The organism is Bradyrhizobium sp. CCGE-LA001, from assembly GCF_000296215.2.
Taxonomy (GTDB): domain Bacteria; phylum Pseudomonadota; class Alphaproteobacteria; order Rhizobiales; family Xanthobacteraceae; genus Bradyrhizobium.
Genome location: NZ_CP013949.1, coordinates 280,621 through 336,091, shown reverse-complemented (window position 1 = coordinate 336,091; position 55,471 = coordinate 280,621). Strand labels below are relative to the sequence as shown.

At 63.2% G+C, this 55,471-nt stretch carries 54 protein-coding genes, 1 tRNA gene and 1 pseudogene (2 of these 56 running past the window's edge); 25 read left to right on the top strand and 31 right to left on the bottom strand.

Features of this window, described 5'->3' with window-relative positions; translation table 11 throughout:
• Positions 1–377, top strand: the 3' portion of a protein-coding gene (locus BCCGELA001_RS01590; RefSeq protein ID WP_060734467.1) for an OmpA family protein. Its footprint begins 1,750 nt before the window's first position; the window shows 377 of its 2,127 coding nt (coding positions 1,751–2,127); its start codon lies off the left edge, out of view; its stop codon occupies positions 375–377.
• A 64-nt stretch (positions 378–441) separates the two neighbouring features.
• On the opposite strand, the gene BCCGELA001_RS01585 is transcribed toward BCCGELA001_RS01590, so the two are convergent.
• From BCCGELA001_RS01585 to BCCGELA001_RS01550, 8 genes are all read right to left on the bottom strand, one after another.
• Positions 442–2,199 carry an alkaline phosphatase gene (locus BCCGELA001_RS01585; RefSeq protein WP_008539113.1) on the bottom strand — a complete coding sequence of 586 codons (1,758 nt, stop codon included), beginning with the start codon at positions 2,197–2,199 and terminating at the stop codon, positions 442–444.
• A gap of 135 nt (positions 2,200–2,334) precedes the next feature.
• Positions 2,335–3,291, bottom strand: coding sequence for a homocysteine S-methyltransferase family protein (locus BCCGELA001_RS01580; RefSeq protein ID WP_008539115.1), 957 nt, complete (start codon positions 3,289–3,291; stop codon positions 2,335–2,337).
• Positions 3,292–3,457: 166 nt separating this feature from the next.
• A complete protein-coding gene (gene argG / locus BCCGELA001_RS01575) occupies positions 3,458–4,795 on the bottom strand; it encodes an argininosuccinate synthase (protein WP_060734466.1) in 1,338 nt (445 codons plus the stop codon).
• Positions 4,796–4,888: 93 nt separating this feature from the next.
• On the bottom strand, positions 4,889–5,665 hold the full coding sequence (locus BCCGELA001_RS01570; RefSeq protein WP_008539127.1) for a phosphatase PAP2 family protein: 777 nt from the start codon (positions 5,663–5,665) through the stop codon (positions 4,889–4,891).
• 39 nt (positions 5,666–5,704) lie between these two features.
• Positions 5,705–6,199: a hypothetical protein gene (locus BCCGELA001_RS01565; protein ID WP_060734465.1), complete on the bottom strand. Its 495-nt coding sequence runs from the start codon at positions 6,197–6,199 to the stop codon at positions 5,705–5,707.
• Positions 6,200–6,333: 134 nt separating this feature from the next.
• Positions 6,334–7,536, bottom strand: coding sequence for a 23S rRNA (adenine(2503)-C(2))-methyltransferase RlmN (rlmN, locus tag BCCGELA001_RS01560; protein WP_008539140.1), 1,203 nt, complete (start codon positions 7,534–7,536; stop codon positions 6,334–6,336).
• A gap of 203 nt (positions 7,537–7,739) precedes the next feature.
• Entirely contained in the window at positions 7,740–8,405 is a 666-nt protein-coding gene (locus BCCGELA001_RS01555) for an invasion associated locus B family protein (RefSeq protein WP_060734464.1), read from the bottom strand.
• Between the two features lie 116 nt (positions 8,406–8,521).
• Positions 8,522–9,361 (bottom strand): SDR family oxidoreductase, encoded by an 840-nt coding sequence (locus BCCGELA001_RS01550; RefSeq protein ID WP_060734463.1) that lies wholly within the window; start codon positions 9,359–9,361, stop codon positions 8,522–8,524.
• A 222-nt stretch (positions 9,362–9,583) separates the two neighbouring features.
• Here BCCGELA001_RS01550 and BCCGELA001_RS01545 point away from each other — a divergent pair, with 222 nt between their 5' ends.
• A complete protein-coding gene (locus BCCGELA001_RS01545) occupies positions 9,584–10,558 on the top strand; it encodes an NADPH:quinone oxidoreductase family protein (protein WP_060734462.1) in 975 nt (324 codons plus the stop codon).
• Between the two features lie 157 nt (positions 10,559–10,715).
• On the opposite strand, the gene BCCGELA001_RS01540 is transcribed toward BCCGELA001_RS01545, so the two are convergent.
• Complete coding sequence (locus tag BCCGELA001_RS01540; RefSeq protein WP_008539157.1) at positions 10,716–11,105, bottom strand: YkvA family protein; 390 nt, start codon at positions 11,103–11,105, stop codon at positions 10,716–10,718.
• Between the two features lie 99 nt (positions 11,106–11,204).
• Positions 11,205–11,495: a 4a-hydroxytetrahydrobiopterin dehydratase gene (locus BCCGELA001_RS01535; RefSeq protein ID WP_060734461.1), complete on the bottom strand. Its 291-nt coding sequence runs from the start codon at positions 11,493–11,495 to the stop codon at positions 11,205–11,207.
• Between the two features lie 150 nt (positions 11,496–11,645).
• Here BCCGELA001_RS01535 and BCCGELA001_RS01530 point away from each other — a divergent pair, with 150 nt between their 5' ends.
• Both BCCGELA001_RS01530 and BCCGELA001_RS01525 read left to right on the top strand, forming a co-directional pair.
• Complete coding sequence (locus tag BCCGELA001_RS01530) at positions 11,646–13,091, top strand: TAXI family TRAP transporter solute-binding subunit (RefSeq protein ID WP_060734460.1); 1,446 nt, start codon at positions 11,646–11,648, stop codon at positions 13,089–13,091.
• 236 nt (positions 13,092–13,327) lie between these two features.
• Positions 13,328–14,869 (top strand): alkaline phosphatase D family protein, encoded by a 1,542-nt coding sequence (locus tag BCCGELA001_RS01525; protein ID WP_060734459.1) that lies wholly within the window; start codon positions 13,328–13,330, stop codon positions 14,867–14,869.
• 3 nt (positions 14,870–14,872) lie between these two features.
• On the opposite strand, the gene BCCGELA001_RS01520 is transcribed toward BCCGELA001_RS01525, so the two are convergent.
• A complete protein-coding gene (locus BCCGELA001_RS01520) occupies positions 14,873–15,250 on the bottom strand; it encodes a response regulator (protein ID WP_008539183.1) in 378 nt (125 codons plus the stop codon).
• A gap of 180 nt (positions 15,251–15,430) precedes the next feature.
• Here BCCGELA001_RS01520 and BCCGELA001_RS01515 point away from each other — a divergent pair, with 180 nt between their 5' ends.
• From BCCGELA001_RS01515 to BCCGELA001_RS01490, 6 genes are all read left to right on the top strand, one after another.
• The gene (locus BCCGELA001_RS01515; protein WP_008539185.1) at positions 15,431–16,195 is read left to right on the top strand and encodes a Crp/Fnr family transcriptional regulator; all 765 of its coding nucleotides are present in this window, start codon (positions 15,431–15,433) and stop codon (positions 16,193–16,195) included.
• A gap of 80 nt (positions 16,196–16,275) precedes the next feature.
• A complete protein-coding gene (locus BCCGELA001_RS01510) occupies positions 16,276–16,992 on the top strand; it encodes a prolipoprotein diacylglyceryl transferase (protein ID WP_008539187.1) in 717 nt (238 codons plus the stop codon).
• Entirely contained in the window at positions 16,973–18,403 is a 1,431-nt protein-coding gene (locus BCCGELA001_RS01505) for a radical SAM protein (RefSeq protein WP_060734458.1), read from the top strand. Before BCCGELA001_RS01510 ends, BCCGELA001_RS01505 begins: the two co-directional genes overlap by 20 nt.
• Positions 18,400–18,696, top strand: a complete 297-nt coding sequence (locus BCCGELA001_RS01500; RefSeq protein ID WP_060734457.1) for a hypothetical protein — start codon at positions 18,400–18,402, stop codon at positions 18,694–18,696. The genes BCCGELA001_RS01505 and BCCGELA001_RS01500 overlap by 4 nt, the downstream gene beginning before the upstream one ends.
• Positions 18,697–18,933: 237 nt before the next feature.
• A complete protein-coding gene (gene typA / locus BCCGELA001_RS01495) occupies positions 18,934–20,760 on the top strand; it encodes a translational GTPase TypA (RefSeq protein WP_060734456.1) in 1,827 nt (608 codons plus the stop codon).
• A gap of 102 nt (positions 20,761–20,862) precedes the next feature.
• Positions 20,863–22,107 (top strand): flavin monoamine oxidase family protein, encoded by a 1,245-nt coding sequence (locus BCCGELA001_RS01490; RefSeq protein WP_060734455.1) that lies wholly within the window; start codon positions 20,863–20,865, stop codon positions 22,105–22,107.
• A gap of 97 nt (positions 22,108–22,204) precedes the next feature.
• Here the strand turns inward: BCCGELA001_RS01490 and BCCGELA001_RS01485 are convergent.
• The 4 genes and pseudogenes from BCCGELA001_RS01485 to BCCGELA001_RS01470 all read right to left on the bottom strand — a co-directional run bounded on the left by BCCGELA001_RS01485 (position 22,205) and on the right by BCCGELA001_RS01470 (position 25,299).
• A pseudogene (locus BCCGELA001_RS01485) lies at positions 22,205–22,611 on the bottom strand (thiol-disulfide oxidoreductase DCC family protein).
• Positions 22,611–23,930, bottom strand: coding sequence for an SDR family oxidoreductase (locus tag BCCGELA001_RS01480; RefSeq protein ID WP_008539222.1), 1,320 nt, complete (start codon positions 23,928–23,930; stop codon positions 22,611–22,613). The pseudogene BCCGELA001_RS01485 and the gene BCCGELA001_RS01480 overlap by 1 nt, the downstream one beginning before the upstream one ends.
• Positions 23,931–23,938: 8 nt before the next feature.
• Positions 23,939–24,406 carry a DUF2269 family protein gene (locus BCCGELA001_RS01475; RefSeq protein ID WP_008539224.1) on the bottom strand — a complete coding sequence of 156 codons (468 nt, stop codon included), beginning with the start codon at positions 24,404–24,406 and terminating at the stop codon, positions 23,939–23,941.
• Positions 24,403–25,299, bottom strand: coding sequence for an alpha/beta hydrolase family protein (locus BCCGELA001_RS01470; RefSeq protein ID WP_060734454.1), 897 nt, complete (start codon positions 25,297–25,299; stop codon positions 24,403–24,405). The genes BCCGELA001_RS01475 and BCCGELA001_RS01470 overlap by 4 nt, the downstream gene beginning before the upstream one ends.
• Positions 25,300–25,565: 266 nt before the next feature.
• On the opposite strand from BCCGELA001_RS01470, the gene BCCGELA001_RS01465 reads away from it, so the two are divergent.
• Both BCCGELA001_RS01465 and ppa read left to right on the top strand, forming a co-directional pair.
• Complete coding sequence (locus tag BCCGELA001_RS01465) at positions 25,566–26,075, top strand: GNAT family N-acetyltransferase (protein ID WP_008539229.1); 510 nt, start codon at positions 25,566–25,568, stop codon at positions 26,073–26,075.
• A gap of 195 nt (positions 26,076–26,270) precedes the next feature.
• Positions 26,271–26,807, top strand: coding sequence for an inorganic diphosphatase (gene ppa, locus BCCGELA001_RS01460; RefSeq protein ID WP_008539231.1), 537 nt, complete (start codon positions 26,271–26,273; stop codon positions 26,805–26,807).
• Between the two features lie 100 nt (positions 26,808–26,907).
• Here the strand turns inward: ppa and folD are convergent, their stop codons facing one another.
• Genes folD through BCCGELA001_RS01445 form a run of 3 tightly spaced genes read right to left on the bottom strand, consistent with a single transcriptional unit; the run spans position 26,908 to position 28,455 of the window.
• A complete protein-coding gene (gene folD, locus BCCGELA001_RS01455; RefSeq protein ID WP_008539233.1) occupies positions 26,908–27,792 on the bottom strand; it encodes a bifunctional methylenetetrahydrofolate dehydrogenase/methenyltetrahydrofolate cyclohydrolase FolD in 885 nt (294 codons plus the stop codon).
• A gap of 1 nt (position 27,793) precedes the next feature.
• On the bottom strand, positions 27,794–28,150 hold the full coding sequence (locus BCCGELA001_RS01450) for a DUF167 domain-containing protein (RefSeq protein ID WP_008539235.1): 357 nt from the start codon (positions 28,148–28,150) through the stop codon (positions 27,794–27,796).
• A 14-nt stretch (positions 28,151–28,164) separates the two neighbouring features.
• Entirely contained in the window at positions 28,165–28,455 is a 291-nt protein-coding gene (locus tag BCCGELA001_RS01445; RefSeq protein WP_008539240.1) for a YggT family protein, read from the bottom strand.
• Between the two features lie 204 nt (positions 28,456–28,659).
• Between BCCGELA001_RS01445 and BCCGELA001_RS01440 the strand changes: the two genes are divergently transcribed.
• Positions 28,660–28,735 (top strand) — tRNA-Ala (locus BCCGELA001_RS01440).
• 346 nt (positions 28,736–29,081) lie between these two features.
• Here the strand turns inward: BCCGELA001_RS01440 and BCCGELA001_RS01435 are convergent.
• The 7 genes from BCCGELA001_RS01435 to BCCGELA001_RS01405 form a co-directional block, all read right to left on the bottom strand.
• Positions 29,082–29,894: an enoyl-CoA hydratase gene (locus BCCGELA001_RS01435; RefSeq protein WP_060734453.1), complete on the bottom strand. Its 813-nt coding sequence runs from the start codon at positions 29,892–29,894 to the stop codon at positions 29,082–29,084.
• Positions 29,895–29,992: 98 nt separating this feature from the next.
• Positions 29,993–30,793 (bottom strand): glutamine amidotransferase, encoded by an 801-nt coding sequence (locus BCCGELA001_RS01430; protein WP_060734452.1) that lies wholly within the window; start codon positions 30,791–30,793, stop codon positions 29,993–29,995.
• Positions 30,794–30,917: 124 nt separating this feature from the next.
• Complete coding sequence (locus BCCGELA001_RS01425) at positions 30,918–31,697, bottom strand: SDR family NAD(P)-dependent oxidoreductase (protein ID WP_060734451.1); 780 nt, start codon at positions 31,695–31,697, stop codon at positions 30,918–30,920.
• 213 nt (positions 31,698–31,910) lie between these two features.
• On the bottom strand, positions 31,911–32,399 hold the full coding sequence (locus BCCGELA001_RS01420; RefSeq protein WP_008539257.1) for a tellurite resistance TerB family protein: 489 nt from the start codon (positions 32,397–32,399) through the stop codon (positions 31,911–31,913).
• 263 nt (positions 32,400–32,662) lie between these two features.
• The gene (locus BCCGELA001_RS01415; protein ID WP_008539258.1) at positions 32,663–34,072 is read right to left on the bottom strand and encodes an adenylate/guanylate cyclase domain-containing protein; all 1,410 of its coding nucleotides are present in this window, start codon (positions 34,070–34,072) and stop codon (positions 32,663–32,665) included.
• A 50-nt stretch (positions 34,073–34,122) separates the two neighbouring features.
• Entirely contained in the window at positions 34,123–35,493 is a 1,371-nt protein-coding gene (locus BCCGELA001_RS01410) for a cytochrome P450 (RefSeq protein WP_060734450.1), read from the bottom strand.
• Positions 35,494–35,527: 34 nt separating this feature from the next.
• Positions 35,528–36,901: a hydrolase gene (locus tag BCCGELA001_RS01405; protein WP_060734449.1), complete on the bottom strand. Its 1,374-nt coding sequence runs from the start codon at positions 36,899–36,901 to the stop codon at positions 35,528–35,530.
• Between the two features lie 147 nt (positions 36,902–37,048).
• On the opposite strand from BCCGELA001_RS01405, the gene BCCGELA001_RS01400 reads away from it, so the two are divergent.
• Complete coding sequence (locus BCCGELA001_RS01400; RefSeq protein WP_060734448.1) at positions 37,049–38,737, top strand: MFS transporter; 1,689 nt, start codon at positions 37,049–37,051, stop codon at positions 38,735–38,737.
• 122 nt (positions 38,738–38,859) lie between these two features.
• Here BCCGELA001_RS01400 and BCCGELA001_RS01395 read toward each other — a convergent pair whose 3' ends face one another.
• Together BCCGELA001_RS01395 and BCCGELA001_RS01390 are read right to left on the bottom strand one after the other, a co-directional pair.
• Positions 38,860–39,075: a cysteine rich repeat-containing protein gene (locus tag BCCGELA001_RS01395; RefSeq protein ID WP_060734447.1), complete on the bottom strand. Its 216-nt coding sequence runs from the start codon at positions 39,073–39,075 to the stop codon at positions 38,860–38,862.
• Positions 39,076–39,238: 163 nt separating this feature from the next.
• A complete protein-coding gene (locus BCCGELA001_RS01390) occupies positions 39,239–39,544 on the bottom strand; it encodes a hypothetical protein (protein ID WP_008539290.1) in 306 nt (101 codons plus the stop codon).
• A gap of 253 nt (positions 39,545–39,797) precedes the next feature.
• Here BCCGELA001_RS01390 and BCCGELA001_RS01385 point away from each other — a divergent pair, with 253 nt between their 5' ends.
• Positions 39,798–40,853: a polysaccharide deacetylase family protein gene (locus BCCGELA001_RS01385; RefSeq protein WP_008539291.1), complete on the top strand. Its 1,056-nt coding sequence runs from the start codon at positions 39,798–39,800 to the stop codon at positions 40,851–40,853.
• Between the two features lie 135 nt (positions 40,854–40,988).
• On the opposite strand, the gene BCCGELA001_RS01380 is transcribed toward BCCGELA001_RS01385, so the two are convergent.
• Positions 40,989–43,352: a hypothetical protein gene (locus BCCGELA001_RS01380; RefSeq protein ID WP_060734446.1), complete on the bottom strand. Its 2,364-nt coding sequence runs from the start codon at positions 43,350–43,352 to the stop codon at positions 40,989–40,991.
• A 371-nt stretch (positions 43,353–43,723) separates the two neighbouring features.
• On the opposite strand from BCCGELA001_RS01380, the gene BCCGELA001_RS01375 reads away from it, so the two are divergent.
• From BCCGELA001_RS01375 to BCCGELA001_RS01320, 10 genes are all read left to right on the top strand, one after another.
• Entirely contained in the window at positions 43,724–45,040 is a 1,317-nt protein-coding gene (locus tag BCCGELA001_RS01375) for a tyrosine-type recombinase/integrase (protein ID WP_060734445.1), read from the top strand.
• Positions 45,041–45,218: 178 nt separating this feature from the next.
• Entirely contained in the window at positions 45,219–45,461 is a 243-nt protein-coding gene (locus BCCGELA001_RS36700) for a helix-turn-helix transcriptional regulator (protein WP_008539306.1), read from the top strand.
• 133 nt (positions 45,462–45,594) lie between these two features.
• On the top strand, positions 45,595–46,032 hold the full coding sequence (locus BCCGELA001_RS01365) for a hypothetical protein (protein WP_008539313.1): 438 nt from the start codon (positions 45,595–45,597) through the stop codon (positions 46,030–46,032).
• Positions 46,033–46,064: 32 nt separating this feature from the next.
• A complete protein-coding gene (locus BCCGELA001_RS01360; RefSeq protein ID WP_008539315.1) occupies positions 46,065–47,015 on the top strand; it encodes a hypothetical protein in 951 nt (316 codons plus the stop codon).
• A 196-nt stretch (positions 47,016–47,211) separates the two neighbouring features.
• Positions 47,212–47,556, top strand: a complete 345-nt coding sequence (locus tag BCCGELA001_RS36695; RefSeq protein ID WP_144441091.1) for a hypothetical protein — start codon at positions 47,212–47,214, stop codon at positions 47,554–47,556.
• Between the two features lie 52 nt (positions 47,557–47,608).
• Entirely contained in the window at positions 47,609–48,469 is an 861-nt protein-coding gene (locus tag BCCGELA001_RS36690; protein WP_008539319.1) for a hypothetical protein, read from the top strand.
• A gap of 321 nt (positions 48,470–48,790) precedes the next feature.
• On the top strand, positions 48,791–48,994 hold the full coding sequence (locus tag BCCGELA001_RS01335) for a hypothetical protein (RefSeq protein WP_144441090.1): 204 nt from the start codon (positions 48,791–48,793) through the stop codon (positions 48,992–48,994).
• A gap of 96 nt (positions 48,995–49,090) precedes the next feature.
• Positions 49,091–51,628: a bifunctional DNA primase/polymerase gene (locus BCCGELA001_RS01330; protein WP_158511592.1), complete on the top strand. Its 2,538-nt coding sequence runs from the start codon at positions 49,091–49,093 to the stop codon at positions 51,626–51,628.
• A 773-nt stretch (positions 51,629–52,401) separates the two neighbouring features.
• Positions 52,402–52,680, top strand: coding sequence for a hypothetical protein (locus BCCGELA001_RS01325; protein WP_008539326.1), 279 nt, complete (start codon positions 52,402–52,404; stop codon positions 52,678–52,680).
• Between the two features lie 11 nt (positions 52,681–52,691).
• Positions 52,692–53,279: a hypothetical protein gene (locus BCCGELA001_RS01320; protein ID WP_060734441.1), complete on the top strand. Its 588-nt coding sequence runs from the start codon at positions 52,692–52,694 to the stop codon at positions 53,277–53,279.
• Positions 53,280–53,867: 588 nt separating this feature from the next.
• Here the strand turns inward: BCCGELA001_RS01320 and BCCGELA001_RS01315 are convergent.
• The 3 genes in view from BCCGELA001_RS01315 to BCCGELA001_RS01305 are tightly spaced (at most 22 nt apart) and all read right to left on the bottom strand, a layout consistent with a single transcriptional unit that may run on beyond the window.
• Positions 53,868–54,776, bottom strand: a complete 909-nt coding sequence (locus BCCGELA001_RS01315; RefSeq protein WP_060734440.1) for a hypothetical protein — start codon at positions 54,774–54,776, stop codon at positions 53,868–53,870.
• A gap of 5 nt (positions 54,777–54,781) precedes the next feature.
• Entirely contained in the window at positions 54,782–55,261 is a 480-nt protein-coding gene (locus BCCGELA001_RS01310) for a hypothetical protein (protein WP_144441089.1), read from the bottom strand.
• Positions 55,262–55,283: 22 nt separating this feature from the next.
• Positions 55,284–55,471: the 3' portion of a hypothetical protein gene (locus BCCGELA001_RS01305; RefSeq protein WP_008539347.1), read on the bottom strand. 508 nt of this gene lie beyond the right edge of the window; the window shows 188 of its 696 coding nt (coding positions 509–696); its start codon lies off the right edge, out of view; its stop codon occupies positions 55,284–55,286.

Below are 55,471 nucleotides of genomic sequence, written 5' to 3'. Positions count from 1 at the left end.
CGATCAACTTCGAGACGGGATCGTGGACCATTCCGCCGGATCAGGCGGCGCGGCTGCAGGTGATCGCCGATGGCATCAACCAGGCGATCCAGGCCAACCCACAGGAGGTGTTCCTGATCGAGGGCCACACCGACGCGGTCGGCAACGAGGTCGACAATCTGTCACTGTCGGACCGCCGCGCGCAGGCTGCAGCCGAATTGCTGACCCAGCAGTTCAACGTGCCGGCGGAGAACCTGACGTCGCAGGGCTATGGCGAGCAATACCTGAAGGAGCAGAGCCAGGGTCCGAGCCTGATCAACCGGCGCGTCACCGTCCGCCGCATCACGCCGCTGCTCAATGGCGACCAGGCCAACGCGGCACCACCGCCGCGGCAGTAAGAACCTTCGCGAAAAGAAAATGGCCGGGAGCAATCCCGGCCATTCTGTTTTGCGCGTGTCCCGATCACTGCGCGGCGCCAAGTCCGAGCGCATCGGCAATGACGCGAAACACTTCGGTGTTGTCCATAGAACCCTGCACGCGTTCGCTGCCCGGCCCGGTCGCGGTCAGGATGACGTCCTCGCCGGAATGCACGCTGGCGCCGATCATCGCCGACAGATTGCCCGGCCGCAGCACCATGCCCGGCACATCCTTGTATTTGTCGTTGGCCTTGAAGGTCCCGTCGTCGCCGGCCTTCACGGTTGGCTCATTGGGATCGTCGAGCTTCGGGCGAAAAGTCTCGTAGTGATCCGGCAGGCTGGCCGAGAAGATGGCGAGCCGCCGGCTGACATCGACCCGTGACGGATAGCCTTCCGCATCCGGCGCCGGGTAATTGGGAAACCCAGCCTTGTCGTAGACGCCGACGCGCTCGCGCAAGGGAACGTTGGGCGCCGTGCCCATGTCGTCACTCACCGTGCCGACGAGACTGTTGGGATGATTGTGGTCCGCCGCCACGAGGATGAGGGTGTCGTCACCCCGCGCCCGCGCCCATTCGCGCGTCTGACGCACCGCGTTGTCGAGCATGATCGTATCGTAGACGGCGCGCTCCATGTCGAGCAAATGCGCGTATTTGTCGATCATCCCGGACTCGACCATCAGGAAGAAGCCGTTCTCGTTCTTCGCGAGGATGTTCAGCGCCGCCCGCACCTGCTCGGTCAGGTCAGGCTGCTCGGGGAATTTCTTGACGCCGCCGCCCTTGAGGAATTTGCGATCCAGCACGCCGTCCATGTTGCCGGTGGCGAACAGGCCGAGCAGCTTGCTCGTGTCCGGCTTTGCGGCAGAAGCACTGAGCTCACCTGCAGTAGTTGCGACCTGATAGCCGGCGTCGCGAAACTTCGCGATGTAGTCGGTCTCATCCTTGCGCTTCGAGCCGGCGGCCGACTTCGGCAGGAAGTTCGCGCTGCCTCCGCCCATCAGCACATCCGGCTTCGCCGCGAAGAACTGCTCGACGATCTCGTCATAGGCGGCGCGTCGGCGGGTGTGCGCGACCATCGCGGCGGGCGTCGCGTCTTCGACCTCGGTATTGGTGACGATGCCGATCGCCATGGCGAGCCGGCGCTTGGCAAGGCTCGTGATGGTTTCGACCTTGGGATCGTCGAACGCGCTCAAAGAGCGGTCCGCGTAGACGCCGAGGGCGTTGACGGCGCTCTTGTGCCCGGTCGCATAGGCGCTGGCCGAGTTTGCGGAATCCGTGATGATCGAGTCCGAGCCGGCGGTTGCCACCAGCGCCATATGAGGCATGTCGTCGATCGCAAGCTTGCCGCGGCTCTTGCCCTCCACGATGCCCTTGGACAGGATTCGCGCGGCGATCCGATGTGCCGGCGACATGCCGTCACCGATGAACAGGATGACGTTCTTCGCCTTGCGTGGACCGGTGTCGTAAACCGTCCATGTGACGCTGCGCTGGTGCGTGCCGTCGCTCACCTCAACCGCAACGCTGCCCGGCTTGGTCAGCGTAACGTCGCGCAGGATCAGCGCCGACTGATCCTTGCCGTCCTCGCGCTCGATCAAGGTCCCGGAACGGCCGAACGCGGCGGCATAGTCCGCGCCGTTCACCGTCACCTTCAACTTGGCGGGATCAACTAGCCCGGGCAGTTCGACCTTGAAGTCGAATCGGGCCCCGGCCAGGATCTCGGCGCGATCGATCGGATAGATCGTTTGTGCCGACAGAGACGATGTCCAACAGAGGACGATGAGAGAGGCGAGGGCCGAATTCTTGATCATGCGCGGTGCTCCGCAATCCAGTTCCGATAGGAACAGAAAGCGTAGCGATCGAGAATGACACCGTCATCACATATGGCGCGAGACAAATGGGCGACGGGTCGAAGGCCGGGGGCGATACCGGCCCTCTCAACTGCATCACGTGGTCAACGCCTCTGGCGACAGGCAGGCCTCGCAAACGGCGGCGACATGCCGGTGATCGGTGCCGCAACAGCCGCCGAGAATCCGCATGCCGGGAAAGGCGCGCCTGAGCGAAAGGTAACGGCGGCCGAGATCGGCGGGATCACCGCTGTCGAGCGTCTCGGACTCGTCGAGCTCGGCATGGCTTTTGGTCGACGCATTGGCTCTGACGCCGTGAATGCGCTGAACCCACGCCTCGCCGCCCGCGAGCGCGTTCTCGAAATGGGTCGGGTGCGCGCAGTTGATCAGGAAATATTCGCAATCCCGCTCCGTCGCTTCGTCGACAGTTTCAATCGCTTCGCGCAGGGATTCCCCCCTGACCAGGCGACCATCCGTCTCGACCGTGAAGGAGATCGCGACCGGAATGTCCTGCCGCTTGGCCGCGCGCACGACGCCGACGGCTTCGTTGATGCTGTTCAGCGTGAACGCGGTCACCATGTCGGCGCCTGCCTCGGCGAATGCCGCGATCTGAGCCGAGTGGTAGGCTTCCGCCTCCGCCGCGTCCATGTTGCCGGCCTTGTAGCCGTCGCCGCGCGGGCCGATCGCGCCGTTGATCACGCATGGTGCGCCGGAAGTCTCCCATTCGCCGCGCAACTCCTCCAGAAAACGGATGGAGCGCATGTTGACCGCCTTGAGCCTGGCCGCATCGTAGCCGAGCTTGGCAGCCCAATCGGGATTGGCGCGCCAGGTCGGGCTGTCGAGCACGAAGCCGAGCGCATGCTGCTGCGCGATGCGGAGATAGGCTTCGTAGTAGCGCTTCAGATGCGCGCGACCATCCGCGCTGTCGAGCAGCACGAATGCCGCGAAATGAGGCAGCTCCAGCCCTTCGTGAAAGATCAGGGTGGTTTCCATGCCGCCGTCGGTCAGGAAAATGCCTCCGCGGTGCTGCGGCAGGTCGCATCTGTATCTTGCCATTGATCGCTCCATCAATTTGCACGGACGCTCTCATCGTGAGTCGCGTCATGCCGGCCCTCGGTCTCGGGCCATTGGTGGCGCACAATGTCGCGCTGCTCGCGCAGGCTATCCGCCGCGCGAGACTATCGATCCCGGCGATTCGGTTCCTAGCCCGATCGGGCTGCAATCAACCCCTGTCGCTTTCGAGCCGGAATATCTGCGAGCCTTCGCTGCCCGAGAGCAGGCCGGTATCGCTGTAAAGCTTCAGCTTGGTGCGGGTGTCGGCGATGTCGAGATTGCGCATGGTGAGCTGGCCGATGCGGTCGGCCGGCGTGAACGCTGCGTCCTCGACCTTCTCCATGCTGAGCCGCTCTGGCGCATAGGTGAGGTTGGGGCTCTCCGTGTTGAGGATCGAATAGTCGTTGCCGCGGCGCAGCTCGAGCGTGACCTCACCGGTCACGGCGCGAGCGACCCAGCGCTGTGCGGTCTCGCGCAGCATCAAAGCCTGCGAGTCGAACCAGCGACCCTGATAGAGCAGGCGTCCCAGGCGCATGCCGCTGATGCGGTATTGCTCGATGGTGTCCTCGTTGTGGATGCCGGTGACGAGGCGCTCATAGGCGATGTGCAGCAACGCCATGCCGGGGGCTTCGTAGATGCCGCGGCTCTTGGCCTCGATGATGCGGTTCTCGATCTGGTCGCTCATGCCGAGGCCATGACGGCCGCCGATCGCGTTGGCTTCGAGGAACAGCGCGACGGGATCGGAGAAGGTCTGGCCGTTGAGCGCAACCGGCTGGCCTTCCTCGAAACGCACAACGACCTTCTCGGCCTTTACAATGCAGTCGTCGCGCCAGAACGGCACGCCCATGATCGGGTTGACGATCTTGATGCCGCTGTCGAGGCTCTCGAGATCCTTGGCTTCGTGCGTGGCGCCGAGCAGATTGCTGTCGGTCGAATAGGCCTTCTCGGCGCTCATCTTGTAGGCGAAGCCCTGCGCGGTCATGAACGCCGACATCTCGGCACGGCCGCCGAGCTCGTCGATGAACTGCTGGTCGAGCCAGGGCTTGTAGATCTTCAGGCCGGGATTGGTGAGCAGGCCGTAGCGGTAGAAGCGCTCGATGTCGTTGCCCTTGAAGGTCGAGCCGTCGCCCCAGATGTTGACGCCGTCTTCCTTCATTGCGGCGACCAGCATCGTGCCGGTGACGGCGCGGCCGAGCGGAGTGGTGTTGAAATAGGTGATGCCGCCGGTCGAGATGTGGAAGGCGCCCGACTGGATCGCGGCAATGCCCTCGTGGACGAGCTGCGTGCGGCAATCGACCAGCCGCGCCTTCTCGGCGCCGAACTCCGTCGCCTTGCGCGGAATCTCGTTGTAGTCGGCTTCATCCGGCTGGCCAAGATTGGCGGTGTAGGCGTAGCAGCGCGCGCCCTTCTGCTTCATCCAGAGCAGCGCCGCGCTGGTGTCGAGGCCGCCGGAGAAAGCGATGCCGACTTTCTCACCCTTGGGCAGGCTTTTCAGGATCGTGGTCATGGCGCTTCCAATCGGGTCTCAAGGGCTGGTCTAGGGGCGGGTTTGACCGCGCGAATATCAAATTTCGCAGGACTCGGCACCCATTTAATGGGCTCAAGCCGAGGCTTCCGGGGCGGGCTTGCGGCCGAACAGGCGCTGGCGGAGCCGGTAGCCGGGCATGGCCAGCCGGGTCAGGGCTGCATCGACCGCCTCGTCCGAAAACCGCGTCCGCGGCCAGCGGTAGATCAGGGCATAGGCGAACCAGATCACGACGAAGCTGACGAGGCCGGCAATCGCCACATCGGTGAAGAAGTGTCCGCCGAACGCCATGCGCAGGCCGCTGGTGACGGCGCCGAACACCACGGCGCCGGCATAAGCGAGCGGCCGCCATGCCGGCGGGGCCAGCGCGGCAGGCGCCAGCGTCCAGAAGGCGGTCGCGCCCTCGCCCGAGAAGAACGAGCAATTGCGCGCGCAGTCCCCGCGCGGGTCCCACCACGGCACGAACTGCTGCTCGCCGGCAAACTGCGTCACCACCACCGGACGCGGCCGTCCCCAATAGGTCTTGAAGGTCAGGTTGGTGAGAATGCCGGCCGACATGATGATCGTGACCAGCAGGAACACCATGGCGCGACCGGATACCAGCAGCGGCCGTTCCGGGCGGATCATCTTGACCACGAGCGCGACCAGCGACGGCACCACGAACGCCCAGGCGATCCACATCGCCGCATCCCGCGCGAAGCTGGCCCAGCCGTTCAGCTTGAGCGGAAAGGTGTTGGTGGCGGGATCGAAGAACAGCGCGGCGAGCTTGAGATCGAGTTCGGGATAAAGGCCGAAGACGACGCCGATCAAAAGCCACAGCGCCAGGGCGATGAAAAGTCCGGTCCGGTTCATGGCGCGCGGTTTAGCGGAGTAGAGCCGAGATGAAAACCCTCACCGCGCATCCGGCCGAGACTGCGACGGCAATGGCGGCGGCGGTCTCCGCACCGGCGGTGGCTCGCGCCAGGCGCCGGCGTTGCGGCCGGCGATCAGCCAGTAGACCACGCCAGCGGCGATGCCCGCGCCCGTCATGATCTCCAGATGACGCCGCACGATGCCCTCGAATTGGAGCGTGTCGGGGTGAAAGGGGACGAGACCGAGATAGCAGGCGAGCCCGACGAGCCCGCCACCGAGGGCATAGGCAATTGCGCTCCGGATGTAGAGCGCCTCGGTGATCGCGACGATCACCGCCGCCGGCACCAGCGCGAAGCCTGAGACGAAGATGAAACCGAAGCCGAGCAGAATGTCGATCGTGCCCTGATCGACGGGACCGGCGCCGAGGTCGGCGAATTCCGGAAACAGCAGCGCGACGACCACGATCATGCCGCCGACGAAGCAGGCGGCGAGGAAGCCGATGAAGATGACGACGAGGCGGCCGATCAGGGACATGAGAGAAACGCCAACTTCATCGTCATTGCGAGCGCAGCGAAGCAATCCAGAGATGCGTCAGCGGAGGCAGTCTGGATTGCTTCGTCGCTACGCTCCTCGCAATGACGAGGATGCGAGAGCGTGGGCATAACAGACTAGTCCGTCATCGCCATGGCGCGCAGCGCCTGGCGCTCGCGGGCGGAGAGCTTCTCGGTTTCCGACTTGAGCTGGCCGCAGGCGGCGAGGATGTCGCGGCCGCGTGGGGTGCGGACCGGCGAGGAATAGCCGGCATTGAAGATGTATTCGGAGAATTTCTCGATCTGGTCCCAGTCCGAGCATTCATAGGCGGTGCCGGGCCAGGGATTGAACGGGATCAGATTGATCTTGGCCGGAATGCCCTTGAGCATCTTCACCAGCAGCTTCGCGTCATCGAGCGAATCGTTGACGCCCTTGAGCATCACATATTCGAAGGTGATACGCCGCGCGTTCGAGGCGCCGGGATAGTCGCGGCAGGCCTGCAGCAGCTCCTTGATCGGATATTTGCGGTTGAGCGGCACCAGCTCGTTGCGCAGCTCGTCGCGCACGGCGTGCAGCGAGATCGCGAGCATGACGCCGATCTCCTCGCCGGCGCGGACGATGTTCGGCACCACGCCGGACGTCGACAGCGTGATGCGGCGGCGGGAGATGCCGATGCCTTCATTGTCGCCGACGATCAGCAGCGCGTCGCGCACCGCGTCGAAATTGTAGAGCGGCTCGCCCATGCCCATCATCACGATGTTGGTGACGCGGCGCGTGCCATCCTCGCGATCGGCCCAATCATTGAGGCGATCGCGCGCGACCATCACCTGTCCGACGATCTCGCCGGCGGTGAGATTGCGCACCAGGCGCTGCGTGCCGGTGTGACAGAAGGAACAGTTCAGCGTGCAGCCGACCTGCGAGGAGACGCAGAGCGTGCCGCGATCGGTCTCGGGGATGTAGACGCACTCGACCTCATGCGCCTTCTGAACGGAATCGCCGCTCGGCAGCCGCAGCAGCCATTTGCGGGTGCCGTCGTTGGAAATCTGCTCGGCCACGACTTCGGGCCGATCCACGGTGAAGTGTTGCGCGAGCTCGGCGCGGATGCCCTTCGAGATCGACGTCATGTCGTCAAAACTCTGGGCGCCGCGGAAATAGAGCCAGTGCCACAGCTGCTGCACCCGCATCTTGCGCTGCGCCGGCGCGACGCCGATGTCGCCGAGACGATCGGCAAGCTCGGTGCGCGACAGACCGATCAGCGACGGCTTGGCTGGCGGCACATAGGTCTCGAGTGGAGTCTTCTCCACCAATGTTGCGTTGTGCGGCTCGGCAGTCGGTTGCATTGAATGGACCTGGGATTACTGCTGTTTGAATTCGTCATGCCCGGGCTTGACCCGGGCATCCACGTCTTTCGTCAATCGTGGTTGCGCGTGGATGGCCGGGTCAAGCCCGGCCATGACGGCCGAAATTGTGGAACCGGCCTTATATAGCAATCGGGACCGCCGATTGCGACCATAGCCGTGGCTTAGTCTTACCGCCGGCAGCCTTATCGCCTGCAGTCCTGCGCGATCCGGTCGAGGGCCTGGGCAAGGCCCTTCAGCGAGAAGGTGTCGGTCGTTTCGGTGCCTTTGGCGGAGACGCCCTTGACGACGAGATCGGCGGATTTGCGCATGGCCTCGACCATCCGCTCCTCCTCGGCCGCGTTCTTGATCCACAGGCCGTCGCCCTGCGTATACATTGCGAAAGCAGCCCCGCCGACCTCGGCCGTGGATTCCGAGCCCGGTTTCAGCGCGTAGCCGATCATGACGGAGACTTCGTTGTTGACCTTCTCCGCCGGCCGGGTCGAGACGAACGCATAGGCGGGGTCACGCGGCCGGTTCGGCGGGTTGGTCTTGGACGACGAGGGCTTGGCCAGGGCGAAGCAGACCTTCTTCCCGTTGGGCGTCGCCGAATAGGCGCCCCAGGTGCCGAATTGGCCGATCAAAGTCGGCTCCGCACCGCCCGCAATCGCAGGAGGTGGGGCCGCCGGTTTGCTCTCGGGCTTTGCAGTCGTCTTCGCCGTCGTGGGAGCCGCCGCCGGGGCAGCCGACTTCGGGGCAGCCTCTTTTGGTGCAGCTTTCGGCGCCGGTTGCGCCGTCTGCGCCCGCGCGGAGTCGGTGACCCCACCGGCCATCACGCCAGTCATCAAAGCTAAAATCAGCACCCGCCACATGGCTGGAGTGGTTCCCTCAATATTGTGACTGGAAGATGGCCCGGCCGTGCTTTGTCCCCCGGCAGGGATAGCCGGGAAAGTCCAATTTGGGAAGGCAGTTAGCAGGATGACAACAGCTAGCTTTTGCCACGCGCGGCGCGCTGCTCGGCCCATTGCGCCTCGCTCCAGCCGAGCAGGTCTTCGGCGCCGGAACTGCGCAAATGTGCGCCACCGTCGATCACCACCATCTCGCCATTGATGTAGCCAGCGCGGTCCGAGACCAGGAAGCTGGCGAGGTCGGCAAGCTCGCCGTGCTCGCCGACGCGGCCCAGCGGATTGCGCGCGGCCCAGCTGTCGTCCCGGCCTTCGGGACGGAGCTGGCCCGACGCGCCGGCGGTGGGGAACGGGCCCGGCGCGATCGCGACGGTGCGGATGCCCTTGGGCCCCCATTCCACCGCGAGGCTCTTGGTCATCGCCAGCACCGCCGACTTCGCCATCGCCGACGGCACGGTGAAGGCGCGGCCGGTGATGGTCGAGGTCGAGAGGATCGAGAGCACGACCCCGCCATGCTTGCCCTCGATCCAGCGCCTGCCCGCGGCCAGCGTGCAATACATCGCGCCATGCAGCGTCGGCGCGAGGATCGCGTCCGCGGCGCGGAACGACAGGTGCTCGCTCTGCGCGATAAAGGTCGCGGCGGCATTATTGACGAGGACATCGAGCGGCGCGGCGCGCCAGATCGCGTCCATCATGCTGTCGACGGCCGCACCCTCGCGAATGTCGCAGGCGATTGTCGTGACCTTGCCGCCAGTCTCTTCGCGCATCTGCGCGGCCGCCGTCTCCAGCCGATCGAGTTTGCGGCCGCAGATGACCAGCTCGGCACCGAGCGCGAGGAAACGACGTCCCATCGCAGCGCCAAGGCCCGAGCCGCCGCCGGTCACGAGGATACGCTTGTTCTCGAGCAGGCCTGTTTCAAACATCGTTTGAATCCTCGTCGTTCCACACTCCCGTCATTGCGAGCGCAGCAAAGCAATTCAGTTTATTTCCGCGGCACGGGTTCTGGATTGCTTCGCTGCGCTCGCAATGACGTGAGGATAGGACTGCTCATCGCTTTGAGCAAAGAAACCGGATTGTCGGGCCGACCTAAATCCGGCAAAACCGGACCAACTATAATTCCACCCGAAACGCCCCAAGGTGCCGCCATGAAAGCCATCCTCTGCTCGCAATATTGCCAGCCCGACGATCTCGTGCTGACCGAGGTGCCGGATCCGGTGGCGGGCCCCGGCGAAGCCGTGATCGCGATCAAGGCGGCGGCGCTGAACTTCTTCGACATCCTGATGATCCAGGGCAAGTACCAGATCAAGCCGCCGTTCCCGTTCTCGCCGGCCGCTGAAGTCGCCGGCGTGATCGAGAGCATCGGCGCCGGCGTGACCGATCTGAAGGTCGGCGATCGCGTGGTCGCCTCCTGCGGCCACAACGGCGCCCGCGAGAAGATCGCGCTGCCGGCGGCCTCGATCGTGAAGATCCCGGACAATCTCGATTACGACCGCGCGGCGGGCATCATCATCATCTACGGCACGGCGCTGCATGCGCTCGAGGATCGCGCCAGCCCGAAGCCCGGCGAGACGCTCGCAGTGCTGGGCGCGGCCGGCGGCACCGGCCTTGCGGCCTGCGAGCTCGGCAAGCTGATGGGGTTGAAGGTGATCGCCTGCGCCTCGTCGGACGAGAAGCTCGAATTCGCCAAGGCGCACGGCGCCGAGCTGACGCTGAACTACGCCAAGGAAGATTTGAAGGAGGGCCTGCGCAAGCTCACCGGCGGCAAGGGCGTCGACATCATCTTCGATCCGGTGGGAGGTGCTTACGCTGAGCAGGCGCTGCGCTCGATCGCCTGGGAAGGACGCTTCCTCGTGATCGGCTTTGCCGCCGGCGACATTCCGAAGATGCCGCTCAATCTTGCGCTGCTGAAGGGCTGCGACATCCGCGGCGTGTTCTGGGGCGCCTGGACGCGGCAGAATCCGGAGAAGAACCGCGCCAATCTCGAGAAGCTCGTGAAGTGGACCGCGGAAGGCAAGATCTCATCGCATGTCGATCGCACCTTCCCGCTGGCCCAGACCGCCGACGCCTTGAAGGTGCTGGCCGGACGTCAGGCGATGGGCAAGGTGATCTTGCATCCGTGAGGATGGGACAGCGCAGCCGCTTCAACACACTCAACCGTCATCGCCCGGCTTGACCGGGCGATCCAGTACTCCGAATCGATTGCGATTAGCCGACAGGCCACGGCGTACTGGATGCCCCGGTCAAGCCGGGGCATGACAGTGTGCCCAGAAGCGAAAGCTATTGCGCCACATCCCCCTCCGCCTCATCCAGTCCGCGCTTCAGCGCGGCGCGGGCGGCGTCGCGGTGCTCGGTCGTGATGTGGCCGGCGACCATGCGGATCGCGGTGGCGAGCACGGCGGCGTCATCGGCGAAGCCGAGCAACGGCATCACGTCGGCAACGAAGTCGAACGGCAGGACGAAATAGGCGATCGCGCCGAGCAGCGACGCCTGAACGTGGCGCGGCGTCTGGCGATCGAAGGCGCAGTAATAGGCGGCGAGCAGGTCTTCTGCGAACGGCAATTGCGCAGCGACGCGCTTCAGCTTGCGCCAGAAGCGGCGGCGAACGCCTTCACGGTCTTCCGCGAGCCGATCGGCCGGCTCAAAACCGACGCTGTGTTCGGCAGCCATGCTCAAGAACTCCCCGTTCAGCCGGAACGGCGCACCGGGCCTCACCTGCTGATCACAAGATGGGGATCAGGCCGGGCGCCGCAAGACATCAGGCACATGTCAGCCGGCGATCGCGTTCATCGCCTTGGCGAGCTCGATGTCGAGCGAGGTGACGCCGTCGGCGTCATGGGTCGACAGCACAACCTCGACCGTCTTGTAGACATTGCGCCATTCGGGGTGGTGATCCATCTTCTCGGCGATCAGCGCCGCGCGGGTCATGAAACCGAAGGCCTGGTTGAAATCCTTGAAAACGAAGGTCTTCCCGATGGCGTCACGGCCGGACATCTCGCTCCAGCCGGGTATAGCGCCCAGCGCCTGCTTGCGTGCCTCCGCCGTCAGCCGCTCTGCCATGACCGCCTCCGTCTTCAGGGGAACTTTACCCTAACACCGTCTGGGTGCCTGGGTTCATACGGGATTTGCCCCATCCGCTAACCATGACGCAGATGTAACCCCGCCGGACAAGAAATTTGCTACAATTGCCCGCGTAAATCGCCGGCCAAGATGAAACTGAGCCCTAAGCGCCTGTTTGGGAGATCGATGACCGGGGGATCGAACCTGGCCGAAACGCCCTCTCCGCCTTCGCCGCGATCCGCGGCGCGGAAGACGGCGCTCGTGACCCTCGCGCTGGTGCTTGCCATCGTCGGCGCGCTTGTCGGCGGTTATTATTTCGCGATGCGCCCGGTGACGCTGAAGATCGCGGTCGGTCCGGCCAACAGCGATGACGTCAAGGTCGTGCAGACTCTCACCCAGGGCTTCGCGCAGCACAAGAGCTACGTGCGGCTGCGTCCCATCCAGACCGACGGCGCCACCGCCAGCGCCAATCTGCTCGCAGAAGGCAAGGTCGATCTCGCCATCGTGCGCGGCGATCTCGACGTGCCCAAGAACGCACAGGCGGTCGCGACGCTGCGCAAGAACGTGGTGGCGCTGTGGTCCGTCCAGGGCAAGGGCAAGAAGAAGGGCGCGAAGATCACCAAGATCTCGCAGCTCGCCGGCCATCGCATCGGCGTCGTCGGCCGCACCCAGGCCAATGTCAATCTGCTCAAGGTGATCCTCCAGCAATATGGTGTCGACCCCGCCAAGGTCGAGATCGTGCAATTCCCGGTCAACGAGGTTGCCGAGGCGATCAAGGCGCAGAAGGCCGACGTCTATCTCGCGGCCGGCCCGGTCAACAGCAAGATCACGGCGGACGCGATCGCGGCATCGGTCAAGGAGGGCGGCACACCGACCTTCCTCGCCATCGATTCCGCCGACGCGATCGCGCAGAACCATCCGGTCTATGAAGCGGCCGAAATCCCCGCAGGCACGTATGGCGGCTCGCCCGATCGTCCCGACGACGAGGTCAAGACCATCAGCTTCGCGCACCATATCGTGGCGCGCAAAGGCGTCTCCGACACCACCATCGCGGCGTTCACGCGCCAGCTCTTCGCCGTGCGGCAGCAATTGGTGACGGAATTCCCGCTGGCAGCGAAGATCGAAACGCCCGACACGGACAAGGATGCGGTGATCCCGGTGCATCCCGGCGCGGCCGCCTTCGTCGACGGCGAGGAAAAGACCTTCCTCGACAAATACAGCGACTACATCTGGTGGAGCCTGATGGCGCTCTCGGCCATGGGCTCGGTCGGCGCCTGGTTCGCCGGCTATCTGAAGAAGGACGAGCGCGACAACAACAACCACCAGCGCGAACGCCTGCTCGACATGATCGCCGCGGCCCGTAAGTGCGAGACCACCGAAGAGCTCGACCAGATGCAGACCGAGGCCGACGCGATCCTGCGCGACACCCTGCGCTGCTTCGATCACGGCGCGATCGAGGAAGCCGCGCTCACCGCCTTCAACATCGCGCTCGACCAGTTCCACGCCGCCGTCGCCGACCGCAAGGCGGTGCTGTTCAGCCTGCCGCCGAATCTGCAGCGCGCAAGCGCGCAATTCAGGGCCGCCGGCAACGCGTAGGTCTTGGACCCTGATGGTGAGGAGCGCGGAACGCGCGTCTCGAACCATGCAGGCCCGCCTCTCGCCGCGGCCATCCTTCGAGACGCCCGCCGTTGGCGGGCCCTCAGGATGAGGCCTGAGGTTGGGGCTGAGCTGTGCAGAGGGTTTGCGCGCTTAATCACTGCGTCACATTGTCTCAATATAGCGTCTGGCTTGCCGCCTCGACGGCCGTGCCAAGCGACACGAGACGGTCCCTCATGAACATCAAATTCTCCCGCCGCCGCTTCCTCACGAGCAGTGCCGGCGCGCTCGGCACGATCGCGATGCCCTCTCTCTCGCGCGCCGCGGACCGGCCAGCGGTCACCCATGGCGTGCAATCGGGCGACGTCACCGCCAGCGGCGGCGTGGTGTGGGCGCGCACCGACCGGCCGGCGCAGATGCTGGTCGAGGTCGCGACGACTGATACGTTCAGGAATGCCCGCGCGCTGCCGCCGGTCGCGGCGCTGCCCGAGAGCGACTTCACCGCGAAGATGCTGGTTGAAGATCTGCCGGCCGGCCAGGACGTCTTTTACCGCGTTCGCTTCCGCGATCTCGCGCACAGCGCCGTCGAGGGCGAAGCGGTGACCGGCCGCTTCCGCACCGCGCCGGCCGATCGCCGCGACGTCAGCTTTGTCTGGGGCGGCGACGTCGCCGGCCAGGGCTGGGGCATCAACCCCGATGACGGCGGCATGATCACCTTCGCCACGATGCGCAAGCATCGCCCGGATTTCTTCCTACACTCCGGCGACACCATCTATGCCGACGGTCCGATCCAGTCCGAGGTGAAGCTTGCCAACGGCAAGATCTGGAAGAACCTCACCATTCCCGAGAAGGCCAAGGTCGCGGAGACGCTGGACGAGTACCGCGCCGCGCACAAATACAATCTTACCGACGACAACCTCCGCGCCTTCAATGCCGAGGTGCCGGTCTTCGTGCAGTGGGACGACCACGAGGTGACCAACAATTGGTCGCTCTCCAAGGAGCTGCCGGCGGCGTACAAGGAGCGCAGCATCGCGTTGCTCGCTGCGCGCGGGGCCCGCGCCTTCCACGAGATGTATCCGATGCGCGAAAGCATCAGCGAGCCGGGCAGGGTTTATCGCCAGATCTCCTATGGCCCGCATCTCGACGTGTTCGTGCTGGACGAGCGCAGCTACCGCGGTGCGAACGGTCCGAATCTGGAGGCGGAATACGGGCCGGCCAGTTACTTCCTCGGATCCGACCAGATCGCCTGGCTGAAGCGCGGTCTGCTCAACTCGCGCGCGACCTGGAAGGTGCTCGCCTCCGACATGCCGCTCAGCCTCGTCGTCCCGGACACGTCGAAGGGCGGCTCGGAAGCATTCGCGCAAGGCGACGGCCCGGTGCGCGGCCGCGAGTTCGAGATCGCGGACATCCTGCGCTTCATCAAGATGGCGCCGATCAGCAATACCGTGTGGCTGACGGCGGACGTGCACTACGCCGCCGCGCACTACTACGATCCCAACAACGCGCAGTTCCAGGAGTTCGAGCCGTTCTGGGAGTTCGTCTCGGGGCCACTGCACGCGGGCACCTTCGGCCCCAATGCGCTCGACAACACGTTCGGCCCGGAGGTGCGCTTCGTCAAGGCACCGGGCAAGGACAACCAGAACCTGCCGCCGTCGGCCGGCATGCAGTTTTTCGGCCACGTCAGGATCGACGGCGCCTCCGGGCAGATGACGGTGACCCTGCGCGACCGCGCCGACGTCGCATTGTGGTCGACCACGCTCGACCCGAAATTGGCCTGACGCTCAGGCGCGGTGCGCTCGCAGCACGGCTTCCAGCGCCTCGCTCGAGCACGGCTTTTGCAATCGCGGCCGCGCCGCGAATTCGGGCGGAATCCCGGTCTCGGCGCCATAGCCGGTGACGAAGACGAACGGAATGTTCAGCGCGACCAGTCGCTCGGCGATCGCAAAGCTCTTCTCGCGGATCAGCTCGACGTCAAGCAGCGCGAAATCGGGGGCACGCTTCTCGATTGCGTCCAGCGCCTGCGTCACCGACCCGGCGGTGCGCACCTGCGCCACGCCGAAGCCGAGCAGACGGTCCTCGAAGTCGATTGCAATGATCGGGTCGTCCTCGACGACCAGGACGTCGGCAGGACAGGAGCCATCGGGAATCGCGGGAGCCATGATCGCATCTTGAGTAGGGGGTTTTCTGATCAGGACAGCCGCGTCACGACACCTGCGCCCAGCGCATCGGAGGGTTCCCGGAACGAAACTCACCACATCACAGTTCTTCAGTCTGTCCACTTGTGCACACAGGAAACGTACGGAACTCGTTATTGTCGAGAGGAGGACGGGGGTATCAAGATGGATGCGCGTATCGGCAGTACAACTGAGGTCGAGAGCCGACCGGCCAACAATCTGTTACGGCGCCTAAGCGCGGCAGACTACGCACTGCTCGCATCGCACGTCTCCGTCGAGGACTGCGCGGCCGGCCAGCTGCTCTACAATCCCGGCGACGACGTCCAGGTCGTCCACTTCCCCTGCGGACCATCGCTTGCGACCTTCCTCGTGCCCAACGAGGATGGCCGAGACGTCGAGACCATTCTGGTTGGTCGTGAAGGCGCGGTAGGCGGCATCGTCAGCGAGGGATATCTGCCGGCCTACACGCGCATCTGCGTGAAGTTCGGCGGGCCGTTTGCGCGCATCCACGTTGGCAAGCTGGAAGCAGCCAAGGCGCGCTCGCCATCGCTGCGCAACATCTTCGCCCGCTATGCCGACTGCATGCTGGCGCAGATCTTCCAGTCGACCGCATGCAACGCCATCCATTCGATCGAGCAGCGCACGGCCAAATGGATCCTGGCGGCGATGGAGCGGACCGGCGACGAACAGAGCGTGCCGCTGACACATGAGCAGCTTGCAACTCTGCTCGGGGTCGGGCGCAGCTATGCGAGCCGCGTGCTGCAGTCGTTCAAGGCCGAAGGCGTGCTCGACACCCGACGCGGCTCGATCCTGGTCCGCAGCCGCGAGGGCCTGCGCTTGCGCGCCTGCCTCTGCAACGACGCCGTGAAGATGCATTTCGAGGAGGTGCTGCGCGGGGTCTATCCCACTGAGGAGCGGGAGGCGGGATAGCGGGCCATTCCGCTCGTTCGGCGTGAAGAGGCGGCGGGCGCACTATCCCGCGCAGCCCGGACCTGCGCTACTATGCCCGCATGAGCGGGGCTTTCCTTCACACCATCTTCGACATCGCGGCGTGGCTGGTAGCGGCCGCTGCCGTCTATTGGCTGTCGCGGCGCCGCCTGGCGTTCCCGGCGCAATCGTTCGAAATGCCCTACATCGCTGCGCTGGTGTTCGGCGCGGGCCTCGGCGCCTATGTGTTCGGCTCAGCCAATCTGTGGCTGTCGGGCCAGCACGGCATAGCCCGCTCGGTGGAGGGCGCGCTCGCGGGCGGCATCGTGGCGATCGAGCTCTACAAATGGTCGGCAGGGATAACCGTGCGAACCGGCGCCCGCTTTGCGCTGCCGCTGGCGCTCGGCATCGCGATCGGCCGGCTCGGCTGCTACTTCGCGGGCCTCGACGATTTCACCTACGGCACGCCGACGACGCTGCCCTGGGCCCATGATTTCGGCGATGGCGTCCCTCGTCATCCCGTGCAGCTCTACGAGAGCGCGGCCATGGCCCTGTTCGCGACCTTCTATGTCGCGGTGGTCTTGAACCGGAACGGGTTTGTGATCACCAATGGTTTCTACCTCGTCCTCGTCTATTATGGAGCGCAGCGCTTCCTGTGGGAATTCCTCAAACCCTATGGCACGCTGATCGGCCCCTTCACGCTGTTTCACCTGCTGTCGCTGTCCATCCTGCTCTACGCGGTCGTCATGCTGGCGACGGCGCCCAAAGCGAGATCCCTGCATGAACGCGCCGCTGCGTAAGTCGCGCCCCTATATCTTCTGGGGGCAGACCCAGTCTCTCTGCGAGACCTGCCTGACGCTGGTGCCGACCAAGATCCAGATTCTCGGCAACGAGGTCTGGTACGAAAAGCGCTGCAAGCAACATGGCGTCCAGTCGACGCTGGTGTCGACGGACGCGGCCTATTGGCGCCTGTGCAAGGATTTCATCAAGCCGGGCGACCGTCCGCTGCAATTCCAGCAGCGCACGGAATTCGGCTGCCCCTATGATTGCGGCCTCTGCGCCGACCACGAGCAGCATTCCTGCCTGGCACTGATCGAGATCACCGAGCACTGCAATCTCACCTGCCCGGTCTGCTTCGCCGAATCCTCGCCCGCCCGGACCCGCTTCACGCCGCTCGCGAAGGTCGAGAGGATGCTGGACGCGCTTGTCGCCAGCGAAGGCGAGCCCGACCTCGTGCAGATCTCCGGCGGCGAGCCGACGCTGCACCCTGACTTCTTCGAAATCCTGGACGCCGTGCGCACACGGCCGATCCGTCACGTCATGATCAACACCAACGGCCTGCGCATCGCGCGCGAGAAGGATTTCGTGGCGCGGCTCGCCGAGAACAAGCGCGGGCTAGAGGTCTATCTCCAGTTCGATTCGCTGCGGCGCGACGCCCTGATCAATCTGCGCGGCGCAGATTTGCGCAAGATCCGCCAGCAAGCGCTGGAGAATCTCGAGCATTTTGGCGTATCCACCACGCTGGTCGCGACCATCAAGCGCGGCGTCAACGATGCCGAGATCGGCGACATCGTCCGCCATGCCCTCACCTGGAAATGCGTGCGCGGCGTCACGCTGCAGCCGGTGCAGGACGCCGGCCGCAACGAGAATTTCGACAAGAATACCGACCGCATCATGCTGTCGGAGATCCGTCAGCGCGTCGTCGAGACCGGCGTGTTCGGCGACAAGGACATGATCCCGCTGCCCTGCAATCCCGAAAGCATCTCGATCGGCTACGGCCTGCGCAACGGCGAGAAGGTGCTGCCGCTGACCTCGCTGATCCCGCAGGAGCAGTTGGTGGCGGTGATGCCCAACACGATCAGCCCGGAGAAATATCCGGTGCTGCGGGAGAAATTCGTCGATCTGTTTTCGTTGTCATCGGGGCCGCTGAACACCAGTGAGCGCGTCTGCGAATTGCTGTGCTGCCTGCCGAGCTTTCAGGTGCCGGACGGGCTCTCGTACGAGAATGTCTTCCGCGTCACCATCGTGCAATTCCTCGATCGCTTCAATTTCTGCGTCGGCAACGTCAAGCGCAGCTGCATCCATTTCGTGACGGAGCAGGGCGCGATCATTCCGTTCGACACCTACAATCTGTTCTATCGCAACGGCGAGATCGACGGCATCCGCGCGGCGCTGACCGCGCAGGCGAGCGAAGGAGTCCTGCAGGGATGAGCGTCAGCGACACACCGCCGCCGGCGCCCCCGGTACCGCCGCCCTCGCCCCCGACGCAAAAGCGGCACGGCTGCCTGACCGCGCTCATGGTGGTTTTTGGGATCTTCATGCTGCTGCCCGGCTTCTGTGCGCTGCTCTTCGGCGGAATGTCGGTGGTCGAGGGTGGGCAGATCCCATCCGACATCGCGTCGCTGATTTTTCTGGGGCTGGTCATCGGCATCGGCGGAGTCGCCCTGATCTGGGCCGCGATCAAGGGGCGGAAGGCTCCTCCCCATCCCCGGACCGGGCCGTAAGCACCGGAGATTCCCGGACAAAATTCAGTCAACCAACCGCCAAAGAACACATTGTTTTTTGGCCGTTTTTGCATATATTGCGCCGCAACGCGCAGGGTGCCCGGTCGATATGGCCGGGCTTCCCTTTTGGGCGGCGAGCGCCCGTTTCCAGTCTTCCAGCGTTGTTTCGAGAAGAGGTCCCGGTCCGACCGGCGAGATCGCGCTTAACCCATTGTTCGAACGCAAAGAAGCCCACTCATGAACCTCCGTAACGTCGCCATCATCGCCCACGTTGACCACGGCAAGACGACCCTGGTCGACAAGCTCCTCCAGCAGTCCGGCACGTTCCGCGAGAACCAGAAGGTGACCGATCGCGCCATGGACTCCAACGATCTGGAGCGTGAGCGCGGCATCACCATCCTGGCCAAGGCAGCTTCGGTGCAGTGGAAGGACACCCGCATCAACATCGTCGATACCCCCGGCCACGCCGATTTCGGCGGTGAGGTCGAGCGCATCCTGAACATGGTGGACGGCGCGCTGGTGCTGGTCGACGCTGCCGAAGGCCCGCTGCCGCAGACGAAATTCGTGGTCTCCAAGGCGCTCAAGGTCGGCCTGAAGCCGATCGTCGTCATCAACAAGGTCGACCGGCCCGACGCACGCCCGACCGAGGTCATCAACGAAGTGTTCGACCTGTTCGCAGCGCTCGACGCCAGCGAGGAGCAGCTCGATTTCCCGATCCTCTACGGGTCGGCCAAGCAGGGCTGGATGGCCGACAGCCCGGAGGGTCCGAAGGACAAGGGCATGGAGCCGCTGTTCGACCTGATCCTGCGCCACGTTGCGCCGCCCAAGGTCGAGGAAGGTCCGTTCAAGATGATCGGCACCATTCTCGAAGCCAACCCCTATCTCGGCCGCATCATCACCGGCCGCATCTCCTCTGGCGTGCTCAAGCCGAACCAGCAGGTCAAGGTGCTGAACGCCGACGGCAAGCTGGTCGAGTCCGGGCGCATCACCAAGATCCTGGCCTTCCGCGGTCTCGAGCGCACCCCGCTCGATGAAGCCGAAGCCGGCGACATCGTCGCGATTGCGGGCCTCACCAAGGGCACGGTCGCCGACACCTTCTGCGACCCGACCGTCGAGGTGCCGCTGCCGGCCCAGCCGATCGATCCGCCGACCGTGTCGATGTCCTTCATCGTCAACAACTCCCCGCTTGCCGGCACCGAAGGCGACAAGGTGACGAGCCGCATGATCCGCGACCGTCTGTTGCGCGAAGCCGAGGGCAATGTCGCGCTGCGCGTGGTCGAAGCCGCCGACAAGGACGCGATGGAAGTCTCGGGCCGCGGCGAATTGCAGCTCGCCATCCTGATCGAGACCATGCGCCGCGAAGGTTTTGAGCTCTCGGTGTCACGTCCGCGCGTCGTCTACCAGAAGGACGAAGCCACCGGCGCCACGTTGGAGCCGATCGAGGAGGTCGTGATCGACGTCGACGAGGAGCATTCCGGCGTCGTCGTGCAGAAGATGAGCGAGCGCAAGTCCGAGCTGATCGAGATGAAGCCCTCGGGTGGCAACCGTCAGCGCCTGGTGTTCTACGCGCCGACCCGCGGCCTGATCGGCTACCAGGGCGAGCTGCTCACCGACACCCGCGGCACTGCGATCATGAACCGCCTGTTCCACGGCTACGCCCCGTACAAGGGCGAGATCCAGGGCCGCCGCAACGGCGTGCTGATCTCCAACGACCAGGGCGAGGCGGTGGCCTACGCCATGTTCAAGCTGGAGGACCGCGGTCCGATGATGATCGAGCCGGGCTGGAAGGTCTACAAGGGCATGATCGTCGGCGAGCACACCCGGGACAACGATCTCGAGATCAACGTCCTCAAGGGCAAGCAGCTCACCAACATCCGCACGACGTCGAAAGACGAAGCCGTGCGCCTGACCCCGCCGATCCGCATGACGCTGGAAAAGGCGCTCGCCTATATCGAGGACGACGAGCTCGTCGAGGTCACGCCGAAGTCGATCCGTCTGCGCAAGAAGCATCTCGACCCGAACGAGCGCAAGCGCGCGGAAAAGGCCAAGGAAGCGGTGGCGTAACCGAGCGAATGGGAGGTGGCGAGTAGCGAATAGGGACGTTTGGCCAGAGCCGACGTTTTCTTATACTCTATTCGCCATTCGCAACTCACTAGTCGCTCTTCCATGTCCCTTCCATCCTCCGTCGACGTCGCGATCATCGGCGCCGGTGCCGCCGGCCTTGGCGCCGCGCATGCGCTGGCGGGCTCCGGCCGCTCCGTGATCGTGCTGGAGGCACGCAGCCGGCTCGGCGGCCGGGCCTGGACCGTGCAGGCCTCGCCCGAGATCACCTTCGACGTCGGCTGCGGCTGGCTGCATTCGGCGGACCAGAACTCCTTCGTCGCAATCGCACGTCAGCTTGGTTTCGAGCTCAACACGAACCTGCCGCCTTGGCGCGAGCGCGCCTTTGGTAACGCTTTCCCACAGAGCGAGCGCGACGATTTCATGCGCGCGATGGACGCGTTCTACGAGCGCCTCTGGCAGGCCGCACTGAAGGGCAAGGACGAACCTGCGAGCCTGAGCCTCGAGCCCGGCAATCGCTGGAATCCGATGATCGATGCGATCTCGACTTACATCAACGGCTGCGAACTGAAGGACATGTCGACGCTGGACTGGGACGCCTATGAGGACAGCGACCTCAACTGGCGGGTCCGGCGCGGCTATGGCGCGCTGATTGTTTCCTATGGAAGCCCGTGCCCGCTGGCGCTGAGCTGCAACGTGACGCTGATCGATCATTCCGGCAAGCGCCTGCGCATCGAGACCTCGCTCGGCACGCTGACCGCGGACAAGGCGATCGTCACCGTCCCAACCAATCTGATCGCCGATGAAGCGATCCGCTTTTCACCACCGCTGCCGGCCAAGCTCGATGCCGCAGCCGGCCTGCCGCTCGGCGTCGACGACAAGGTGACGCTCGCGCTCGAGGACGCCGAGGCCTTCCCGAAGGAAGCAAACCTGCGCGGCGCCACCATGCGCACCGACATGGGCACCTATCATATCCGTCCGTTCGGCCAGCCCTGCATCGAAGGCTTCTTCGGCGGCAGCTTTGCCCGCGCGCTGGAAGACGCCGGCGAAGGCGCCATCGCCGCGCAGAGCATCGACGAGATCGCCGGCTTTCTCGGCAACGACATCAGACGCAAGCTGAGGCCGCTGTCCGAATCGCGCTGGGCGCATGATCCGTTCGCGCGAGGCTCCTATTCACACGCGCTGCCGGGGCACGCCGGGGAACGCGCGGTGCTGGCCGCACCGGTGGATGGCCGGCTGTTTTTCGCGGGCGAGGCAACGTCGCCGAACTTCTTCTCGACCGCACACGGGGCGCGGGACAGCGGGGAGCGGGCGGCGAAGGAAGTGCTGGCGGCGATCGACAGGCAATAACCCCAAGCTCCGTCATCACGAGCGGAGCGATCCAGAATCTCTCCGCAGAGGCGATCTGGATTGCTTCGTCGCTTCGCTCCTCGCAATGACGAGAATACTACTCGATCACGCGCGCCCGCAAATCCGCGTCCGGCACGAAGCATGCATCGTACTTCCCAAAAATGCGATAGCGGTTGCGCGCGACGAGACTGTACACGGCATCCCGCAGCGGCTTCGGCACCGCGAACAAGACGCGGACCCAGCCCCAACGGGGGAGTTGCGACAGCACCGTCAGCGCGGCGTCCGATTTCATGAATACTTCGCCGCCGTGGACTACGCATTGGTGTCGGGATCACCGGGATCGATGCCGAAGGTGCGCGCCAACCGCGCCCCATAATCCGACTGAATCGGCGTGAAACGAAATCGCCCCGCCCTATCGCGCTTCGCAACGAAGCGTACCCAGCGCGAGCAGAAGATGCAGATGCCGTCGAATAGGATCACGTCGTCGTCGGGCCATTTGGGCATCAGCGATTATCCAGCATCAGTAGCGCCACGAGCATCAGCACGATAGCCGGCCCGGTCTTCACCAGCGCACCGAGCGGCTCGATCCAGAGATCGGGCGTGAGAATCGCGGCGCCGAACATATAGCCAAGCGACGCCAGAATGCCCGCAACGAGTCCGAACGCAGCCGTCCGGCGAAAAGCGATCAATACGCCGATGCTCATGTCCATCAGGCTGGTGCCGATGGTGATGGGATCGACCAGCGCAGGCGGAAAATTGTGCGCGATCAGGATGCCAGCGGCGTCGCGGTAAGACACGAACAATGCGATGAAGCCTGAGACGAGCCAGAAAACGACCAGGCTCGCGACGATCAGCGCCTTGGCCATGAATAGCCGTGCAAACCATTTGTCCTGGACAGCGGCGGGATGACACCCGATCGTCTCGGTCAACGACTTCGGCACGATGCCGGTGGCCGCGATCCACGCCGAGGGATCACCCTGTACGCCGCGTCGCAGTTCGGCAATGGCAGTTGAACGCATCGGCGGCATCCAACCGAGATGGCAAGCCAAATCACCGATTTTCGCGCCGAGATCGAGCAGGAAGGACGGCATCGCGAGGCGCGGCCAGCCATCCGTGCCGAATGCAAGGCGAAAATGCTTGACGGCGCCGGCCATGGTGACCGGCTCCGGTACCATCAGATCCCAGCTCACGGCCTTCACCGCGACGTCGTCTATATCGCGCGCGGCGAGCCAGGCGATCGTGGCCGAAACATCCTCGATCGCAACGGACTGGAACGGTGTCGTCATCTCCGCCGCCGGCAGATCAATCGGAAGAGCGGCCAGCGCGCGCAGCATGGCGCTGCCGCCATAGGCCGACGGCGCAACCACGAAGCCGGGCCGCAGGATGGCGTATGGGATGCCCGAGGCCGCGATCAGACGTTCGGCCTCACGCTTGGTTGTCGCGAAGGCGGTGCGGTCGGCCTCAGCAATTCCCGGGATCGAGATGTGCACCAGGCGGATGGCACGGCCGCTATCGCCGATCGCCTGAACGAGACGACCGACGAACTCGCGATGCACGGCATTGGTGTCGCTGCCGGGCCCATCCTGGAGCACACCGAGGCAATTCACGACGACGTCTACGGCGTGCTGGCTGAGAAGACGCGCCAGCGCGGCCGCATCGAGGGTGAGGATCGGCAGCTCGATGTCCAGCGCGCTCATCTGCTGCGCCGGCGACAGGCTGCGCGCCACGCCCACGACGCGAAAGCCACGCGCGCGCAGGTCGTCGGTGACGAAGCGGCCAATCAGGCCCGAGGCGCCGAATACCAGGATGGTTCGCTCACGCATCGCGCCTCTCAAAACGGTTTTGCAATCATCAGCCAGAGGATCAGCATCGTCGCACCAAAACCTGGGAAGCCGAATGCGAACCACCGGCGGAACAGCACGAAATAGCGCTCCGGAAGCGCGAGGCGCTGCACGGCGGCCTTGCGCGCCAGGTCGCGCATCTCGATCTGCATGAAAACGACGGGGACCCAGAACAGGCCTGCGAGGGCATACAGCGCGAGCGATGCCAGCAGCCAGCGCTCGGTGATCGGCGTCGCCGAAAGCATCATCAGCAGGCCGCCGCTGACCGGCTGCAGGATAACGGCCGACAGCGTGAAAATCGCATCCGCAAGCACGACGACCGAAGCGGTGCGCGCGATGAACTCGGCATCGTTCGTGCGATGCGCCATCAGCATGAAGAAAGCAATGCCGCTTCCGGTGCCGAGGATGACGATGGCGCCAAGCACATGCAGATATTTGACTAGGAAATACAGCGTCATGGCTTCTTGGTCGCCGCTGGCTTCGGCGGGTTCAGCGCGCGGGCGAGGTCGCTGCCTGCGGCGTTGACGCCGGCCTCGGTCTCGATCATCCAATGCCCCTCGTTACCGATGGATGGCAGGATACTGAAGTCGACCTTGCCGCCGGCGCCGCGAAAAGCCTCGATCACTTTCTTGGAGAATGCCGGAGCGAAGTAACTGTCATTGGCTGCAACGAGCCATGTGACGGGAATGCGCGCGGCCTTGCCGAGTTCGGCTGCGGCCGCAAGCAGCCTGTCCGGCGAGCAGATTTTGTTCGGCTCGTCATTGGCATGGCCGCCGCGCCCCGGTGCGAATGCAATGATGGCGGAGATCGCCTTCGGATCGGCATTGGCGAGCGCGAGTGCACCCCAGCCGCCGGCGGAATGACCGAGCACGATGGCGGCATCCTTGCGGATGAAATCCTGCTTTCGCAGATAGTCCAGCGCGAGCCAGATCTGGTCCGCCGTCGCACGGGCCGATCGTGCGTAATCCGCCTCGTCGCAGCCGGCCTGGTCCTCGACATAGCGGCCACCGGTCGCGCCATGGCCGAGCCGCTCCGGCACCAGCACGGCAAAGCCGCGCGCGACGAGATACGCTGCGAGCGCACGGTATTCCGGCTGCGGCATTTGCGCGCGACGCAAGCCATTCTGCGTCGACGCGTGCGCGATGACGGCGAGCCGAAACGGGCCGGCACCTAAGGGACGAAACAGCAGGGCATGCGCGGCAAGGCCGGGATCCGGTGACGGCACGTACCACACCTGCCGGCGCAACGGCTCGCCCTCCGCGCCCGATGGCCCAAAGGTGACCTGAGCGCGCAGAGGTGACGAAGTCAGCACCAGTAAAGATAGAAGCGCAGAGACGATGGGGAGCCGCATGAATTGCCTGAGAAGGCGGACCGAACTGCGATGGCCAGACTAATAGGAACGAATCAGTCCAGGCAGACTTTCTGCGCTGCCATTGCCATTCATTCGTTGTCACAGCGAGTTTTGCACCGACGCATGGCGGGCCGCTGCCATTCAGAGCGGCAGCTTGTCCTCTTTCGGTACAACAGGGATGAAAACTGATGCAGAAAATCCACACGTTAACCGATAATTAACGATAGGTCTTGCCGCCGGCGCGGCGACTTGGTTTGATCGCGTCCATGAGCACAACCCTGATCGAGGTCCGGCCGGCCAAAGCTGCAGATGCAACTGCGGTGGCATCGACCCATGACGAAGCCTGGCGCTCGGCCTATCAGGGCATCATCCCCGGCTCCGAGCTGGAGAAGCTGATCAATCGCCGCGGTCCGCAATGGTGGGACAGCGCGATCCGCAAGGGCAGCCGCGTCAGCGTGCTGGTGTTCGGCGACAAGATCGCGGGCTACGCCAATTACGGTCGCAACCGCGCCCGCAGCCTGCATTTCGACGGCGAGATCTACGAGCTTTATCTGCGCCCCGAATTCCAGGGCCTCGGCTTCGGCCGCCGCCTGTTTGCCGCCGCCCGCCGCGACCTGATGCAGAGCGGGTTGAAGAGCATGGTGGTGTGGGCGCTGTCGGACAATGATCCGGCCACCGAGTTCTATCGTGCTCTCGGCGGTCGTATGGTGGCGCGCTCTTCCGAGCGGTTCGGGCCGAAATCGCTCGACAAGGTTGCCTTCGCTTGGACCAACTAAGAATTTGGACCAATTGAGCTGCTGAAACCCGAATCGGCAGCGTTTTCCATCCGTCGATACCGCCCGCCTCTGCGCCGGTGATCGCTGGATTCATTATTTCACAAAAACGCGATGGATCAGCGGGCCAAGCCCGCGTATGACAGCGCCAAAATCGCTGCCGGGCGCGATTTATCCTCGGCAACAACGGAGCCTTGAATGCGTATCGATGCTATCTCGATCGGGAAGAACGTACCCCACGACGTCAACGTCGTCATCGAAGTCCCCGTGGGCGGCGAACCGATCAAATACGAGATGGACAAGGAAGCCGGCACGCTTGTCGTGGACCGTTTCCTGTACACGCCGATGCGTTACCCCGGAAACTATGGCTTCATCCCGCACACGCTATCGGATGACGGCGACCCCTGCGACGTCCTGATCATCAACACCCGCGCCATCATCCCGGGTGCCGTCATGAGCGTGCGCCCGGTCGGCGTGCTGTTCATGGAAGACGAAGCCGGCGGCGACGAGAAGATCTTGGCGGTGCCCTCATCCAAGCTGACGCAGCGCTACGACAAGGTGAAGTCGTACTCCGACCTGCCGGACATCACGCTCCAGCAGATCCAGCACTTCTTCGAGCACTACAAGGATCTCGAGAAGGGCAAATGGGTGAAGATCCTGCGCTGGGGCGGCCCGGAGGACGCGCACAAGCTGATCCTCGAAGGCATCGAGCGCGAGAAGAAGAAGAAGGGTTGATCGTCATTCCGGGGCGCGCGAAGCGCGAACCCGGAATCCAGACGTTTGTGGCCCGAGATTCCCGGTTCGGCTCTTTGAGCCGCCCCGGAATGACGACTGGCTACACCGCAGGCTTCGGCAGCCCTGCGATTGCGTAGGCCGCGCGCAGCGTATTCACCAAGAGACACGCGACCGTCATCTGGCCGACGCCGCCCGGCACCGGCGTGATCGCGCCGGCAACCCCGAGCGCTTCCTGATAGGCGACATCGCCGACGAGGCGCGTCTTGCCGTCGTCCTTGGGAATGCGGTTGATGCCGACGTCGATCACGGTTGCACCCGGCTTCAGCCAGTCGCCGCGCACCATCTCCGGCTTGCCGACCGCGGCATAAACGAGGTCGGCGCGCTTCACGAGCCCGGGCAGATCGCGCGAGCGCGAATGCGCGATGGTGACGGTGGCGTTCTCGTTCAGCAGCAACTGCACCAGCGGACGGCCCACGAGGTTGGAGCGGCCGATCACGATGGCGTTCATGCCCTCGAGCGATGCGTGCACGCTCTTGGTCAGGATGATGCAGCCGAGCGGCGTGCAGGGCGACAGCGCCTCGAAGCCGCCAGCGAGCCGGCCGGCATTGTTCGGATGCAGGCCGTCGACATCCTTGGCCGGATCAATGGCGTTGATCACGGCCTCGGTGTTCAGCCCCTTCGGCAGCGGCAATTGCACGAGAATGCCGTGCACGGCCGGATCGCGGTTGAGCTTTGCGATGAGCGCCAGCAGATCCGCTTGCGAGACGTCAGCCGGCAGCTTGTGCTCGAAGGAAGCCATCCCCGCCGCCTGCGTCTGGGTGTGCTTTGAGCGGACATAGACCTCGCTGGCGGGATCGCTCCCGACCAGGACCACCGCAAGGCCCGGCACGAGATCATGCTCGCGCTTGACGCGGGCGACCTCGTCGGCGACGCGGGCGCGGAGTTCCGCGGCGATGATTTTTCCATCGATGATCTCTGCGGTCATGTCAGTTCCCCTGGTCTGTCGATTTCGCGGAGGCGAGCTGGCGCAAGGCTTCGCCGAGCCGTGCCGGATCGCCGTCGACCGCGATCTGCTTCAGCCGCGAGGTCGCTCCGGACAAAAGCCTGACGTTGGCCTTGGGAACGCCAAGCGATTTCGCCAGCAGGACCACAACAGCCTTGTTGGCCTCGCCGCCATCGGCAATGGCGCGCACCCGCACCTTGAGCACGCTGCGGCCATCGGAGAGCTGCTCGATCCCGTCGATGTCGTCGCGGCCGCCGCGCGGCGTCACCCGCAGCGCGATGCTGATACCCGAGGCCGAATAGCGCCAAGGCTCCTTGTAAGGCTGCTTGTTGCCAACCAAGGCGCTCCGCCCGCTCAGATCACGTTCGGGTAGATGTAATACAGGATCACCCGTTCGATGAACATGATGAGCAGGATCAGGATGATCGGCGAGATATCGAGGCCGCCGAGACTGGGCAGGAAATTGCGAATCGGCGCCAACAGGGGCTCGGTGATCCGGTACAGGAACTCCGCGACCGCCGAGACGAACTGGTTGCGGGTATTCACCACGTTGAAGGCGATCAGCCAGGACAGGATCGCGGAGGCGATCAGCAGCCAGACGTAGAGATCGAGCACGATGATGACGATGTCGAGAACGGCACGCATGGCTATTGAAGCCTCTGGCTTTTAAAAACTCTGGCTGCGGTCGGGATTGACGCCTTTTGCTAGATATCGGTTCCCCCCGACCCAAACAAGGGAAGTCGGCGCCCGGGATGGCTAAAACCGGGTGACACGCGTCCTTGACTTGACCTTGGCGGGGACTTAAATGGCGCCCGGTTGTCGGCCGCATTCACCAGAGCGGCCAGCAAAGGGGCCATAGCTCAGCTGGGAGAGCGCGTCGTTCGCAATGACGAGGTCGGCGGTTCGATCCCGCCTGGCTCCACCAGCCTTCGCAGGCTGCGCCTGCTTCGGCTAGGCAAGCCCTCATGTAGCGAAGGCTGTCACGCCATAGCCCGAAGGGCGACGGCGGACGCTCTCCGCGTAAATCTCCTACTTCCCCATAAAATAAACCTTCGCAGGCTGCGCCTGCTTCGGCTAGGCAAGCCCTAATGCAGCGAAGGCTGTCACGCCATAGCCCGAAGGGCGACGGCGGACACTCTCCGCGTAAATCTCCTACTTCCCCATAAAATAAACCTTCGCAGGCTGCGCCTGCTTCGGCTAGGCAAGCCCTCATGTAGCAAAGGCTGTCACGGCATAGCCCAAGGGGCGACGGCGGACTTCTCACTGCCCCCCTACCTGCCCGTGAATTTTGGCGGCCGCTTTTCCATGAAGCTGGCCACGCCCTCCCGGAAATCGCTGCCGCTCAGCGCCACCATCATCTCCCTGTTGGCCTCGATCGTCGCCTCCGCCAGGGTCTGGAACGGCACCTCGTAGAGCTGACGCTTGATCACGGCCATCGCGCTCGGCGAGACCATATCGGCGAGATCGCGCGCGTAGGCATAGGTCTCTTCGCGCAACTTCTCCGGCGGACAGAGCCGGTTGACCAGTCCGATCCGCAGCGCCTCCTCGCTCGGCACGCGCCGCGCCGAGAGCAGCAGATCCATCGCATTGGCATGGCCGACGATGCGCGGCAGCATCCAGCTGATGCCGTGCTCGGCGATCAGGCCGCGCCGTGCGAAGGCCGTGGTGAACACGGTGTTGTCAGCGGCAAAGCGCAGGTCGCAATAGAGCGCGTGGACCAGGCCGATGCCAGCGGTCGCGCCGTTGAGCATGGCGATAACCGGCTTCTTGATCGAAGGATAATAGCCGTAGCGCGTCTGCCAGTCCGGGCGGCGGTTCATGTCGAAGGGCGGCAGGTTCGAGGCGCGCCTGACGTCATCGGGGTCGAGCCCTTTCAGCGCATCCATGTCGGCGCCGGCGCAGAAGGCGCGGCCCGCGCCGGTGAGCACGATGACGCGGACATTGTCGTCGGCGCTTGATGCTTCCATCGCGTGACGCACGTCGCGCTCCATGATCGGCGTCCACGCATTCATGCGGTCCGGGCGATTGAGCGTGATGGTCGCGATCCTGTCGCTCACCTCGTAGAGAATGTGTTCGTAGGCCATGGCGCTCTCCCTGTGTTTGCCGGCGCATTTCGCCTGCGCGCGTTGGCAGGGAGCGTAGCATATCCAGGAGAGACGCAAGGACTTGCGCGGAGGCGCGATCACTCGGCGGCTTGCGCCAGCACCGGGCGGCGCGCCAGCCAGCCGTCGATGAAATGATCGAGCCAGGCACGCTCTGCGACGTCGTAGACGGCACGATCGGCGAAATGATGATGCCGCTGCCGCGCACCGGGTGCGCTGAAACCGTCATAGCCGCGCGTGGTCCAGCAATGCATCATCGCGTAGGTCACGTCAGGGTGAAACTGCACACCGAAGGCATGGCCGGCGCGAAACGCCTGCACCGGAAAATCATCGCCTTCCGCGAGCAGCTCCGTGCCGACCGGCAGCTCGAATCCCTCGCGATGCCAATGATAGACCTGGGCCGGCCAATGCGGACAGAGCGCGTGGCCCGCCGCGGTCGGCCTGATCGGGTAATAGCCGATCTGGGTCAACGCCTCCGCATGCGGCGCGACGCGAGCACCAAGCTGCATCGCGAGCATCTGGGCACCGAGGCAGATGCCGAGAAACGGGCGCTGTTCGCGGAGCGGAATTTCGATCCAGTCGATCTCGCGGCGGATGTAATCGTCGGGATCATTGGCGCTCATCGGACCGCCGAAGAACACGGCGCCGGCATGCCGGTCGAGCGTCTCGGGCAAGGGATCGCCGAAGCGGGGCCGGCGAATGTCGAGGCGATGGCCGAGCGCGCGCAACGCATTGCCGACCCGGCCGGGTGTCGAGGATTCCTGGTGCAGGACGATCAGAACCGGCAACCGGGCTTCCGGAGCAGGGGCGGCCGCGCCCGGCGTCCTTCTTGGGAAGGGCACCAATTCTGCGCCACCAAACCTGTCCGTCCGGAACGACATGGCCTCTGCGAGTGCTATCGGTTCAGACCATCAGCATAGCTAAGCGATGGTTAACATCGTGTGAGTTCGCGCACACAAGCCCGACGAAGCAAGCTCCGGGCCACTACGGACGCGTGCCGCTTATCTAGTGCCTGCGCCTCTGGAACCGGCTGGTGGCAGCCAGGATGAAGCCGCGCGGGAAGAAGCGCAGTGCGAACGGCACAATCTTGATGCCCAGACCGGGCAGCACTGCCCGTTTGTTCGCCATCAAGCCACGATACGCCTCCCGCGCGACGTCGGCGGCAGAGACCTTGAGAGCGGCCGTATCATGTTGAGAGCCGACGCCGGCGCGGCCCTGGAATTCGGTGGGCACCGGGCCCGGACACAGCACCGTGACGCGGACGCCGCGCGGCGCGAGCTCCGCCCGCAGCGCTTCGGTGAAGGAGATCACATAGGCCTTGGACGCGTAGTAGACGGCCATGCCCGGGCCAGGCAGGAAGCCTGCGACCGATCCGACATTGAGAAGGCCGCCCTTGTTCCTGATGAGCTGATCGGCAAAGCGCAGCGACAGATCCGTCAGCGCGCGGACGTTGACGTCGACGATTCCGAGCTGCTCGGCGCGATCTCGCTCGATCGCATCGCCGAACACGCCGAAGCCGGCATTGTTGACGAGATGATCGAGCTCGACGCCTTCGGCGGCAAGCGCCGCCGCGATTGCGTCGCCGGCATCCGCTTGCTCGAGGTCGCAGGCGATCACGATCGGCTTCTTGCCGCCCTTCGCGGCTAGCTCGGTGGCGAGCGCTTCCAACCGGTCTACCCGTCTCGCGGTCAATGCGAGGCGATGTCCATTGGCGGCAAACACGCGCGCCAGCTCCACGCCGATGCCTGCCGAGGCACCGGTAATCAGCGTCACCTGCTCAGTCACGATCGAAGTCTCTTGAATTTTTGCCCGCAATGGTGGAACGAGAGCATAGGCCGCGCGCGGCATGCAAGCTGCGCCGCCGGCATGGCCGCTCGAGTACGACGACAGACCGTATCGTGAAACCGTTGATTTGCAGGCAAATTCGGCGCAGGCGACGAATAAATTAAAGTTTCGTCATGTCTCCGCGCAGACCGCGATCGGCCAACACCGGAGCCGTCAGCCGCCGACGGCACCGTTCTTCACTTGGCTCCCGGCATGTTCGGCGATCGCGTGCTTCAGTTCGATCCGGTCACGCTGGGATATCCCGAGCAGGTCGGATGCGCGCCACACGACGTTGTCCTCGAACTCGCTGACCTGCCCATCGGCAAAGACCAGCTCCCACATCATCTGCACGATGCGCTTGCGGCCATCCTCGTCGAGTGAGCGCATGATGACGCTGGTGAAGTGATAGAGATCGACCGCCTCGCCCTCGACCTGGGTGGCGTCGGCGATCAGCCGGTCCGCGGTGCCCCGGTCCAGCCCAAAGTGGCTTTCAATCAAGCCGTGCAGCTTGCGCTGCTCGGTCGCGGTCGGCTGGCCATCCAGCGAGATTACGTGAACCAGCAGCGCCGTGGCCGCCAGCCGATAGTCGCTGTCGCCAAATGCGCGGTTGTGGTCTTGGGGAGCAACAATGTCGGCAATGAATTGGCGCAAGCCGTCGAGCATGAAGTCCTACCGAGGTCGATGAAGCCGCAAGTCGCGGCCGTTACCAGCATTATATGAGCGGGAAACTCAACCGGCGCAACGTGCGTCAGTTCCGCGCGCTGCATTACGTTTCGGCAATCTGGGCTATCTCTTTCACCGTCATGGCCGGGCTTGTCCCGGCCATGCATGCATCACCACCAACTAAAGACGTGGATGCCCGGGTCAAGCCCGGGCATGACGACGGAGAGTGTGGCGCGCATCCGCCTCCACAACGTCATTGCCCCTCACGGTATCTCGTACACCACCATCTTGTCGGCGATGCCGCGCAAGGCCGCCTGTTTCTGGATCGGCTTGATCGCGCGCTGCTCGAGCACTTCGGCGACCGCGGGCGCATCGAGCACCGGTCCGGTGATGTGGATCTCCTGCGCGGTCGACAGGCTCTGCACGCGGGCGGCGATGTTGACCGTCTGACCAAAATAATCCTGCCGCTCGTTCAGCATCACCGCGAGGCACGGGCCTTCGTGAATGCCGATCTTGACGATGAGATCGGCGGTGCCGCGCTTCTTGTTGAGCTCGTCCATCGCTGCGCGCATCCGCAGGCCCGCGACGATGGCGTGCTCGGGACGGACGAAGGTCGCCATCACGGCATCGCCGATCGTCTTCACCACCGCGCCCTTCTCGGAGGAGATGATCTCGAGCAGCGCATGGAAATGCGCGCGCACGAGATCGAAGGCGGCGAGATCGCCGACGCGCTCGTAAAGCGCGGTCGATCCCTTCAGATCGGTGAACAGGAAGGTCAGCGACGTGATCTGGAGACGCTGGTCGAGGCTGAGATTGTCTGCCTTGAAGACGTCGCGAAAGGTCTGGTTCGACAGCATCCGCTTGGCGGTGAGGAACGGCTTGCGCTTGCCGATCAGATGATGAAGCGCCTCGGCTGCGATGAACACCGACGGCAGCACGCGTACGCCGGCCTGGTTTTCCAGCGACAGCCGCAGCGGACCCGGCCGCATCGTCGTGGTCCCCGTCGGGGCCTGCACCTTGTTGTACATGATGGCGAGCTGCTGGCGGTCCTTGGTCGGCTCGCCCTGGACGTCGATGAAATGCGCGGCGTGCGTCACCGGCTCGAAGATGATGACGAAGTCGCCAGGCAGCTGCAGCGACATGGTCGCTTTCTCGCCGGCCGGCAGCTCCATCGTATCCAGCGTCACCTCGTTGGCGAGCGTCGCGAACGATTCCTTGTTGAAGTCGACGCCGGAGCTCCAGAACACCTGCTTGAAATAGTCCCATACCGGAAGCGTATCGGGATCGTGCGACGCGATGCGCCGGACGCGCGGATTCACGGTGAAGGAAACCTCGACCTGGTCGTCGACCGAAGCCTTGTAGCCGCAAGCGCAGAGCGCGCAGTGATAATCGTCGGGCTTGAGTGCCTTCAGCGTCGAGTGCGCGCCGAGCACGCCGCCGCAGCCCGGGCACAGCACGTTCCAGCCGAGATCGAACAGCCCGAGCCGCGCCGAATGCAGGAAGGCGGAGATCGCGTGCTCTTCGTCGACGCCATGCTGCCTGGAGAAATCAAGGACGTTGACGCGGTTGAGCTCGTGATCCTCGCCGTCCTCGATGAGGCGCGCAATCTCATCGACCACCTTTGCATCGGCGGTCTGCTTCAGAACGGACAACTGGGCCTGAATGTCGCTCATGGCGGAACTCTATCTCGGATGGATCACGCCACTGACCAGGCAAGCGCCTGTCACCGACGCGTGATCCGGAACAAGGGTGAATGGTCCGGCTGGGTCGTGACGACGCCGAGCGGGATCACGGGACTGGTCGGATCGGCGAGCTCGACACGGAACGCGCCGATCAGCCGGGCCAGCGCCAGCACAGATTCGGCTTGCGCGAACGGCGCACCGATGCAAACGCGCGGACCCGCGCCGAACGGGAGATAGGCGAACCGGTCGGGCGCCTCTTTCGACATGAAGCGCTTTGGAATGAACGCGTTCGGTTGATCCCACAGCTTCTCGTGCCGGTGCAGCAGCCAGGGCGCGATCATGATGATGTCACCCTTGGCGATCTCGACGCCCGCCGCATTGTCCTTGTCGCGCGCGGCTCGCGCCACCAGGAAAGCCGGCGGATAGAGCCGCATCGTCTCTTCGATCACCGCGCGGGTGAATGTCTGGCGATCGATGTCGGCCATGCTGTCGAGATGCTCGCCGCGCGTCTCGGACGCCACCTCTTCCTGCGTTTCCGGATCGAGCGCGAGCAGATAGAGCGCCCAGAACAGCGCCGTCGCCGTGGTCTCGTGGCCGGCGAGAATCATGGTCGCGACCTCGTCGACGAGCTGCTCGTCGGAAAAGCCCTTGTTCGTTTCGGGGTCGCGGGCCTCGTCCATGAGATCGAACAGATCGCGCGGCGGCGCGCCTTCCTTTTTGCCCATCGCACGCCGCTCCGCGATCAGCATCGCGACGAATTCCGTCCAGCGCTTGCGGAAACGGGCACGGGCAAAATCCATCGGGCTCGGCCAGGACACCGGCAGCAGCATGTCGAGGAAGTATGGCCGTCCCAGCCGTGCCGCATATTCCATGATGAAGTTGCGCAAGGTCGCGCCATGGCGGTCCATGCCGAACGAGAACATCGTGCGCCCCGCGATCTCGAGCGTCATGCGTTGCATGACCTCACGCAGGTCGACATCTTCACCCGTGCGGGGATCCAACTTCGCGATGGTCTCGTCGAGCACCGCCGTCATGTGCGGTACGAGATTGGCGGTAGCGCGCGGCGTGAAGGCCGGTGCGAGGGTGCGGCGCTGAAACGTCCAGGAATGGCCTTCCGCGATCAGCAGGCCGTCGCCAAGCACGGGGCGCAGCATGCGGATGCCCGCCGGCGTGCGCGTATAGTTCTCGTAATTGCTGAGCAGGACGTGCCTGATCGCATCCGGTTGGTTCAGGATGAAGCTGTTGCGGAAGAAGAAGCGGCCCTTGATGACGTCTTCCTCATAGGCGCGCTGCCCCCAGGTTGCGATCATGTTCCGGCGGATCACCGCAACCCGGGCGAAGAACGAGATCTCGTCTGGGGCGCGCGGAGGAGCCGGAGGGATGATGGGCCGACGCACGCTGGCGATGTTCATGGCTCTCTCCCGCAGATGTGTCGCAAGCAAACAGCTAATAAGTCAGCTCGGCAATCGCAATCCTGTTCTCGGCGGCAGGCCAGGCGCGTGCCACAATTCGTTCTTCGCCGAACTGGGCCACGATGTTACGTCCGACCTCGCCCGCTGCAAGCCGCAATGTCGCTGCCGCATCGGTCGGCACGCCCGGCTTGACGTCGGCCGGCTCCTTGCCGTCGAACAGCACCACGTCCCGGGGCAGGCCGAAATAGCCGCGTGGCCGCGACATGATCACGACAGAGCCGGCGTCCTTGTCGGCCGGCCCAAGCGGCCGCGCAGGCCTTAGGTGCACGACCTCGGAGGAGCGCGGGAAGGGCGAGCGGTAGATGTGCGTCGTTGGCGCGCCAGGCGAGGCCAGGACGAATTCGAGCGACCAGGCGGGATCGACCTGCACCGGCCCCCAGCGGCCGTCCGCGCCAGTCTTCGAGCTGTGCAGCGCCTCGCCCTTGCGCTCGCCGGTATCAGGGTCGACCCGGAAGATATCGACGGTTGCGCCGGCGACCGGACGGTTGGTCGGCACGCCGCCCGGCGTGCCCGTGACCAACCCGCTCAGCTTCACGCTGGCCTCCGGCACGATCGCGATGCGCGCGGGTTCGCGGCCGGCGATGAACTTGTAGATCTCCCGGAACGCGCGCGGATGAAACGCCACCTCGCGATGGTCGAGCGCACCGAGCACGAGATTGTTGGCGCCTTTCAGCTCCGGCCCTTCGGCGGTCACGCCGGTCGGCGTGCCAGGCTTGCCGATGAAGCGGCCGTCGGGCTGCGCATATTTGTCCAGGCCCTCGCTGCGCAAGGTGAGGAAGGCGACGCCTGGCGTCACCTCGCTTTCGCCCTCGTTGAGGCTGCGCAGGAATGCGCCGCGACCGTTGAATTCGTTGTTGGGCTGGTCGTCGGTTGCGAACACGCCGTGATTGGGCGTGCCGCACAGGACGGCGTGGCTGACATCGCCGGCGCCGCCATTCTTGATGACGTTGCGGATGGCATAGCCGCCGCGCGAGCTGCCGACCAGCGCCAGCCGTGGCGCGCCGGTGCGGCGCTTCAGGTCGGCGATGGCGTCCGCAAGCTCGCGGCGCTGGTCCTCGGTCGAGGAGCGGTTCGCCTGCTCGACCTTGTCGTCACTGCGCGCCAAGGGGTGAGTGAAATTGATCGCCATCATGCGATCGCGCGCGATGCCGTTGGATTCCATCCGCCACAGGGTCGTCATCCAGAGCGCATCGTAATCGCCGTTGCCGTGGACGAATAGGATCGGCGGCACCTCCGTGTCCGGCGCCGCAGCGGGTGCCGTTTGGGCTATCGCGCCGGCCCGCAAGCTCGCAACCGCGAAAGGCAGGCTGCCCACGCCTTGCAGGATCGTCCGTCGCGACAGCTTCATCTGTTCCTCCCCGGCAAACCGCCTCTTTGCACCGCTTATACCGGCCTAACCACTGGACAGCGAAGGACTTTCGCAGGCATCACTGATTAGCCGGAATCGCCAGGGCCACTTCTAGCACCACTTCTGACACCCAAAATGGAAGGGGATATGACCGAGCAGACCAATCGCCAGACATTTGCCGGCGACGGCATCACCGCTCCCCTGCGGTACACATTGTTCCGGCGCATCTGGCTCGCCAGCCTGCTCTCCAATCTAGGCCTCCTGATCCAGGGCGTAGGTGCGGCCTGGGCGATGACGCAGATGGCAGCCTCGGCCGACAAGGTGGCGCTGGTGCAGACTGCACTCATGCTGCCGATCATGCTGATCTCGATGCCGGCCGGCGCCATCGCGGACATGTATGACCGCCGCATCGTCACCCTGATCTCGCTGGCAATCGCGCTGATCGGCGCGAGCGCGCTCACCGTGCTGGCCGGCTTCAACCTGATCTCTCCGGAATTGCTGCTCGTCTTCTGCTTCGTGGTCGGCAGCGGCAATGCGCTGTTCGGCCCGGCCTGGCAGTCCTCGGTCAGCGAACAGGTGCCGCCCGAGGCATTGGCGTCCGCGGTGGCGCTGAACGGCATCAGCTACAACATCGCCCGCAGCTTCGGCCCCGCGGTAGGCGGCGTCATCGTCGCCTCGCTCGGTGCGGTGGCGGCGTTCGCCTGCAACGCGATCCTGTATATTCCGCTGCTGGTGGTGCTGCTGCTCTGGCGCCGATCGGTCGAACCCTCGCGCCTACCGCGCGAGAAGCTCAACCGCGCCATGGTCTCCGGCTTCCGCTACATCACCAATTCGCCGCCGATCAAGATCGTGCTGTTGCGCACGCTGGTGATGGGCCTGATCGGCGGGGCCATCATGGCGCTGATGCCGCTGGTCGCACGCGACCTCTTGCATGGCGGCGCACAGACCTACGGCATCATGCTCGGCGCCTTCGGCATGGGCGCTGTGGTCGGCGCACTCAACATCCACGAATTGCGCAAGCGCATGAGCGGCGAGGCCGCGATCCGCGCCTGCACCATCTCCATGGCTTTCGCGATGGCCGCGATCGCCTTAAGCACGGAGCCGGTGCTGACGGCGACTGCGCTGGTGCTGGCCGGCGCGGTCTGGATGGCGGCGATCGCGCTGTTCAACATCGGCGTGCAGCTTTCGGCGCCGCGCTGGGTCGCCGGGCGCTCGCTCGCGGCGTTCCAGGCATCGATCTCCGGCGGCATCGCGATCGGCGCCTGGGGTTGGGGCCGTCTCACCGACCATGCCGGCGTCGAGATCGCGCTGCTGACCGCGGCCGGCCTGATGCTGATCTCGCCGCTGCTCGGCATCTGGCTCACCATGCCGCGCGTCGGCGCGCGCAACGAGGATGCCGAGGTGCTGGCCGATCCCGAGGTGAAGCTGTCGCTGACGGGCCGCAGCGGACCGCTGGTGGTCGAGATCGAATACCGTGTCTCCCAGGAGAATGCGCGCGCCTTTCACAACGTGATGCAGGACGTGCAGCTCTCGCGGCAGCGCAACGGCGCCTATGGCTGGTCGATCGCGCGCGACATCGCCGATCCCGAATTATGGACCGAGCGCTATCACTGTCCGACCTGGTTCGATTACCTGCGCCAGCGCAACCGCTCGACGCAGTCCGAACGCGCACTGCACCAGCAGGCAATCGCCTTCCACATCGGGCCTGAGCCGGTGCGGATCCGCCGCATGCTGGAGCGTCCATTCGGCTCGGTGCGCTGGAAGGATGAGACGCCGGACCGCGCCAACAGCGAGGTGCTGCCGGTGGTCGCAACTGCAGCGGGCAGCAGCACGTAGTCCCACGCCGTCATTCCGGGGCGCGCAAAGCGCGAGCCCGGAATCCATCGAACGAGACGTGACGCGGACAAATGGATTCCGGGCTCGCGCCTGGCGGCGCGCCTCGGAATGACAGGAGACAATTACTGCCCGTGATCCGTCAGCACCTTGTCGCAACCCTTGCTCAGCCGGGGGCGGTTCTGCTTGAGGCAGGCGAGCACGGCGCCATCGCCGTTGTTCATCACGGCGCGGCAGAAGCGCGAGACATCGCGCGCGCAGGCGTCATGGCCGGGCTGCTGTTGCGCCGATGCAGCCGATGCGCACAGCAGAAAAGGAATAATGAAAAAAGCTCTGGTCATCGCGGAATAGCCTCTTACCCGGAACGAGTTGCGGGCGAAGCTAGTGCGATGATCCCAAGGCCGCAACGGCTTTGTTGACTGATGTTGCTGCCGCCCCGTGGCCCCGGCTTTGAAGCCGGGGCTTCGCGAGGGGAGCTGACCGACGCAACTATCGCAGCCTTGCTTACTGCTGGCCCTGGGCGTCAGCGACCTTGCGCGACGCGCCCTTGGCGAGAGTCTTGTCCATCACCGCGCGGCAGCCGGCGCTCAGATCCGAACGATGCTTGATCATGCACGCGGTGATCTTCGGGATGTTGGGGATTTCCGCCGAGCAGAGACGGAAGGCGTCGCCGGTGCACATCTGCTGCGCCTCAGCCGAGAAGGCGAAGCTCGAACCCGTCGAGACGATCGAGACGATGGCGGCAAAGCCCAAAGCGAGGCCTGTGTCGCGGATCTTCCGCGTCAGAGACTTGGAAAAAGAGTTGGTCATTTGAAGCTCCCATTGGCACCGCCGTTGGCGGGCCCGTTGTTGATGGGAACTACGATGCTCCGCCAAAACCGTTTCCACTGTGATGATGGTCACGACAGACCCAGCCTCTGTGACTTCGGTCACTTTGGTGCACTTCGCTGAAATTCCTGCGCAACCGCTGTCGCGTTGGTGTCACGTTAACTGTTCCTTCGCATTAATGGCTCGTCGCGCGGGAAATTCCGCCGGTTTGGTTGCGTAATTGGAAAGAATAGCGATGCGTAATGCGTTGGGCCTGATGCTGGCCAGTGTAGTTGCGGCGGTCGTGATCGCCGCCGGCGGTTGGTTTTATTATTCCTCGCGCGCCGATCAGGGCGCCCCCAAGACAGTTGCCGCCCGTGCCGCCGATCCGTTGCCGGCACCGGCGAAGCTCGCCGCCAAGGACGACGTCCAGACCACCGCGACGATCGCAGCCAAGCCGGCGCCGGCAGCTCCGGCACCTGCGCCAGCCCCGGCCATGCCTGTGCAGCAGAAGCAGGTCTGCGCCAATCCGAACGCGCTCGGCGTGTCCCGCGTGGTCGAGATCGACACCACCGGCGGTCCCGGCTTCGGCTTCGAGCACTTCAAGCAGTTCGACTTCCTCACCGAGAAGGAGGTCGTGCTGACCTTCGACGACGGTCCATGGCCGGTCAACACGCCCGCGGTGCTGAAGGCGCTCGCGGACGAATGCACCAAGGGCCTGTTCTTCTCGGTCGGCAAGCACGCGACTTATCATCCCGAGATCCTGAAACAGGTGCTCGCCCAGGGCCACACCGTCGGCACGCACACCTGGTCGCATGTCAACCTGAACAGCAAGAAGATGACGGAGCAGCAGGTCAAGGACGAGGTCGAGAAGGGTTTCAGCGCGGTGCGGTTCGCGCTCGGCACCAACCCGGCGCCGTTCTTCCGCTTCCCGCAGCTTCAGCACAATCCGGCGATGGTGGCCTATTTCGGCACCCGCAACGTCGCGATGTTCTCGACCGAGATCGACTCCTTCGACTTCAGGAAGGGTGCGACGCCGGAGAAGATCGTCGAGACCGTGATGACCAGGCTCGACAAGCTCGGCAAGGGCATCATCCTGATGCACGACTTCCAGAAGAACACCGGCATCGCCATGCCGACGCTGCTCGCGCGGCTCAAGGCCGGCGGCTACAAGGTCGTGCAGATGAAGGCCAAGACGAGCTTGCAGACGCTGCCGGAGTATGACGAGGCGCTGATGAAGGACATGAAGGTGCCGACCGCCGGCACGAACGCCCGTCCGATCGCAAGCGTGGTGCAGACGGTCTCGCAGTAAACCGCCATCACGCATCAATATTCGCGTGGCCGGGCTTTCGCCCGGCCATTTGCTTTGGACAAGCAGCTTACCAATAGATGCCGTGCCGGTGCAGCTCGCTGATGATGCGGCGCTCGGTCCAGCTGCGCCGCACCGTTAGCGCCGAACGCTCAGCTCCCTGATCGCAAATCCAAGATCGCGGGGATCGCCGGGAAAGCGCGTGATGGCGTTCGTCGCCAGTTCGACAGCCAGCTTCTCCTCGCCCGCGAACGCATCGAGCGGGAATGACAGCGGCTCCGCAGGCACGCTGCCGCGATAGACCTCATGGCCGTTGATCTTGACGAGGAATTCGCTACCCGAAATCGGCATAGGCCATAGCGCGAGCCGCAAGGTTCGCGCTGGCGCCGAAGGGTTGTTCGGGACGTCGAAATGCGCGTTGGGTGCCGCCCATTGCAGCGCGCCGCCAGGCGTCGCTTCCTTGCCGAACAGGCCACGTGTCGCGATTCCCGGCCGGGCTTCCGTGCCGATCTCGAGAACGTCGCGGCGTCCGTCGAGATAATCCCGTGACGAACGATCCGTCGCCACCGATATTAACCGCTGTCCCGGATTGGCGCTCAGGCGGTCGGCCGACGCGAGACAATCGAACTTGTCCCAACCGGCCGGCAAATAGGCCCACCCGGTCTTGCCGGACCACGAGAAGACGTTCGGCGACGCCCAAGCCATGCCGAGATCGGCCGCGAGGCTGCGCAAGACGTGATTCATCATCGGATGGGCGACGTCGATGACGACGCCATTGCAGCTTTGGAGCTCCGCGGATACGCGATTGTAATCCCAATCGAGCGATCCCTTCTGCGCATTGACCTGTGCGGCAGCCGTCGGAAGACCGGGAAGGCCCCCACCCAGCGCTTGCAAGACCACCAGAGGTCGCAACGCACCGAGGATCAGGTGAGCGGCCACGACGATGAAGCTGGCAACAACGGCACGAAAGCGCCACTGCGCGGATGCCAGGGGGGCAATGATGAGGATGAACAGCATCGGCGCCGCCATGGCCAGGCCTTTGCCTGCCGCCCAGGCGTGACCGGCCGCGAGAATCGCAATCGGCACGAGGCAGCCTGCGAGGCTGCCGGCCAGGAGGCGCGCGGCGCTTCCGTCCGGCTCGGTACGCCATATCGTCCAGACCGCCTTGGCGATGCTCCTCAACAGCACGAACAGGAAGCCGTAGAGCAGCAGCTTCCACACGAATGCGATTGCGACAGGCCAACCCGCGGACGGCAGCACCGCGTACAGGCCGAGGCCGGCGACCGCCGCCTCGATGGGCAGCGAGAACCACGCATTTGCGAGTTCTCCGAGGCGGCTGCCGGGGCTGGCAATGATCTCGAGAAAATTCGTTTCGCCGCCGAACAGGTAACGTTGAAAATACTTCCACCAGTCCGGCGGATGGGTCGCCGCCCGGCTCAGCTGGCGAACAACATAGGCGCCTGTGCCTGACCAGTGTGGAATGCAGGCGAGCAGCGATAGTCCGACGCCGGCTGCCAGGCCGGGTGCAGCAACACGAAAGGTCTGCCGCGATGCGCGATGGCCGATCGCCATCAAGCCGATGATCGTGGCAGCAAGTCCATAGACCGTCAGCGCTTCCGGATAGAGAAAGAACGCGCCGGACATCAAAGCTGCAAAGATGGCTCCCAGCCGCACGATCGAACCAGGGGCCCGCCCAAAACGATCCTTGTCGAAGGCCAGCGCGACAAAGGCGAGAAGCAGCAGAAAGATCGGCTGGGTCGCGAGCTGAGACCATGCGTTGATGTCGAAGATATACTGCTCGAAGAATCCGACCGTGAGCGCCGAGGCACATATCCATGCCAGCCACCGCCGCATCGCGATCACGTTGACGAAAACGAACAACGCCGCAAACAGCATGTTGAGCTGCATGCCGACCATGTAAGGATAGGCGCAATCGACCACACCGCCGCGGCTCACGACGGCGAAGGCTGCATGCATCATCGACACGGCGGCGCGCCAATCGATGAACCACAACGCTGCGACAGCCAGCGGGTCGGCCTGCGCGCTTTCTATGCCCTCGACGACCAGGCTTGCATAGTCGAGCGTTCGATAAGAGATCGCAGCTCCCACATAGAGCAGGTGATCGTAGACATTCGCCTGGAATATGCGGAAGCGTGAACCGCCGGTCCAGCCGGGCGCAAGACAGATGATCGCAACGGCCGCAACGGCCATCGCCGTGGCAAGCCATGGCCCAGCAGATATCCTCGACCATCGTCCGCCCGGAACAATCATTGCAACCGCGACGAGGAGACCGATGGCCGCCATCGCCAGCAGCGTGACCCATGGCGCGACGCCCGACAAATACAGGACGGCGGTTCCGGCTGCGAGCAGGCCGAAGCCGAGCGGCGGCGCGAGCGCCCAGCGGACGGCAAAACGTTGCGACGGCAAAAGCAGGGAGAACGGAAGGCCGATGGCTCCGCACATCGATACGAAGAGCCCGACGACCAGGATATCGTGCATCACTGCGAGTGCCCCCTGACCGGGAGTAGTCGCGGCGAACGCACGCCCTGTCAATTCGGACGCGGCCTGGCTTCGGGCAGCAAGCAGCCGCCATCGCCAACCGGAATATGATCGCAGGCAGGTGGGGAGAGAGCTACGCCGGGATCGAGGCGCTGGTGCCGCAAGAGGGATTCGAACCCCCGACCCCGTCATTACGAATAACGGATAGAGTCCAAACAGCACCAAACACTTTCGAACGCAAAGTCTGCATTAACTCCTACATCTGAAAGGGTTTTTGCTGGGTTGTGCGGCCAAGAGTCCAACGCTATCTAACACCCTATTCCGGCCGATCGTGTTACCCCTAGCTTACCCCGGCCGCTTGATAGGGCCCCGAAATGAGCGAAGGCGCAATCGTCGAGAAGAAGCCCCGCGGCCCGGCCCGAGCGCTGCCGACGCTGACGGCAAAGACCGCCGCCAGCGCGAAGGGCGACCCTGCGGGCCGCTATGAGCTTCGGGACGCCGGAAAGGACCACGTACGGGGCCTAGGGCTGGTCGTGCAGCCCTCCGGCAGCAAGACATGGGTTCTCCGATACGAAGCGGCAGGCGTGCCCCGCAAGCTCACGCTAGAGCCCTACAGCGAGGAATTCGGACTGTCCGCCGCCCGGAAGCTCGCCAGCCGGTTCCGGACCAAGATCGCCGAAGGGGCCGACCCGGCCGCGGAGAAGGCGGAGGCTCGGCGCAAGGCCGCCGCCGGGATCGACCACGGGGCGATGTTCTCGACGGCGTGGACCGATTGGACGAACGCCCCGAAGCCCAAGAGCCGAAGCAAAAGGGGGTGGCGGCCATCCACGGCCTTGCGAGCCAAACAGGACTATGAGCGGCGCCTTGAGCCGGTATGGGGCAAGCGGCGGCTCGACGAAGTCACCAAGGCGGACGTGTCCGCATTGCTCGACGGCATCGCGAAGAATCATCCCCAAGCCGCAGCACGGCTGCATCGCGTGCTCGCCTCGTTCTTCAATTGGTGCGTAGCGAAGGGGCGCATCCAAAAATCGCCGTGCGAAGGCTTGGAGACGGCAAAGCGCAACAAACGTAAGCGCAAGCTGACAGACGCCGAATTGCGCTGGCTATGGCTTGCTTGCGCCAAAGAGCCGTTCCCGATGGGCTATTTTGTACGCTTGCTGATTCTAACGCTCGCACGCCGGAACGAAGTCGCTGGCGTGCGCAAGCGCGAGTTGCATATGGGCAATCGTCGCACGTGGATCATTCCCGCCGAGCGAACGAAGAACCACCACGAACATGAAATCTTCCTGACCGACGCCATGCTTGACGTCATCAAGGCGATTCCGACCGTAAGGAACGATACCGGGTATCTGTTCTGCACCGATGGGGAAAACGCCTTCTCGGGATTTTCGAAGGCCAAAAGGCGGCTCGATGCTGCGATGCTCGAAATCGCGCGAGCAGAAGACCCGGACGTCGAGACGATTCCGAACTGGACCCTCCACGACCTGCGTCGCACCGGGTCAACCCGTATGCAGCGGCTCGGTTTTGACAACGAAGTTGCTGAAGCTTGTCTCAACCATGTGGACGATGACGCCTATCTGCAACACGACTTCTATGAACAGAAGGTCCGCGCGTTCGAAGCATGGTCGTCGGAAGTTTTGCGAATTGTCGGACTCCCGTCGACTCCGAATGTGTTACTTGGACAAAAGTGAGCTGTTAGATTATGTCTGACACCAGCTTGTTTGTCGGGAAGGGAACGCGGATGGCGCACGGGACGCGTTCCGGACTGCAAGCGACGAAACCGAACGGGGCGGCGCTTAGACGCCGGTAAGGCCGTGATTGCGCTTCACTGCGACCGCCCTTCGAGGGCGGCGCGATGGAGTCGCGTCAATGGCTTACACCCCTCGCCCCGGCGATGACGCCGAATATGTAACGTCTGCCACAATCAAGCGCCGGTTCGATGGCGCTTCAGATATGTGGATTCACCGTCGCATGCGCGACGACCAATTTCCACAACCTGTCTACTTAGGTACGCCCACGCGCTATTGGCGCCTGTCCGAAATCGTCGCTTGGGAAGCGGTGATGATCGGAAAAGGTTGCACACCGAACAAGCGCCGCAAGGTGCGGTCATGACCCCGCCCCGCACATTGGAAGACGCTCGCGCCGCCTTCGTTGATGAAATCCTGCGGCGCGAGGACGATGAAATCGCGTTGCGCAGGCAGGCGGAAGCTAGACGACGCCGCACCACATTCCATGTGGTGCGGTCATGACCGTCAGCATGCAAGAGATTGATGATGCCTGCCGCCGGTTCGTCGCATTCAACGAGGCGGACGGACTCGCCGCAGCGGTTGATGCTTTGCCTTCCTTGTTCAACGTAAAAGCATCGGCTCCAACGCGGCGATCCCAAGCATTCGCAACGACTACGATGTTTCGCAAGAGCCTGAACATTTCAGACAGAGTTGTCCTTCTTGCGTGCGTCCAAAGCATCCATGGCTTCGGCAGTGCTTCCGAGAAGGGCTTCACCGGGGCACTCGAAATCTGCGAACGCGACCACGGCAACGAAATTGTTGCTTGGATTAGCGCGAGCGAAGCACGTCACGCAGCGCACCTCAGGGACCTGCTGGCGAGATGCAAACACATTCTCGAATCAGAAACTACCCGACAACAGGGTAAGACTCGACGGCCTTCGGGCGTGTACGGCTGACTCCATCGACATTCAAAACCGGAGAAAGTCCGATGCCCACCGAACAGATCACTCACTTTCCGAGCAAGCCCGGTTCGGCGGTTAAGGCGCCGACCGACAATCTTCCGCCTTCCGCGCAGAAGATCGCCAAAAGCGAAGAAGACCTCGCTGAATTTGAATACAGACAGTATGAGCAAAAACAACAGCGGGCCGCGGAAATCCGATTGGAAATCGCGCGGGCACAGAATGAAAAGCTTCTCAACGAACGCGCGCAAGTCCCGTCAGAGGAAGTTAACAAGCTCGCCGACGAGACGATCGCGGCAAAGAAGCTGGAATTGAGCGCTCTTGAAGAGGACTTCGAAGCTAAACGCCGCTTGCAGCCGGGCAACCGATCTCAGGTTTGCAAGGACTTTGCCCAGGCCAACGTTTTCAGAAAGTTGAGAACTCTCAACTTCAAAGCCGAACTCGGCCCCGACCTAGTCGCGGAGCATGACGCATGTCGGACTGCTCGCGCGGCTAAGCTCGGAGAAAAGGATGCTGTCAGACGTGCACCCGTGCCCGCGAGCGTCATCGAAGCTGCCATCGATCGCTTCTATCCGGACGCATCGACCGGCGTTGCGCACGCCCTGCGTAAGCTTCGCACCCCGCGTGAGAACACATCGTCCGGCCGTTTCTCGCCGCGATCCTTCGAACCGCCGATGCTGACGATCCCCAATGGAGCCGGCGGTCTCTCTCGCCTGAACGACACCGCAACGCTACTCTTCGCGGTCTTCGGTCCCGAGATTCGCGAGCGGCTGAAAGCAATGGCTCTCGCCGGCCACGACGCCGAGAAGGCGATTCCCGTCGCTGATCGGCCCGCGATGCTGAAGAAGATCGACGGGGAGATTTTACAGATCGAGCGGCTGGCCGAATTCATCTATCGGACCGGCCGAGCGCGCGGCATCAACACCGGGCCCCGCTTCGCGGCGAACCCACTCGCAATCTTGGACGTCGAGTTCGCGTGATCGACGGAATCCCTTGCGCACTGTGCTGTGGTTGAGACTCCTTTTGTTGCGGCATGGTGCGTTGGGGAAGCTGCGGTTCTAGCCAATCGCAGCAAACGGCTGAGAGTCCGCCGATCGTCAAAGATTGGTGTGAATGCAGCGGCGGCGGACTCGATGCTTTCGAATAACGGCTCAACTAGTGAAAGGAATTGAGACTATGACCGACAACACTGAAATGGCGCCGCTCAAGCGCGCGTACTTAGCCGCTCTTGCCGCCCGCGGCCGTGAGGCGGCCGACAAGGCTCTTCAGAAGTACACGAAAGGTGCGCGAGGGCCACATAGCTGGCGAAAATGCAGCGAAGCAGACGTCGCGAAAGCGATCGCCGACCTTGAACAACTGACATTCCAAGGCGACGGCGGACAGGCGAAGACGGAGTTCCGCTTGCAGCGGATGGCGAACGCCGCCTACGGACGCGGCGAACGCACGAAACCTCCGCGCGAGCTTGACCATGTGGCGATCTTTGATCGCTGGAATAATCCGCCGCCGGCTAACCGCGGCTAATGAGCCAAGGCGCCTCCCCACGCCTCCTTATTTTTTTTCAAGGAGTCAAAACATGTCCGAGCAATCCGACTGGCCGCGAGCGCCCGGCAGGCATAGGCGAGCCTATTTAGCCCATCAGTTCGGCAGTTACGACGGGACCGCTGCCGGCATCGCAAATGAGTTCGACCGACGTCGTTATCGCGCGCGCGTCAAGCTGGAGGCGGCGTTTTCGACTCTTTGCGACCAGGATGCCTTGCGCTTCTGCACGACGCCGGCCGACCTCGAAGCCGCTCAGGAACAGGCGCATCAGAGCGTCGCAGCGTTGGAAGCGTGGCATCGCGAAGCCCTGAAACGGCCAGCGCTTTTGCACAGCGGCAACGCATACAAGTTTTGCCTCCCGTTTGGCGACGCCGATGGGAAACACCGCAATTGGAGTTGGATGGACGACTACTGCGGCGAAGGCTCGCCCACTGAGTCGCCAGTTACAAGCATGGTCGCGCGGATTCCCAAAGACCGGCTGAAGTACATTGCATATCGTGCGTGGTCGCCCGACTCGCGAGCCGAGACCGTGCCAGATGATTGGCGACCCTGGTACTCAGAGCAATTCGCATATCAGGAAGCCCGATATGAGCAGGCGCTTGAGCACGTTTGCCGCCACTACGGCAGCGCCACCGGTCGACCCGCGGACATCCCGAAGACCAATCACGCGGCCGCTGCGTGCTACTGGCGTCGCTGGACGGCGCGGCAGGAAATGCTCTGTCGGTTCGAATACGAACTATATGTCATCAACGCCGAAGAGCAGATGGAGCGTGAAGCGGAAAATGCAGCGGGGCGAAAGGCCGAAGCGATCATTGAGGGAATTGAGCGCCAGATTGAGGACGTGGCACAGGACATTTTGCGGGACATCTTGGATGAACAACGGGTAGCGCCATGACCCGAGAGTTCATTCTAGCCGTCCTACGGCGTGGCGAACGACTTCACGCGGAAACGAACCCGACGCCCCTACAGAAGATGGTATGGGACGTCTGCCCCCCAACTATGTACTTCGCTGAAAAGGCGTGTGAGTGGCCGTGGGACGTCTCGAAACATGAGCTGGGCCTGATCGGAGCGCTCTTGCATGCCCGGCTGAACAACAGCTTCGACGATGCCCTATTCGAGAAGCTTCTGATTAAGAACGCGTCAGAATGACATGCGGAGTGTTACTTTGACTCGCGCTTCGATCTGATGATTATTTAAACGAACAAGGACGATGACGATGAACGTGAAATTCGAAACGCTTCTGCCGACGCATCAGGCTTTTGTTGTCGCCGGGTTCAAAACGGTTGATGCCTTTCGGATGCACTTGCAGCGTGATCCTAAGGCGCCCCAGCCAGTTAAGATTGGTCATGCGAATTTCTATCAGCGTACGGACCTTGAGACATTGAAGCAGAGGCGACACGCCGCACAAAAAGCAAAGTAAATCGTTACTGGCAGACGCTCCCCAGCGACTCAAACGAAAACCCCGGCCGCGCAGCAAACTCGGGTCCGGGGCATGAAGGCACTGTGGAGCAAGACAATGAATATGAATGATCAGGCGCGCAAAGGCAAAGGAACAAAACCCAAGCCCTTCATCAACTACCCCGTGCGCGCCTTCGAGTTCATCCCCCTGCACAAGCCTAAGGCCCGGAAGACCTACCCCAACGGCAAGACCAAAGAGGTAGGCAAGGCGCCCATCGACCCTAAATGGCCGACGAAGAAATACGACTCCAAAGCCGTCAAGGCCCGCTGTCTCGAAGAAGAGCGGAACGGCGGCATCCGTCTGAAGGCTGATCAGTTGGTCGTCGATATCGATCCGCGCAATGGCGGCGACCGCGGATGGCTTCAGCTGTGTGATGATCTTGGCATCGACGACTCCAAATATCCCAAGGTGATCACGGGCAGCGGCGGCGTGCATCTCTACATGGCGAAGCCGGCCGATCTGTTGGTTCGCGATACGCTCGAAAGCGAAGACTATGGGGGAGTCGAGTTCAAGACCAAGGGCCGGCAGGTCGTGGCGGCCGGTTCGATCCACCCCAACGGCAAGCCCTATAAGTGGGACGACTCGCATCCTGCGATCACGGGCGAACTGCTAATGGCGCCGCGTCGACTCCTGAAGGCGATCGAACGTCCAGCCCGTAGCGCCATGACCGGCGGCGGACAAATGACTCCTGAGCAGGTCGCCGCCGCGCTCGCCCAACTCGACGCCGAGGACTTCAGCGAACATTCGAAATGGTTGCAAGTCATGCAAGCGTGTCACCATGCCAGCGCAGGCGAGGCACGAAGCGAGTTCGTTGATTGGTCCACGTCCGACCCGGCCTTCGCCAAAGAAGCCTATATGATCGGCAAGCGGTGGGACAGTCTGCACGCCGAGAAGAACGACGGCGTGACCTTCCGCACGCTGAACAAATATCTGCGCGAAGCCGGCGCGAGCGGCTTCCAAGCGGCGGGCAGTGTGACCGAGGACGACTTCGAGGACGACCCGGACTTCGACATGGGTGAAGACCTAGACTTCGACACCCCCGCCGAGGACGACAATTGGCTCGAAGGTCAAAAGGAAGAGCCGAGGTCACGCTTGTATAACGAAACACAGCTGCCGGCGCTCTTGGACTTTGCGGAACGCTGCTTGATCGATCAAGGCACCCCGCTTTATCAGATGGGCGGGCGGCTTGTGCATCCTGTTCGCGTTGATAAAGACTCGGGTAATGACGAGGGGATTAGGCGCAAGGCCGGGTCGCTGACCATCGGTGAAGTCAATCAACACCGCCTTCGCGAATACGTGATTCAAACCGTGCCCTTCCACAAGCTCGACAAGAAGGGCAAGGCGAACAAGTTTGCGGCACCGCTCGGCTTCGCTACGCATTACCTCGCGCGCGGCGACAAGTGGAAGCTGCCCGTCATCACCGGCGTGATTGAAGCACCGACATTGCGCAGGGACGGCTCAATCATCGACTCCGATGGATACGATTCTCAATCCGGATTGCTGCTCGACATGGGTGGGGTCCAATTTCCCGATGTGCCTGAAGAGCCAACGCGAGCCGACGCTATTGCCGCCCTCGAATTGTTGAAAAAGCCTTTTGCGGGCTTCCCGTTCGTGGCCAACGCCAAGGGTCGCAGTGCGAGTCGGTCGGTGATGCTGTCTGCTGTTCTGACGGCGTTGGTTCGCAGAACGCTTCACTCGGCGCCCATGCACGGCACAAGCGCTCCGACGATGGGGACGGGCAAGACTTTGGCAATCGACGTCGTCTCAATGATCGCAACCGGCCGGCTCACAACGGCAATGAGTCAGGGTGCCAACGAAGAGGAAGATGAAAAGCGGCTCTTCAGCGTCCTGCTTCAGAATGACCTGATTCTGTTGATCGATAATGTAAAGCGGCCAATTGAGGGTGACGCCCTTTGCACAGTCTTGACTCAGTCAACATGGCAATCGCGCATTCTCGGCGAGAGCCGGCGCGTGGAGGTGCCGACTAATGTCTTGATGATGGCGAGCGGCAACAATCTGACTTACAAAGGCGACATGACCACGCGCTCGCTGTTGTGCCGTCTCGACGCGCAGATGGAAAACCCTGAGACGCGTCGATTCGATATCGACCTAAAGACATGGGTGCCCAAGCATCGCGTCGAATTGGTCGTCGCTGGCTTGACGGTGCTGCGCGCCTTTGTGGTCGCCGGCCGCCCGGGACTCAAAGAGTTAACGCCGTTCGGTCGCTTCGAGGATTGGTCGAACCTTGTGCGCGGGGCGCTGGTATGGCTCGGCGAGCCGGACCCTTGCAAGACACGCGACTTCATCGCGACCGACGACCCCGAGCGCAACGACCTTGAGCAGCTATTCGCCGCGATCAAGGACAACGCGGGCGACGCGGCGTGGACGGCAGGGGAGTTGATCAAGATGGGTGATGATTGTTCGGACGGGCTGTTGACGGAGGCGATTGAGAGCGCAGTACCCGGCAGTGCAAATGCAAAGAACCTGGGTCGGTATCTGCACGCCCGCAACGGCAAGATTTTAGGCGGCATGCGCCTAGTCGGGAAGTACGACTCTCATGCAAAGATGTGGAAATACAATGTGCGGGACGCGTGATCCCGGCTGCGGGTATGCGGGGTATAGCGGGCATGTTTCCAGCCCGCCAGAGTAGAAAACACATCTGCCATCTTAGCCGAGAGATTATTTCCCAAACTCAGACCATAAAAGGTTTCATACTCGCATGGGCTGGAAACATGCCCGCTATACCCCGCATACCCGCAAAGCACCCCACCCCATATGCGTTTGCCATGACCGCTACTCATCGGCGTCCAATACATTCTGGATACGCCGTCGCCGCCGCGCATACCTGCCACCCCCGAGATAGAGCGTACGCCGAGCAGTGCAGCCACAAATCACTGCCGCGGCCGATCAAAGCTGATCTCGGTTCATTGGTCCGATGCGCCAACCCGCCTTTTCTCTCTTAAGCTCAATCGCTTGCTACATAAAGCACAGCACGCCAATCACCCGCTCTAGCGCGCCATCGACATGTGCGACGTTCTCGACAACGCGGCTTCTGGCCACACCCGACATTTGTTGAGGAAGACTTTGCCGGCGATGAAGGAAGAGAAATATTGCCGCTTGCGAGCTTGAGAAATTTTTCCGCGGGTCCCAGTCCGCGCAAAAACGCTATGAGGGCAAGAACGGAGCGCACGACGTCAGCGCACATGTAGAGAAATATTTTTCTGCACCAACGATGCATTGCGGCAGAGCCGGATTCGCACATTCATTGTCGCGGGTATAGCGTCGGCGCCGCCGACGCGCGAGTGTTTGTTACTTTGACTCTTCAGCGCCACGGCTCCTAGGGTTTGTCCGACATCAAGGATGGACCAATGACCCGCGCCGAACTCCAATCGATCTATCACGACTTCGCGGAGCGCCAGGGCCACGACATGGCCCGCAGAGTCGTGCGCTGGCGAGCGATGACGGGCAACGCGAGTCTTAACAGCGTTCATCCGCAGAATTATGCGGCTCTCGCGCGTGCCTTCGCAGATGTTGCCTCGGGTCGCGACCGCCTGCCCGCATACACACCGGCCGACGATCGCTCGCAACGCCGGACGGCCCCGATGAACTACGCGTTCGATCGCAGTGCAATCAACCCCAAGATTTGAGGAGTCTCCCCATGGCAAAACACAAATACCCGGAGTTCGAATCCATGGAAGTGCTGCCCTATATGCCCGTTCCCCATCCCGATCGCGTTGGCCCCGGCGCAACGATGACGAAGCAGGAGTTCTGCCGAACCTTCGGCATCGCGAGATATGATCTTGATCGCGCAATCGAGAATGGCGGGCCCGTCCTGAGCCGGGGGACACAATTCGAGCCGTGGCAGATTCCCGCTGGCGACATGTTGCGTTGGATGATCGAGGACCGGGCGAAGACGACCGCCGACCCGGACTTGTCGCTGCTGCGTAGGAATCAGATTAAGCTAATTCTGTCGCAAGTGGAAAAGCTGGAATTGAAGAACGCCGAGACCCGGCGCGAGCTTGTCACTGTCGACGAAGCCGTAACGCTTTATCGCGAAGAAGCCGACGTCATCCGGAGGCATCTGCGCGCCATGCCTGACGCCGTCGCAAAGGCACTTGGCGCGCTCGCCGAGTCAGACCCCGTTGGACGCAAGGACTCCGCTGTGGTCGCGATGGTGGTTCACGACGTCATCAACGACACGCTTCGAGCGATTTCTGAGGAGGACGCCCATGTCCAAGCCGCCTAGCCGTCCGAGCCGCCTTGGTAAAAATCCATCCAGGATCACCGTTCGCTTGCGTGCGGATCAGGCGAAAGCCATCGCGCGCTTATCGGGACCGCCGCCGCGTAACGCAGGCGAGTCGGAAGTCGTGCGGCGATTGATCGACGCCGGCCTGAAGGCTACTCAACGATGATGATGCGAACTTGCGGGCATTGTGGCGAGCTGTTTGCGCTGGAACACCGCCACCGGAAGTATTGCTCTCGGGATTGCCTCGGCGCCGTACGCCGGCAGTAGAGATGTGCGCAATATGCTGCGCGACATCGACGGCCGGGCTTCAAGCCGCCCGATCGGTTTCCGAACTGCGTTGTGTGCGACACGCCGCTGCATGACGGGAAGCGAAAGTTCTGTAGCAACCGATGTAGGCGCATCGACTTAAAGTCGGCGGCACACCGACGAAACGCCGCTCGATGCAGAAGGCGAGATTTTAGTTCGGAACTTGGAAGATTGCCCGCGCCGACTAAGGCTTGCGCGATTTGTAGACAGGTTTGAAGGCGTCCGTATCTTCTATCAAGGCGCCGTGCGTCCGACCTAGCTCAGTCCACCGCGCGCTGGGCGCTAATAAGCAACTCGACGAGCGGCGAAGTTCACTAAATGGCAGTTCTTGTCGCGCAGCTGCGTCAGCGCATCGGGAAGAGCCGCGGAGAGATTGGTCTCGGCACCGGTTTTGTGCCCATCTTTGTCTCCAGGGAAGACGGCTATCCCGATATCGTCGATCTCACTATTCCTGAAGAATAAACGGGATTTCAATTCGCGGAAGCGATCTAGATGGGCCTCGGTCGCACCCCACGTCAACTGACGGAATTTTTCGTGGATTGCGGAAAGCGATTGAACATATTCTCGCACCAATGGCTTCAGCTTTATTCTGTTTGGGCCAGCCTGCAACTCCACCAGAGTTTTTGCAGGGCTGAACCTTGGATTAAGCGCGAGTTCATCCACATGAATTTCCGGACTGAATTCATGATCGACGTATCTGAGATCGTCGGTACGACGTAGAGCAACGGTGAAGCCATGCACCGGGAGCGCGAAATGTTGCGCGTGATTTCGAAGCGCTTCAAGCGTGCGATAGCTTTGGAGCCGGTCGAATTGGCTGCTCTTTTCTTCGTGCACCATAGGTCCGATAGCAGTATCACCAGTGATACTTACAGCGTGACGCTCTACTGAGTCCTGATACAGCCTGACCGATGACAGGAAATTCGACAACTTTCTTCCCGTCGTACTGCGAGGGGCATGATGGTTATTGGAGTCAGCGATTCGGATCGAAAGTAGAGACCTGAGAGATTGCCCGACAATGAACTCCTCAAGCTCTCGATAGTTCTCAAGCAAGTTGTCGTACTTTTCTTCTGCGTCAAGCGAGTGGAGCAGACCTTGCACGGCGTCAACAGCGCCATCGTACTCAGCCCTGGATATTTCGATCGGCGGGTCTGCGTTGAAAAACAGTTGCCCGACATAGTAGCGGTTCGTCATCGTGCTCAATCTCGAACAGCACAAAAGTATTTGAGTCTCTCATCCAGTGCTGCACTTGAAGACATCGCGCACTTGCGGAGGCGGGGATACCGCTTGTCGAACTCTTCAGCGTAAACGACGACCATCGATTGACGCATGCTGTTGATTGATTGCTCGATGGCCTCGGCAAGCGCTTGCTGAGCTTCTTTGTTTAGGAAGTTCTTCGACTGCACTTGGGCGAGCAGCATATCTAGGTGCAGAATTTTCCGAAGTCTTTCCTCGTGGTCCTTACATAGTACCGTCGCGACTTTTTCGAACTGGCTCGGTTTCGTGCGCGCAGTCATGTCTAGGAGCCGCGCACCTTCGTGGTTGAGACAATTGATGTAATTGCTCGCTGCAAGCCTGCGAGCTTCCCTTTCATCTCGCGGCTTGTCCTGCGCAGCAACGGGGCTGGAAACTGTTGAGCACAAAACCAGAAACAGAAGTCCAATGGATGGTGGCCACATGTAGAAGCTTTCCGACCGGCGACTACTGCCCCGGAGCTTCGGCTTCCGGTACGTGGTTGCGCAGTTCTGCTATAATTTCCGCTGCAACGACAGATGCATCCTCGAAGAGCACAGGCCAGTCGGGCGCTCGACAGGCAGCACCGCCAACCTCTTCAGGACGAAACCTCTTCGTTCCGACGTCGTCTCTCAACGCGCCCCTGTGCTCTGGTG

Excerpts from the sequence above, each read along its gene's own strand:
- argG (WP_060734466.1), bottom strand. The coding sequence starts at position 4,795 with ATGACCACGATCCTGAAAAGCCTGCCCAAGGGTGAGAAAGTCGGCATC.
- BCCGELA001_RS01445 (WP_008539240.1), bottom strand. The coding sequence starts at position 28,455 with ATGCGTGCCGTTCTCGACATCGTCATCATCGTGCTCGATCTCTACGTC.
- typA (WP_060734456.1), top strand. The coding sequence starts at position 18,934 with ATGAACCTCCGTAACGTCGCCATCATCGCCCACGTTGACCACGGCAAG.
- BCCGELA001_RS01555 (WP_060734464.1), bottom strand. The coding sequence starts at position 8,405 with ATGTGGCGGGTGCTGATTTTAGCTTTGATGACTGGCGTGATGGCCGGT.
- BCCGELA001_RS01435 (WP_060734453.1), bottom strand. The coding sequence starts at position 29,894 with ATGGCCTACGAACACATTCTCTACGAGGTGAGCGACAGGATCGCGACC.
- BCCGELA001_RS01565 (WP_060734465.1), bottom strand. The coding sequence starts at position 6,199 with ATGTCCCTGATCGGCCGCCTCGTCGTCATCTTCATCGGCTTCCTCGCC.
- BCCGELA001_RS01500 (WP_060734457.1), top strand. The coding sequence starts at position 18,400 with ATGAGCGTCAGCGACACACCGCCGCCGGCGCCCCCGGTACCGCCGCCC.
- BCCGELA001_RS01420 (WP_008539257.1), bottom strand. The coding sequence starts at position 32,399 with ATGCTCGACGGCTTGCGCCAATTCATTGCCGACATTGTTGCTCCCCAA.
- BCCGELA001_RS01515 (WP_008539185.1), top strand. The coding sequence starts at position 15,431 with ATGGATGCGCGTATCGGCAGTACAACTGAGGTCGAGAGCCGACCGGCC.
- BCCGELA001_RS01505 (WP_060734458.1), top strand. The coding sequence starts at position 16,973 with ATGAACGCGCCGCTGCGTAAGTCGCGCCCCTATATCTTCTGGGGGCAG.
- BCCGELA001_RS01310 (WP_144441089.1), bottom strand. The coding sequence starts at position 55,261 with ATGTGGCCACCATCCATTGGACTTCTGTTTCTGGTTTTGTGCTCAACA.
- BCCGELA001_RS01415 (WP_008539258.1), bottom strand. The coding sequence starts at position 34,072 with ATGAGCGACATTCAGGCCCAGTTGTCCGTTCTGAAGCAGACCGCCGAT.
- BCCGELA001_RS01545 (WP_060734462.1), top strand. The coding sequence starts at position 9,584 with ATGAAAGCCATCCTCTGCTCGCAATATTGCCAGCCCGACGATCTCGTG.
- BCCGELA001_RS01360 (WP_008539315.1), top strand. The coding sequence starts at position 46,065 with ATGCCCACCGAACAGATCACTCACTTTCCGAGCAAGCCCGGTTCGGCG.
- BCCGELA001_RS01375 (WP_060734445.1), top strand. The coding sequence starts at position 43,724 with ATGAGCGAAGGCGCAATCGTCGAGAAGAAGCCCCGCGGCCCGGCCCGA.
- BCCGELA001_RS01365 (WP_008539313.1), top strand. The coding sequence starts at position 45,595 with ATGACCGTCAGCATGCAAGAGATTGATGATGCCTGCCGCCGGTTCGTC.
- BCCGELA001_RS01580 (WP_008539115.1), bottom strand. The coding sequence starts at position 3,291 with ATGGCAAGATACAGATGCGACCTGCCGCAGCACCGCGGAGGCATTTTC.
- BCCGELA001_RS36700 (WP_008539306.1), top strand. The coding sequence starts at position 45,219 with ATGGCTTACACCCCTCGCCCCGGCGATGACGCCGAATATGTAACGTCT.
- BCCGELA001_RS01530 (WP_060734460.1), top strand. The coding sequence starts at position 11,646 with ATGAAACTGAGCCCTAAGCGCCTGTTTGGGAGATCGATGACCGGGGGA.
- BCCGELA001_RS01395 (WP_060734447.1), bottom strand. The coding sequence starts at position 39,075 with ATGACCAGAGCTTTTTTCATTATTCCTTTTCTGCTGTGCGCATCGGCT.
- BCCGELA001_RS01430 (WP_060734452.1), bottom strand. The coding sequence starts at position 30,793 with ATGTCGTTCCGGACGGACAGGTTTGGTGGCGCAGAATTGGTGCCCTTC.
- BCCGELA001_RS01550 (WP_060734463.1), bottom strand. The coding sequence starts at position 9,361 with ATGTTTGAAACAGGCCTGCTCGAGAACAAGCGTATCCTCGTGACCGGC.
- BCCGELA001_RS01385 (WP_008539291.1), top strand. The coding sequence starts at position 39,798 with ATGCGTAATGCGTTGGGCCTGATGCTGGCCAGTGTAGTTGCGGCGGTC.
- BCCGELA001_RS01410 (WP_060734450.1), bottom strand. The coding sequence starts at position 35,493 with ATGAACATCGCCAGCGTGCGTCGGCCCATCATCCCTCCGGCTCCTCCG.
- BCCGELA001_RS01525 (WP_060734459.1), top strand. The coding sequence starts at position 13,328 with ATGAACATCAAATTCTCCCGCCGCCGCTTCCTCACGAGCAGTGCCGGC.
- folD (WP_008539233.1), bottom strand. The coding sequence starts at position 27,792 with ATGACCGCAGAGATCATCGATGGAAAAATCATCGCCGCGGAACTCCGC.
- BCCGELA001_RS01540 (WP_008539157.1), bottom strand. The coding sequence starts at position 11,105 with ATGGCTGCCGAACACAGCGTCGGTTTTGAGCCGGCCGATCGGCTCGCG.
- BCCGELA001_RS36695 (WP_144441091.1), top strand. The coding sequence starts at position 47,212 with ATGACCGACAACACTGAAATGGCGCCGCTCAAGCGCGCGTACTTAGCC.
- BCCGELA001_RS01510 (WP_008539187.1), top strand. The coding sequence starts at position 16,276 with ATGAGCGGGGCTTTCCTTCACACCATCTTCGACATCGCGGCGTGGCTG.
- BCCGELA001_RS01390 (WP_008539290.1), bottom strand. The coding sequence starts at position 39,544 with ATGACCAACTCTTTTTCCAAGTCTCTGACGCGGAAGATCCGCGACACA.
- BCCGELA001_RS01475 (WP_008539224.1), bottom strand. The coding sequence starts at position 24,406 with ATGACGCTGTATTTCCTAGTCAAATATCTGCATGTGCTTGGCGCCATC.
- BCCGELA001_RS01470 (WP_060734454.1), bottom strand. The coding sequence starts at position 25,299 with ATGCGGCTCCCCATCGTCTCTGCGCTTCTATCTTTACTGGTGCTGACT.
- BCCGELA001_RS01490 (WP_060734455.1), top strand. The coding sequence starts at position 20,863 with ATGTCCCTTCCATCCTCCGTCGACGTCGCGATCATCGGCGCCGGTGCC.
- BCCGELA001_RS01465 (WP_008539229.1), top strand. The coding sequence starts at position 25,566 with ATGAGCACAACCCTGATCGAGGTCCGGCCGGCCAAAGCTGCAGATGCA.
- BCCGELA001_RS01325 (WP_008539326.1), top strand. The coding sequence starts at position 52,402 with ATGACCCGCGCCGAACTCCAATCGATCTATCACGACTTCGCGGAGCGC.
- rlmN (WP_008539140.1), bottom strand. The coding sequence starts at position 7,536 with ATGCAACCGACTGCCGAGCCGCACAACGCAACATTGGTGGAGAAGACT.
- ppa (WP_008539231.1), top strand. The coding sequence starts at position 26,271 with ATGCGTATCGATGCTATCTCGATCGGGAAGAACGTACCCCACGACGTC.
- BCCGELA001_RS01405 (WP_060734449.1), bottom strand. The coding sequence starts at position 36,901 with ATGAAGCTGTCGCGACGGACGATCCTGCAAGGCGTGGGCAGCCTGCCT.
- BCCGELA001_RS36690 (WP_008539319.1), top strand. The coding sequence starts at position 47,609 with ATGTCCGAGCAATCCGACTGGCCGCGAGCGCCCGGCAGGCATAGGCGA.
- BCCGELA001_RS01480 (WP_008539222.1), bottom strand. The coding sequence starts at position 23,930 with ATGCGTGAGCGAACCATCCTGGTATTCGGCGCCTCGGGCCTGATTGGC.
- BCCGELA001_RS01400 (WP_060734448.1), top strand. The coding sequence starts at position 37,049 with ATGACCGAGCAGACCAATCGCCAGACATTTGCCGGCGACGGCATCACC.
- BCCGELA001_RS01330 (WP_158511592.1), top strand. The coding sequence starts at position 49,091 with ATGAATATGAATGATCAGGCGCGCAAAGGCAAAGGAACAAAACCCAAG.
- BCCGELA001_RS01535 (WP_060734461.1), bottom strand. The coding sequence starts at position 11,495 with ATGGCAGAGCGGCTGACGGCGGAGGCACGCAAGCAGGCGCTGGGCGCT.
- BCCGELA001_RS01570 (WP_008539127.1), bottom strand. The coding sequence starts at position 5,665 with ATGAACCGGACCGGACTTTTCATCGCCCTGGCGCTGTGGCTTTTGATC.
- BCCGELA001_RS01320 (WP_060734441.1), top strand. The coding sequence starts at position 52,692 with ATGGCAAAACACAAATACCCGGAGTTCGAATCCATGGAAGTGCTGCCC.
- BCCGELA001_RS01315 (WP_060734440.1), bottom strand. The coding sequence starts at position 54,776 with ATGACGAACCGCTACTATGTCGGGCAACTGTTTTTCAACGCAGACCCG.
- BCCGELA001_RS01585 (WP_008539113.1), bottom strand. The coding sequence starts at position 2,199 with ATGATCAAGAATTCGGCCCTCGCCTCTCTCATCGTCCTCTGTTGGACA.
- BCCGELA001_RS01335 (WP_144441090.1), top strand. The coding sequence starts at position 48,791 with ATGAACGTGAAATTCGAAACGCTTCTGCCGACGCATCAGGCTTTTGTT.
- BCCGELA001_RS01520 (WP_008539183.1), bottom strand. The coding sequence starts at position 15,250 with ATGGCTCCCGCGATTCCCGATGGCTCCTGTCCTGCCGACGTCCTGGTC.